The 57,671-nt window shown below is 47.9% G+C and carries 47 protein-coding genes and 7 tRNA genes (2 of these 54 running past the window's edge); 38 read left to right on the top strand and 16 right to left on the bottom strand.

Translation table 11 applies throughout. The features are described from left to right. Positions 1–2,205, bottom strand: the 5' portion of a protein-coding gene (gene rne, locus K0H60_RS12970) for a ribonuclease E (protein ID WP_220055984.1). The gene continues 1,083 nt to the left of window position 1, outside the view; the window shows 2,205 of its 3,288 coding nt (coding positions 1–2,205); it begins with the start codon at positions 2,203–2,205; its stop codon lies beyond the left edge, outside the window. Between the two features lie 595 nt (positions 2,206–2,800). Between rne and rluC the strand changes: the two genes are divergently transcribed. Both rluC and K0H60_RS12960 read left to right on the top strand, forming a co-directional pair. Continuing rightward, entirely contained in the window at positions 2,801–3,760 is a 960-nt protein-coding gene (gene rluC, locus K0H60_RS12965) for a 23S rRNA pseudouridine(955/2504/2580) synthase RluC (protein WP_086902634.1), read from the top strand. A gap of 39 nt (positions 3,761–3,799) precedes the next feature. Further along, complete coding sequence (locus K0H60_RS12960; RefSeq protein WP_220055983.1) at positions 3,800–4,543, top strand: HAD-IA family hydrolase; 744 nt, start codon at positions 3,800–3,802, stop codon at positions 4,541–4,543. A 161-nt stretch (positions 4,544–4,704) separates the two neighbouring features. Here the strand turns inward: K0H60_RS12960 and K0H60_RS12955 are convergent, their stop codons facing one another. Beyond that, complete coding sequence (locus K0H60_RS12955; protein WP_220058167.1) at positions 4,705–5,292, bottom strand: Maf family protein; 588 nt, start codon at positions 5,290–5,292, stop codon at positions 4,705–4,707. Between the two features lie 285 nt (positions 5,293–5,577). On the opposite strand from K0H60_RS12955, the gene yceD reads away from it, so the two are divergent. From yceD to K0H60_RS12900, 11 genes are all read left to right on the top strand, one after another. Further along, positions 5,578–6,102 carry a 23S rRNA accumulation protein YceD gene (gene yceD / locus K0H60_RS12950; protein ID WP_023267847.1) on the top strand — a complete coding sequence of 175 codons (525 nt, stop codon included), beginning with the start codon at positions 5,578–5,580 and terminating at the stop codon, positions 6,100–6,102. A 17-nt stretch (positions 6,103–6,119) separates the two neighbouring features. After that, complete coding sequence (gene rpmF / locus K0H60_RS12945; RefSeq protein WP_011072715.1) at positions 6,120–6,290, top strand: 50S ribosomal protein L32; 171 nt, start codon at positions 6,120–6,122, stop codon at positions 6,288–6,290. A 15-nt stretch (positions 6,291–6,305) separates the two neighbouring features. Beyond that, on the top strand, positions 6,306–7,334 hold the full coding sequence (gene plsX, locus K0H60_RS12940) for a phosphate acyltransferase PlsX (protein WP_023267848.1): 1,029 nt from the start codon (positions 6,306–6,308) through the stop codon (positions 7,332–7,334). Between the two features lie 9 nt (positions 7,335–7,343). Then, positions 7,344–8,303, top strand: coding sequence for a beta-ketoacyl-ACP synthase III (locus K0H60_RS12935; protein ID WP_220055982.1), 960 nt, complete (start codon positions 7,344–7,346; stop codon positions 8,301–8,303). 104 nt (positions 8,304–8,407) lie between these two features. Continuing rightward, the gene (fabD, locus tag K0H60_RS12930) at positions 8,408–9,334 is read left to right on the top strand and encodes an ACP S-malonyltransferase (protein WP_220055981.1); all 927 of its coding nucleotides are present in this window, start codon (positions 8,408–8,410) and stop codon (positions 9,332–9,334) included. Positions 9,335–9,343: 9 nt separating this feature from the next. Next, the gene (fabG, locus tag K0H60_RS12925; RefSeq protein WP_011623152.1) at positions 9,344–10,090 is read left to right on the top strand and encodes a 3-oxoacyl-ACP reductase FabG; all 747 of its coding nucleotides are present in this window, start codon (positions 9,344–9,346) and stop codon (positions 10,088–10,090) included. 163 nt (positions 10,091–10,253) lie between these two features. Further along, the gene (acpP, locus tag K0H60_RS12920) at positions 10,254–10,487 is read left to right on the top strand and encodes an acyl carrier protein (protein ID WP_006081231.1); all 234 of its coding nucleotides are present in this window, start codon (positions 10,254–10,256) and stop codon (positions 10,485–10,487) included. A 209-nt stretch (positions 10,488–10,696) separates the two neighbouring features. Beyond that, entirely contained in the window at positions 10,697–11,935 is a 1,239-nt protein-coding gene (fabF, locus tag K0H60_RS12915) for a beta-ketoacyl-ACP synthase II (protein WP_039978489.1), read from the top strand. A 177-nt stretch (positions 11,936–12,112) separates the two neighbouring features. Beyond that, entirely contained in the window at positions 12,113–12,481 is a 369-nt protein-coding gene (locus K0H60_RS12910; protein ID WP_039978490.1) for a hypothetical protein, read from the top strand. A gap of 116 nt (positions 12,482–12,597) precedes the next feature. Then, positions 12,598–13,077, top strand: coding sequence for an acyl-CoA thioesterase (locus tag K0H60_RS12905; protein WP_011623149.1), 480 nt, complete (start codon positions 12,598–12,600; stop codon positions 13,075–13,077). Positions 13,078–13,418: 341 nt separating this feature from the next. Then, positions 13,419–14,294: an NAD(P)-dependent oxidoreductase gene (locus K0H60_RS12900; RefSeq protein WP_220055980.1), complete on the top strand. Its 876-nt coding sequence runs from the start codon at positions 13,419–13,421 to the stop codon at positions 14,292–14,294. A 101-nt stretch (positions 14,295–14,395) separates the two neighbouring features. Here the strand turns inward: K0H60_RS12900 and K0H60_RS12895 are convergent, their stop codons facing one another. Continuing rightward, positions 14,396–15,244 carry a D-hexose-6-phosphate mutarotase gene (locus K0H60_RS12895; RefSeq protein WP_220055979.1) on the bottom strand — a complete coding sequence of 283 codons (849 nt, stop codon included), beginning with the start codon at positions 15,242–15,244 and terminating at the stop codon, positions 14,396–14,398. A gap of 227 nt (positions 15,245–15,471) precedes the next feature. Here K0H60_RS12895 and K0H60_RS12890 point away from each other — a divergent pair, with 227 nt between their 5' ends. The 3 genes from K0H60_RS12890 to K0H60_RS12880 all read left to right on the top strand — a co-directional run bounded on the left by K0H60_RS12890 (position 15,472) and on the right by K0H60_RS12880 (position 21,072). Beyond that, positions 15,472–17,262, top strand: coding sequence for an acyl-CoA dehydrogenase C-terminal domain-containing protein (locus K0H60_RS12890; RefSeq protein WP_220055978.1), 1,791 nt, complete (start codon positions 15,472–15,474; stop codon positions 17,260–17,262). 419 nt (positions 17,263–17,681) lie between these two features. After that, positions 17,682–19,787 carry a TonB-dependent siderophore receptor gene (locus K0H60_RS12885; RefSeq protein WP_434086674.1) on the top strand — a complete coding sequence of 702 codons (2,106 nt, stop codon included), beginning with the start codon at positions 17,682–17,684 and terminating at the stop codon, positions 19,785–19,787. 277 nt (positions 19,788–20,064) lie between these two features. Beyond that, a complete protein-coding gene (locus K0H60_RS12880; RefSeq protein ID WP_220055976.1) occupies positions 20,065–21,072 on the top strand; it encodes a patatin-like phospholipase family protein in 1,008 nt (335 codons plus the stop codon). 144 nt (positions 21,073–21,216) lie between these two features. Here K0H60_RS12880 and asnB read toward each other — a convergent pair whose 3' ends face one another. From asnB to purM, 5 genes are all read right to left on the bottom strand, one after another. Next, positions 21,217–22,881 (bottom strand): asparagine synthase B, encoded by a 1,665-nt coding sequence (gene asnB / locus K0H60_RS12875; protein ID WP_220055975.1) that lies wholly within the window; start codon positions 22,879–22,881, stop codon positions 21,217–21,219. Between the two features lie 734 nt (positions 22,882–23,615). Continuing rightward, entirely contained in the window at positions 23,616–25,289 is a 1,674-nt protein-coding gene (locus tag K0H60_RS12870) for a M28 family metallopeptidase (RefSeq protein ID WP_220055974.1), read from the bottom strand. 197 nt (positions 25,290–25,486) lie between these two features. Beyond that, positions 25,487–26,233 (bottom strand): HAD-IIA family hydrolase, encoded by a 747-nt coding sequence (locus tag K0H60_RS12865; RefSeq protein WP_011626525.1) that lies wholly within the window; start codon positions 26,231–26,233, stop codon positions 25,487–25,489. A gap of 139 nt (positions 26,234–26,372) precedes the next feature. Next, a complete protein-coding gene (gene purN / locus K0H60_RS12860; protein ID WP_011623140.1) occupies positions 26,373–27,017 on the bottom strand; it encodes a phosphoribosylglycinamide formyltransferase in 645 nt (214 codons plus the stop codon). Then, complete coding sequence (gene purM / locus K0H60_RS12855; RefSeq protein WP_220053342.1) at positions 27,017–28,054, bottom strand: phosphoribosylformylglycinamidine cyclo-ligase; 1,038 nt, start codon at positions 28,052–28,054, stop codon at positions 27,017–27,019. The genes purN and purM overlap by 1 nt, the downstream gene beginning before the upstream one ends. A 327-nt stretch (positions 28,055–28,381) precedes the next feature. On the opposite strand from purM, the gene upp reads away from it, so the two are divergent. Continuing rightward, a complete protein-coding gene (upp, locus tag K0H60_RS12850) occupies positions 28,382–29,008 on the top strand; it encodes a uracil phosphoribosyltransferase (RefSeq protein ID WP_011717453.1) in 627 nt (208 codons plus the stop codon). A 203-nt stretch (positions 29,009–29,211) separates the two neighbouring features. Continuing rightward, entirely contained in the window at positions 29,212–30,618 is a 1,407-nt protein-coding gene (locus tag K0H60_RS12845; RefSeq protein WP_220055973.1) for a GGDEF domain-containing protein, read from the top strand. An 82-nt stretch (positions 30,619–30,700) separates the two neighbouring features. On the opposite strand, the gene K0H60_RS12840 is transcribed toward K0H60_RS12845, so the two are convergent. Further along, positions 30,701–32,020, bottom strand: a complete 1,320-nt coding sequence (locus K0H60_RS12840; protein ID WP_011717451.1) for a Na+/H+ antiporter family protein — start codon at positions 32,018–32,020, stop codon at positions 30,701–30,703. A gap of 370 nt (positions 32,021–32,390) precedes the next feature. Between K0H60_RS12840 and K0H60_RS12835 the strand changes: the two genes are divergently transcribed. Continuing rightward, on the top strand, positions 32,391–32,996 hold the full coding sequence (locus tag K0H60_RS12835) for a peroxiredoxin (RefSeq protein ID WP_011623136.1): 606 nt from the start codon (positions 32,391–32,393) through the stop codon (positions 32,994–32,996). 74 nt (positions 32,997–33,070) lie between these two features. Here the strand turns inward: K0H60_RS12835 and rnt are convergent, their stop codons facing one another. Beyond that, entirely contained in the window at positions 33,071–33,739 is a 669-nt protein-coding gene (gene rnt / locus K0H60_RS12830) for a ribonuclease T (protein WP_011717450.1), read from the bottom strand. Positions 33,740–33,881: 142 nt separating this feature from the next. Here rnt and motY point away from each other — a divergent pair, with 142 nt between their 5' ends. Further along, positions 33,882–34,754 carry a flagellar protein MotY gene (motY, locus tag K0H60_RS12825; RefSeq protein WP_011717449.1) on the top strand — a complete coding sequence of 291 codons (873 nt, stop codon included), beginning with the start codon at positions 33,882–33,884 and terminating at the stop codon, positions 34,752–34,754. A gap of 147 nt (positions 34,755–34,901) precedes the next feature. Here motY and K0H60_RS12820 read toward each other — a convergent pair whose 3' ends face one another. After that, the gene (locus tag K0H60_RS12820; protein WP_220055972.1) at positions 34,902–35,309 is read right to left on the bottom strand and encodes an Rrf2 family transcriptional regulator; all 408 of its coding nucleotides are present in this window, start codon (positions 35,307–35,309) and stop codon (positions 34,902–34,904) included. A 116-nt stretch (positions 35,310–35,425) separates the two neighbouring features. Between K0H60_RS12820 and K0H60_RS12815 the strand changes: the two genes are divergently transcribed. The 17 genes from K0H60_RS12815 to K0H60_RS12735 all read left to right on the top strand — a co-directional run bounded on the left by K0H60_RS12815 (position 35,426) and on the right by K0H60_RS12735 (position 47,078). Further along, a complete protein-coding gene (locus K0H60_RS12815; protein WP_220055971.1) occupies positions 35,426–36,325 on the top strand; it encodes an NAD(P)/FAD-dependent oxidoreductase in 900 nt (299 codons plus the stop codon). Between the two features lie 685 nt (positions 36,326–37,010). Continuing rightward, positions 37,011–39,191, top strand: coding sequence for a prolyl oligopeptidase family serine peptidase (locus K0H60_RS12810; RefSeq protein ID WP_220055970.1), 2,181 nt, complete (start codon positions 37,011–37,013; stop codon positions 39,189–39,191). A 170-nt stretch (positions 39,192–39,361) separates the two neighbouring features. After that, positions 39,362–39,763: a tol-pal system-associated acyl-CoA thioesterase gene (gene ybgC, locus K0H60_RS12805; RefSeq protein WP_011626519.1), complete on the top strand. Its 402-nt coding sequence runs from the start codon at positions 39,362–39,364 to the stop codon at positions 39,761–39,763. After that, entirely contained in the window at positions 39,753–40,439 is a 687-nt protein-coding gene (tolQ, locus tag K0H60_RS12800; RefSeq protein WP_011626518.1) for a protein TolQ, read from the top strand. The genes ybgC and tolQ overlap by 11 nt, the downstream gene beginning before the upstream one ends. Then, the gene (gene tolR, locus K0H60_RS12795; RefSeq protein ID WP_011623130.1) at positions 40,439–40,873 is read left to right on the top strand and encodes a protein TolR; all 435 of its coding nucleotides are present in this window, start codon (positions 40,439–40,441) and stop codon (positions 40,871–40,873) included. Before tolQ ends, tolR begins: the two co-directional genes overlap by 1 nt. Beyond that, on the top strand, positions 40,874–41,896 hold the full coding sequence (tolA, locus tag K0H60_RS12790) for a cell envelope integrity protein TolA (RefSeq protein ID WP_011717445.1): 1,023 nt from the start codon (positions 40,874–40,876) through the stop codon (positions 41,894–41,896). Between the two features lie 9 nt (positions 41,897–41,905). Continuing rightward, the gene (gene tolB, locus K0H60_RS12785; protein ID WP_011717444.1) at positions 41,906–43,234 is read left to right on the top strand and encodes a Tol-Pal system beta propeller repeat protein TolB; all 1,329 of its coding nucleotides are present in this window, start codon (positions 41,906–41,908) and stop codon (positions 43,232–43,234) included. Positions 43,235–43,280: 46 nt separating this feature from the next. Further along, the gene (gene pal / locus K0H60_RS12780) at positions 43,281–43,817 is read left to right on the top strand and encodes a peptidoglycan-associated lipoprotein Pal (RefSeq protein WP_011717443.1); all 537 of its coding nucleotides are present in this window, start codon (positions 43,281–43,283) and stop codon (positions 43,815–43,817) included. Positions 43,818–43,841: 24 nt separating this feature from the next. Then, positions 43,842–44,594, top strand: coding sequence for a tol-pal system protein YbgF (gene ybgF / locus K0H60_RS12775; RefSeq protein ID WP_023267870.1), 753 nt, complete (start codon positions 43,842–43,844; stop codon positions 44,592–44,594). A gap of 142 nt (positions 44,595–44,736) precedes the next feature. Next, positions 44,737–44,812, top strand: a tRNA-Lys gene (locus tag K0H60_RS12770). Between the two features lie 54 nt (positions 44,813–44,866). Further along, positions 44,867–44,942 (top strand) — tRNA-Lys (locus K0H60_RS12765). A 35-nt stretch (positions 44,943–44,977) separates the two neighbouring features. Then, a tRNA-Lys gene (locus K0H60_RS12760) sits at positions 44,978–45,053 on the top strand. Between the two features lie 35 nt (positions 45,054–45,088). Next, positions 45,089–45,164 (top strand) — tRNA-Lys (locus K0H60_RS12755). Positions 45,165–45,199: 35 nt separating this feature from the next. Continuing rightward, positions 45,200–45,275: transfer RNA gene (locus K0H60_RS12750), tRNA-Lys, on the top strand. Positions 45,276–45,436: 161 nt separating this feature from the next. Further along, positions 45,437–45,512: transfer RNA gene (locus K0H60_RS12745), tRNA-Lys, on the top strand. 160 nt (positions 45,513–45,672) lie between these two features. After that, positions 45,673–45,748 (top strand) — tRNA-Lys (locus tag K0H60_RS12740). Between the two features lie 166 nt (positions 45,749–45,914). Next, positions 45,915–47,078 (top strand): DcaP family trimeric outer membrane transporter, encoded by a 1,164-nt coding sequence (locus tag K0H60_RS12735; protein ID WP_011717441.1) that lies wholly within the window; start codon positions 45,915–45,917, stop codon positions 47,076–47,078. Positions 47,079–47,136: 58 nt separating this feature from the next. Here K0H60_RS12735 and K0H60_RS12730 read toward each other — a convergent pair whose 3' ends face one another. The 3 genes from K0H60_RS12730 to acs form a co-directional block, all read right to left on the bottom strand. Further along, the gene (locus tag K0H60_RS12730; RefSeq protein WP_011072684.1) at positions 47,137–47,397 is read right to left on the bottom strand and encodes a GrxA family glutaredoxin; all 261 of its coding nucleotides are present in this window, start codon (positions 47,395–47,397) and stop codon (positions 47,137–47,139) included. A 60-nt stretch (positions 47,398–47,457) separates the two neighbouring features. Next, the gene (gene radD / locus K0H60_RS12725; RefSeq protein WP_220055969.1) at positions 47,458–49,230 is read right to left on the bottom strand and encodes a DNA repair helicase RadD; all 1,773 of its coding nucleotides are present in this window, start codon (positions 49,228–49,230) and stop codon (positions 47,458–47,460) included. A 226-nt stretch (positions 49,231–49,456) separates the two neighbouring features. Next, the gene (acs, locus tag K0H60_RS12720; RefSeq protein WP_086902146.1) at positions 49,457–51,409 is read right to left on the bottom strand and encodes an acetate--CoA ligase; all 1,953 of its coding nucleotides are present in this window, start codon (positions 51,407–51,409) and stop codon (positions 49,457–49,459) included. Between the two features lie 175 nt (positions 51,410–51,584). Here acs and K0H60_RS12715 point away from each other — a divergent pair, with 175 nt between their 5' ends. Beyond that, entirely contained in the window at positions 51,585–55,025 is a 3,441-nt protein-coding gene (locus K0H60_RS12715) for a hybrid sensor histidine kinase/response regulator (protein WP_220055968.1), read from the top strand. 49 nt (positions 55,026–55,074) lie between these two features. Here the strand turns inward: K0H60_RS12715 and K0H60_RS12710 are convergent, their stop codons facing one another. Both K0H60_RS12710 and bioA read right to left on the bottom strand, forming a co-directional pair. Beyond that, positions 55,075–56,676 carry a methyl-accepting chemotaxis protein gene (locus tag K0H60_RS12710; RefSeq protein ID WP_220055967.1) on the bottom strand — a complete coding sequence of 534 codons (1,602 nt, stop codon included), beginning with the start codon at positions 56,674–56,676 and terminating at the stop codon, positions 55,075–55,077. A 479-nt stretch (positions 56,677–57,155) separates the two neighbouring features. Next, positions 57,156–57,671, bottom strand: partial view of an adenosylmethionine--8-amino-7-oxononanoate transaminase gene (bioA, locus tag K0H60_RS12705; RefSeq protein ID WP_220055966.1) — the 3' portion only. The gene runs 843 nt beyond the window's last position; only the last 516 of its 1,359 coding nucleotides appear in the window; its start codon lies off the right edge, out of view; it ends in the stop codon at positions 57,156–57,158.

Genomic DNA, 57,671 nt, shown 5'->3' with positions numbered 1-57,671 from the left:
GCGTGGTTGGCGACGTGAGCGAGGTGCTTTGGTTTCAGCTTGTGGTTCAGTTGCAACGTCAGTATTGGCAGCATTAACAGCGGCCACTTCGGCTAATACCACTTCTTCTTGAATTGGCGCTTCAGAGGTTTCATTGGCGTTATCGATGCGTACTTTACGACGCATGTTACGGCGCTGACGACGCTCACGGGCCACTTCTTGCTTTGGCGTGTCGTCTTGAGACTCTGCTACCACTTCTTTTGGTGCTTGGTTACGGCTCTTAGGCTCTGGCTTAGTGCGTTTTGCATTCTCGTCTTTTTCACGAGCTGGACGCTCCTGAGCCTGAGGTGCATCAGCCGACTTCTTGGCATTGCGGGTGCGTGGCTCGCGGGTGCCTTCTTTCGCTTTGTCAGCATCTTGGTTATTGCGAGTACGGCGAGTGTCATTACGACGATTACGACGGTTCGCATTGGCCGCTTGGCTGTCAGACTTTTTGGTTTCTGTGGCCTTTTCAGCCGCAGGCTTATCGCTTGAGCTGAAGAAGGCACCAATGGCACTGAACAGTTTGCTGAAGAAACCTGGCTCGGTTGCTTCCACTTTGTTGGCAGCTGGTGCGGCGGCTTGTTCGACTTTCTGCGGTGCAGTGAAGCCTTTTAGGGCTGGTGCTGGCGCAGCAGTGCGTTCCAGTTTACGGGGTTCGTATAACTTGGCTTCTGGCTGTTCGATGCGCTTGTAGCTGGATTCATCGATTTCATCGTCGGTGCGGTGACGAATCACACGATAATCAGGAGTCATCATGTGCGGATCTGGGATCACATAGACTTCCACATCATGGCGTTGTTCTGTGATACGAATCGCTTTGCGTTTTTCGTTCAGCAGGAAGGCCGCCACATCGACAGGCACGATGGCTTCGATTTGTGAGGTGTTTTCTTTGATGGCTTCTTCTTCCATCAAACGTAGAATCGACAGCGCTAAAGATTCGGTACTACGAATCGTGCCTTGGCCATGACAGCGAGGGCAGATATGTGCAGCTGATTCTTCTAACGATGGACGCAGACGTTGACGCGACATTTCCATCAGACCGAAACGAGAAATGCGGCCTAATTGCACGCGGGCACGGTCGTGGTGCACTGCATCACGCAGGCGGTTTTCAACTTCGCGTTGATGGCGCACAGGCGTCATATCGATAAAGTCGATAACGACTAAACCACCTAAGTCTCGCAGACGTAATTGACGGGCAATCTCATCGGCGGCTTCAAGGTTGGTGTTTAATGCGGTTTCTTCAATATCGCCGCCTTTAGTTGCGCGGGCAGAGTTGATATCGATTGAGGTTAATGCTTCAGTTGGGTCGATAACAATCGAACCGCCCGATGGCAGACGCACTTCACGTTGGAATGCCGATTCGATTTGCGACTCGATTTGGAAGTGAGTGAACAATGGCACTTCGGCTTCGTAGAGTTTTACACGCTCAACAAAATCAGGGCGTACCAGTGCGATATGCTGTTTGGCTTCTTCAAAAATACGTGGGTGGTCGATCAAAATCTCGCCCACATCGCGGCGCAGATAGTCACGAATTGCACGAACAATCACGTTACTTTCTTGGTGAATTAAGAACGGCGCGGGTTTGCTTTGCGCGGCTTCGGTAATCGCAGCCCAGTGGTGCTGTAGAACTTTTAAGTCCCATTTCAGTTCAGTCGATTCTTTGCCAACACCCGCGGTACGAACGATAAGGCCCATACCCGCTGGGACTTCTAAATCGGCCATGGCTTCTTTTAATTCGGTGCGCTCGTCACCTTCGATACGGCGAGAAATACCGCCAGCACGAGGGTTATTTGGCATCAAGACTAAGTAAGAACCTGCTAGGCTGATAAAGGTCGTCAGTGCCGCACCTTTGTTGCCGCGCTCTTCTTTGTCAATCTGAACAATAACTTCTTGTCCTTCACTGACGACTTCTTTGATGTTTGGGCGACCTTGGAAAGAATAACCTTTAGGGAAGTATTCTCTGGCGATTTCTTTTAGCGGTAAAAAGCCGTGGCGCTCGGCACCATAATCAACGAAAGCGGCTTCTAAAGAAGGTTCTACGCGGGTAATTTTACCCTTGTAAATGTTGGATTTTTTTTGTTCGTGACCAGGACTTTCAATATCCAGATCGTACAGTTGTTGCCCGTCAACCAGGGCAACACGCAACTCTTCTGATTGAGTTGCATTGATTAACATACGTTTCATGATGACGTCATTCTTCTTTAAATGGAGGTCATCAAACAATCGCGTTTCGCTGCATTACGGGCCTAGCAGTAGGTCAACGAAGCCTCACGGCTGGTGGCTAGGCAAGGTGCGCATTACTGTTAGACGCAGTCGCTGCGTGTCGCATCCTATTTATGGCTTATTTTTTAATGATTACAAAAACAAGGAATTCGTTGTAAAACATCAACCAACCCCATAAATTCTTTCATTTCGTTCCGGTAATGCCCAAGTCGAATCGGTTTGTCTGACGACAAGTTAAAATATATTTCGAAATCGGTGAGAAAAACTTTAGATAAACCTAGTCAAAGTAAGGTTAGATTCTCGATTTAATCGTAAAAAACGCATTTGTGGTATTTTTACTCAGTATACGATTTGCAAATCAATGAGTTGCTATCAAGAAAATCTTTTTTAATCTATAAAGCTTTTCACTTGGGACTGGGATCTTGTGAACACTTTATTCACGGCTTATCCCTAATCGCTGGTGAAATATAGCAATAATCAAAAAATTCAGCAATGGAAAGGCACAATTCTTCTTAAGTGTTGTACAATGGCCGCCGTTTTAAGCAGATGGGACATCATGAATACAGAATCTCCACAGCTACAGGTGCAGTTGATCACGATTGACGAAGACCACCTCGACCAACGAATCGACAATTTTTTAATCACAGTGCTCAAGGGCGTTCCTAAGAGCATGATTTACCGTATCGTCCGTAAGGGCGAAGTACGGGTGAATAAAAAACGCATTAAGCCCGAGTACAAATTGCAAATTGGTGATGTGGTTCGCGTGCCGCCGGTCAGAATGGCTGAGCAGGATAATCGTACCGCGCCTTCCGCAAACTTGAGCAGAGTGTCACAGCTTGAAGACCGTATTTTACATGAAGACAATCATCTGATTGTATTGAATAAACCGGCAGGTATTGCGGTGCATGGTGGCAGTGGCGTCGATTATGGTGTGATTGAAGCATTGCGTTCCTTGCGTCCACAACAAAAGTTTTTAGAACTGGTTCACCGTCTCGATAAAGACACCTCGGGCGTGTTACTGGTGGCGAAAAAACGCAGTGCGCTTAAGCATATGCATGACCAACTGCGTTATAAAAAGATGCAAAAGGATTACTTAGCCTTAGTGAAAGGTGAGTGGTCGGCGCAGGATAAAGTGGTTAAACAACCACTGCTAAAACTGACACTTAAGTCGGGCGAACGTATCGTTCGAGTCAATGCCGAAGGTAAACCTTCTGAAACGCGTTTTAAAATTGTACAGCGTTATCAAGGTTGTACGCTTGTGCAGGCGAGCCCTGTAACAGGCCGTACCCACCAAATTCGGGTGCATTGCCAATATATGGGACATCCTATCGCCTGTGATGAAAAATACAGCGAGCAAGCGTTTGATGACAGTATGCGCGCACTGGGTCTGACTCGACTGTTTTTACATGCGGCAGAGTTAATGTTTATTCATCCTGAAAACGATGAGGTGATGCGAGTCTCAGCGCCGCTTGATGATAATTTGCAACAACTGCTAGGCAAGTTAAAGCGCGCTTAGTGTTTCTCTGCGCCTATTACCCACGGATAACCTGAGAGCGTGAAAGTGTCAGTGAGTCATTCTACCCCGCGAAAATATGATTTAGTGATTTTTGATTGGGATGGCACGTTAATGGATTCCATCGGCAAGATTATTGTTTGCATTGAGAATATGGCAAGGGCGCTGGCGTTACCCGTGCCAGCTGAGACGGATATTCGCAATGTGATTGGTTTGTCGATGACGCAGGCGTTACAGGTGTTATTTCCCGAAGGTTTGACTTCAGGGAAGTCGATTAACGCAGCTGCGAGTGCAACACAAGGAAATGCAGCTCAAGCACTTGTTGGCACTGATGATTGCTATATAAAGATGCGCGCCGAGTTTAAGACGCAGTATTTGAACCTTGATACCACGCCAACGCCGATTTTTAACCAAGCCCCCCAACTACTCGAATCATTATCAACAGCAGGATATCAGCTTGCTGTCGCAACGGGTAAGGCGAGAGCAGGCTTAGTGCGCGTGTGGGAGCAATCCAGCTTAGGTCACTATTTTATTGCTTCTCGCTGCGCCGATGAGGCGCAGAGTAAACCCCATCCAGAAATGATCTTAAGTTTGTTGCAGGAGTTAGGTGTTCCGCCTGAACGAGCCTTGATGGTCGGAGACTCTTTGTTGGATTTAACCATGGCGGCGAATGCGGGTATCGACGCTGTGGGCGTCACTTACGGCGCCCATAGTGGCGAAATGCTCCAGCAAGCCAATCCCATCGCCTTAATTGATTCCCCTGAAAAACTCTTGCTGCATTTATAGTGATTGACTCATTAGTGCAGATTTATGAGCACTGAAAACTTGTACCGTGAGTAATCCAAATGCTTTTTGAATCATATGAGCAAGTGATATGGGCAAGTGTCATCTAGCTTGCTCATATCGAGCCGCACTTGCGTCATGCCACCTTAAATAACCGCTTCGTGCTAATCGGCTAAGACATCGATTCCTTGATTGAGCAGCATTTCAGTTAATAGTATTAAAGGCAGCCCAATCAGGGTGTTAGGATCTCGGCCTTCTAAGCGATTAAACAAGGCAATTCCTAAGCCTTCACTCTTAAAGCTACCCGCACAATAAAAAGGTTGCTCTTTATCGACATAAGCGGCGATTTGCGCGGCCGTCAGCTGACGAAAATGCACGGTGAAAGGTTCGACTTGGGCTGTCACTTCTCCAGTCTTAGCATCATAGAGCGCAAGACCGGTATAAAAGGTGATTGCTTTGCCCGAGGCTTGGCTGAGCTGCTTGATCGCATTGTCTCGATTTAATGGCTTACCAATAATCTTGCCGTCAATCACGGCAACCTGATCTGAGCCTATAATTAATCCACTCGGAAAATGATTCGCACCTGCCTCAGCCTTAGCTTTGGCGAGTCTTAAGACTAAGTCTTGGGCGGACTCATTTGCCATGGGGCTTTCATCGATATCCGGATTGCAAGTCTCAAAGCCTAAGCCTAACTTTTGTAATAGTGCTTGTCGGTAAACAGAGGTGGAAGCGAGGATTAACTGGGGCGTCATCGGTAAAATCCATAAGAAAACCTGACTCATTGTCGCTAACCTAGCCGCTTGAATGCAAGCGAGTGGTGGCAGATAGAATGACTTTGGGGCGGTAATCGGGGATTCTTACGATGAGTGCGGCTATTTTAGACGGCTTACGCTTGTGCGCCGCCCCGTGCTTGGGTAAAATTTCGCTTCCGTTAATTTCAATGTTGGGGCTAGAGAATCACTTAAGTCGCAAACTGGGACTTAAGTTAGAAATTTTTCTTTGACTCTAGCGTTTTCAAACTATAATATGCGCGCCTTATGCAAACAGTAAAGATACCGGTTTCAATTGATCCTTTTCGCGCCGCCTCGAGCCGTTCTACCTATGAGGGGATAGTGCCTGGGCAGCAATTGAGAAGATTAAATGAGTTATGTGCCGGCGACTGTTCCGATGTGGCAGTGTCGATTGAATGTGGCGTAGATTTGCAGGGGATAGTCTACCTGAAAGGGAAGGCTGTGACGGAGCTCACTCTGGTTTGTCAACGTTGCATGACGCTATTTACCACTGAGGTTACGGTCGAGTTTTGCTTCGGTCCATGCCGGACTAAGGCAGAAATCGATGAGCTCCCGGATGCGTATGACCCAATTGAGTGCAATGAGATTGGCGAAGTACGTCTGCATCAATTGATCGAAGATGAATTGATAGTCGCTATGCCTATCATCCCGATGCATGAAGAAACTGATTGCAACATCGGGTCAATGGACATAGTTGTAGGCGAGATCGAACCCGCTCAAGAGGAGCGTCCAAATCCGTTTGCAGTGTTAGAAAAACTGAAGAGCAAGTAATCTAGGAGACAGGGCCAATGGCTGTACAACAGAATAAAAAATCTCGTTCTAAGCGCGGTATGCGCCGTTCACATGACGCACTGAGCACTGCTCAGCTGTCTGTTGACGCTACCAGCGGTGAAGTCCATATGCGTCACAACGTGACTGCTGATGGTTTCTATCGCGGTAAAAAGGTAATCAACAAGTAATTTGTTGGTTTCCTAATGACGAGTCTGACGCTCGCGTTAGATGCGATGGGTGGCGATCATGGCCCCCACGTCACGGTGCCTGCAGCCTTGCGGGCACTAAAATCTCACTCTTCTCTTAAAATCATTTTAGTCGGCGATAAGACTGAAATTGATGTCTATCTGCGTCAAGCAGAACAACCGTTACTCTCACGTATTGAAGTCATTCACACCGATGAAGTGGTGAGCATGTCCGATAGACCCGTGCACGCTTTACGTACCCGCAAAAATAGTTCGATGCGCTTATCGATTGAACTGGTGCGTGACGGACGAGCTGCGGCGTGTGTGAGTGCGGGTAATACTGGTGCCTTGATGGCCATGGCCAAGGTGTTATTGAAGACCTTGCCCGGTGTAGACAGACCCGCGTTGGTCAGTTGTTTACCCTCGGTCACGCAAAAGCCGGTTTATCTATTGGACTTAGGTGCCAATATCTCCTGCGATTCAGAAACGCTTTTCCAATTTGCCGTGATGGGCTCTGTGCTGTGTGAGGCGGTGGATAAAAAATCCCGCCCTAAAGTTGCACTCCTTAATGTGGGCACAGAAGAAATCAAAGGCAACGATCAGGTTCAACAAGCGGCGCAAATACTGCAAAACACCGATCAGATTAATTACACCGGCTTTATCGAAGGTGATGAAATCTATTCGGGCAATGTGGATGTGATCGTTTGTGACGGTTTTGTGGGTAACATCACGCTCAAAACCTCTGAAGGCATTGCCAAGTTATTGGTTCATCAGTTAAAACGTGGCCTAACCCAAGGTTTCTTCGTGCGTTTTTTGGCAAAACTCATCGCCCCACGCATTCAGGCGGTCCTCAGCCAGATGAACCCCGACCACTATAATGGTGCAAGTCTGATAGGATTGCGCGGCATAGTTGTAAAGAGCCATGGAAATGCGGATGAAACTGCCTATTTACAAGCAATTAGTTTGGCAGTGACTGAAGCGCAACGTCGACTCCCCGAAATGATAAAAGATCGTTTGGAGTCGATTCTTTTAGATATAAATAACTGATTCCTCCTTATGCATACAAAAATTCTCGGAACTGGTAGTTATCTGCCAGTGCAGGTGCGTAGCAATCAAGATTTGGAAAAAATGGTGGAAACCAGTGACCAATGGATTGTTGAACGTACAGGTATTTCAGAGCGTCGCATTGCGGCGCAAGACGAAACTGTCTCAACTATGGGCTATCAGGCAGCATTAAATGCGCTCGAGATGGCCGGCATAGAAGCATCAGAGTTAGATATGATCATTTGTGGCACCACCAGTGCGGCAAATGCGTTCCCTGCGGCGGCCTGCGAAATTCAAGCCATGCTCGGCGTACATACCATTCCAGCCTTTGATATTGCGGCGGCTTGTTCAGGTTTTGTGTATGCCTTATCTGTCGCTGATCAATTTGTTAAAACCGGCGCCGCTAAAAAAGTGCTGGTGATTGGCGCCGACGTGCTATCACGTTTATGTGAGCCAGAAGACCGCACCACCATCATTTTGTTTGGTGACGGTGCAGGGGCGGCGGTTATCGGCGCTTCCGATGAGCCCGGGATTATTTCAACCCATATTTATGCCGATGGTCGTCAAGGTGACTTGCTTAAGTGCGCCTTCCCACCTCGTCAGGGGGAAACCTCTGAGGCGGTTGGCTTTATGACCATGAAAGGTAATGACGTTTTTAAAGTAGCGGTGACTCAGTTATCCCATGTAGTCACTGAAACATTACGCCTGAATAATATCGACAAGTCGGAAATCGACTGGTTGGTTCCCCATCAGGCTAACTTCCGCATTATTAATGCCACGGCGAAAAAGCTAGACATGAGCTTAGATAAAGTGGTGTTAACCCTTGCCAAACACGGTAATACCTCGGCGGCGTCGGTACCGATTGCCTTAGACGAAGCCGTGCGTGATGGCCGGATCCAACGTGGTCAGCTATTGCTGCTCGAAGCCTTCGGTGCCGGTTTTGCGTGGGGCAGTGCGCTCGTCCGTTTTTAACCGTATCTGGATACGACTAAATTCCTAACTATCGTTATCTTGGTTTGCTGTCCAAGATAACGGTTTAGTGTTCAATAAATTAAGTTCGCCATAGGTAATTTGATATGGAAAATGTAGCTTTTGTATTCCCAGGCCAAGGTTCACAGGCCCTAGGCATGCTAGCCGAGCTGGCTGGTGCGCAGCCGATTGTGGGACAAACCTTTGCCGAAGCGAGTGAGGTGTTAGGGTATGATCTGTGGGCATTAGTGCAAGATGGCCCCGTTGAAACCCTAAATGAAACCGATAAAACCCAGCCTGCCTTATTAGCGGCAAGTGTGGCGATTTGGCGTGCCTATGTTGCTTCTGGCAAGGCCATGCCTGCGATGTTAGCGGGTCACAGCTTAGGCGAATATTCCGCTTTAGTCTGTGCAGGTGTCATCGATTTTAAAGATGCGATCAAACTGGTTGAGCTACGTGGTCAACTGATGCAGCAAGCTGTGCCAGCGGGTACTGGCGCTATGTACGCGATTATCGGTCTTGATAATGACGGCATTGCTAATGCGTGTATTGAAGCTGCCCAAGGCGAAGTGGTGAGCCCAGTTAACTTTAACAGCCCTGGCCAAGTGGTTATCGCGGGTCAAAAAGAGGCGGTTGAGCGTGCAGCTGTGGCCTGTAAAGCGGCGGGCGCCAAAATGGCGGTTGCCTTGCCAGTCAGCGTGCCATCACACTGCGCATTAATGAAACCTGCCGCTGATAAATTAGCGGTAGCTTTAAACGATGTGCAGTTTAATACGCCAAGCATCACCGTTATCAATAACGTAGATGTGGCATCACCCACTGCGGTTGCCGACATTAAAGATGCGCTGGTTCGTCAACTTTATTGCCCAGTGCGTTGGAGCGAAACCGTTGAATTAATGGCCGAAAAAGGCATTACCCAGTTAGTTGAGTGTGGCCCTGGTAAAGTATTGACAGGTCTTGCGAAACGCATTAATAAATCTCTTTCTGCCCAAGCAGTTAATGACGTTGCATCCCTTACCGCGTTAACTGAATAAGGAGTTTGTATGAGTATCAATCTGAGTTTAGCGGGCAAAGTTGCCTTAGTGACAGGCGCGAGCCGTGGTATTGGCCGCGCGATTGCCGAAACCTTAGTCGAAGCTGGTGCGATTGTGGTAGGAACTGCCACAAGTGAGAAGGGCGCCGCAGCAATTCAAGAATATCTGGGTGACAAAGGTTTTGGTTTAGTGCTTAATGTTACCGATAGTCAATCCGTCACCGATTTATTCGATTCGATCAAAGAAAAAGCGGGTGATGTTGATATTCTAGTCAACAACGCGGGTATCACCCGTGATAACTTGCTGATGCGAATGAAAGATGATGAATGGAACGATATCATCGATACCAACCTGACATCATTGTTCAGACTATCAAAACCTGTGATGCGTACCATGATGAAAAAGCGCTTCGGCCGGATCATCAATATTGGTTCAGTGGTAGGCACTATGGGCAATGCAGGTCAAGTTAACTACTCGGCTGCAAAGGCTGGTTTGATCGGATTTACAAAATCTCTTGCAAGAGAGGTTGCATCTCGTCAAATTACAGTTAATGCTATCGCTCCTGGATTTATCCAGACCGATATGACTGATGAGCTGACCGAAGATCAGCAAAAAGCTATCATGTCTCAGGTTCCGATGGAACGATTAGGGCAAGCGCAAGAAATTGCTAATGCCGTACTCTTCTTGGCATCGGATTCTGCCGCTTATATCACAGGCGAGACCTTGCATGTGAATGGCGGAATGTACATGGTTTAAGGGCGGATGGCAGGGATACTGTCGCAACTGAGTAGTGATCTGTATCAATTGGTCGCTAAATTTCGTGGTTAGACCACGAAAACTAAGCTTGCATTGTCAGCCAAATCTAATAAACTACTCGCAATCTTACGCAAGTGCGTAATTTGAATAGGAAAGAAAACTAATGAGCAACATCGAAGAACGTGTAAAGAAAATCATTGTAGAGCAACTGGGCGTTAAAGAAGAAGACGTTAAACCAGCGGCATCTTTCGTTGACGATCTGGGTGCAGATTCTCTGGACACTGTTGAGTTGGTTATGGCTCTGGAAGAAGAGTTTGATACCGAGATCCCTGATGAAGAAGCTGAAAAGATCACTACTGTTCAAGCAGCGATCGATTACGTTTCTAAGAATCAGTAATTCTGAATTCTAGAGAACAGGCGGCAAATATGCCGCCTGTTTTTGTTTTAGCCCCGCCCAATTCTGCAATAGTGCCATTCAATCGTCTCTGGAAGCTGTGTGTTGCATTTGTCCATGAGATGCTCGCCGCAGATTGGCGAAGACTCTTTATGATAGAAACACCGTGATCTGTCATAACCTTATCTATTTAGCATTAAAAGGTGACTGCCGTGTCTAAACGTCGTGTAGTGGTAACCGGTTTAGGGTTAGTAACTCCCGTGGGTAATACTGTCGATACTACTTGGAAGGCGCTGCTTTCGGGTAAGAGTGGTATTGCACCTATAACCAAATTTGATGCCAGCGAATTCACCACTCGTTTCAGTGGTTCTGTAAAAGATTTTGATGTTGAGCAGTACTTAACCAAGAAAGATGCCCGTAAAATGGACCTCTTTATTCAGTATGGTATGGCTGCTGGCATCCAAGCTATCCAAGACTCGGGTCTGGATATGAGCAAAGTAAACCCAGGCCGTGTCGGTACTGCTATCGGTGCGGGCATGGGCGGCATGTGGTTAATCGAACAAAACCACAGCGCGCTATTAAGCGGTGGCCCCCGTAAGATTTCGCCTTTCTTCGTGCCAAGCACCATCATCAATATGATTGCTGGCCATTTATCGATTATGTACGGTATGACAGGCCCTAACTTTGCCGTCACGACTGCTTGTACTACTGGTGTGCATAACATCGGTTTTGCGGCGCGTACCATCGCCTATGGCGATGCCGACGTGATGGTTGCTGGCGGTGCCGAAGACGTCACTTGTCCATTAGGCGTGGGTGGTTTTGGTGCGGCCAAAGCCCTGTCGACCCGTAACGATGACCCAACGGCAGCCAGTCGTCCATGGGATAAAGACCGTGACGGCTTTGTCATCGGCGATGGCGCAGGTGTGATGGTAATGGAAGAATACGAGCATGCTAAGGCGCGCGGCGCGACCATTTATGGTGAACTCGTCGGCTTTGGTATGAGCGGTGATGCGTTCCATATGACATCGCCACCAAGCGATGGTGCGGGCGCAGCTGCGGCTATGGTCAATGCAGTGAATGATGCCAAACTGCCATTTGAGAAAATTGGCTATATCAATGCCCACGGCACTTCAACTCCTGCGGGCGATAAAGCCGAAGCGGCCGCGGTGAAATCTGTGTTTGGTGACCACGCTTATAATCTGCTGGTCAGCTCAACTAAGTCTATGACGGGTCACTTGTTGGGCGCTGCGGGGGCAGTAGAAGCGATTTTCACCCTGCTTGCACTGCGCGACCAAGCCGTACCACCGACCATCAACCTCGATAATCCAGATGAAGGCTGTGATTTAGACTTTGTGGCGCACACCGCCCGCGATGTGAAGTTAGAGTACGCTCTATGTAACTCCTTCGGTTTTGGTGGTACTAACGGTTCATTGCTGTTTAAGAAAGTTTAAACAGCGGTTAGCTCGATAAAAAATGCGCCAATTGGCGCATTTTTTATGCTCGAATTGTGCCGTGTATCACTTTTTAACGTGCTGATATCCAAATGGTTAACCTTTGTTCATCAAGCTTGTTTAATCCAGCTTGCCGCCGATAATGACAGGCATATACCGCTTAAAAGGAAGCTTGTCATGTTGAACCCTCTGGTGATCCCGCTTGTGCCAATCGTTGGCGCTGTAACCGCAAATTTGACCGAACTTATCCGTGGTGAATCCAAAGTTTGGCATCCGAATATGGATATCGGCATGAAGACCTTCACCTTTGCCATTGCCGCATATGTGCTGGTGTGGTTTGCGTTGTTGGTGACTGCCATCAGTGTCGGTGGTAGCAACCATATGTCATCGGGATTTGAAGTGATTGGGCTGTTTTTGGCGGGGTTGGGTATTTACACTTATGGCAAGGGGACTCGGTTTGTTAGCAGCCAATTACAGCTGTGGTTGTATCGCTTGGCGTTGCCGGGATTATTGCTCTCCTGCGGGCTGATAAGCTACTTTGGCTAAATCGGTTCTCTTCACTGGGACAATCGCAATTATCTTTACGCTATTGCGCATTTCTATCGTAAACTCAACTTATTGCAAAATCATTGAGCCACAGAGGCTGAATAAGTTGAGGTTATATGGCTGGTATCGATAGACAAATTACCCTGAGATTTTTGTCTGAGCCTGCGGATGTGAATTTTGGTGGTAAGGTTCACGGCGGCGCTGTGATGAAATGGATTGACCTTGCGGCCTATGCCTGCGCCGCAGGTTGGAGTGGTAAATATTGCATTACCGCCTATGCGGGGGGAATTCGATTTGTACAGCCGATCCTTGTGGGCAATATTGTCGAAGTCAGCGCCAAGGTGATTTATACCGGCAAGACCTCGATGCATATCGGTATTGATGTGCGGGCAGGGGATCCTAAGGTCTCTGAGCGCCATCTCACGACTCATTGTATCGTTATCATGGTGGCCGTGGATGAAAATGGACAACCGACACCTGTGCCTGAATGGGTGCCGCAGACTGAGCATGATATTCATCTACGTGATTCTGCGCTGCGCTTGATGGAAATGCGCAAGAAAATTGGCGCCGAAATGGAAGCCCACGTGCAAAAGTGATTTTGGCTCGTGATCAAAAGCAAAGGCGCCAGTGTGCGCCTTTGTTGTTTCTGTCGAACACTGCGTTTGCTGCCGAGGGCATTTTTACTCTGACGCTCGCCTAAGTGAGTGCTACACTGCCGCCAGCGTTTTTTATTACGGATTGACCTTTTAAGTTGAAACACTTGCTCGCATTTTTTTAGTTTAGGTCGGGTCTTTCTCGGAGTAACATAAGCGCGCGTTCAGCGTGTCGTTAGTCCATTGTGGTCAATTCAGTATTGTCAATTTGGCGGTGTTAATGAACGCAGTAAAATGTGTGGTGTAAAACGTTTCACCTTGTTTATCAATCAAAGGAATTCCTCATGGCAAAAGTCGCATTTATTGGTTTAGGCGTAATGGGTTACCCCATGGCAAGACACTTACTCAACAAGGGCCATGAGGTTACTGTGTATAACCGCACTTTTGCCAAGGCACAAGCTTGGGTCGAGAACTACGGCGGTAGTTGCTGCCCAACGCCCAAAGAGGCGGCTATCGGCCAAGATATTGTGTTTACCTGCGTAGGCAACGATAACGACTTGCGTGAAGTGGTATTAGGCAATGATGGCGTGATCCATGGTATGGCTCAAGGTACTGTACTGGTTGACCATACAACGGCTTCTGCCGATGTGGCCCGTGAATTACATAAAGTGCTGGCCGAAAAAGGCATCGATTTTCTCGATGCGCCTGTATCGGGTGGCCAAGCTGGCGCCGAAAATGGCGTGCTGACCGTGATGGTCGGGGGCGACCAAGCCGTGTTCGAGCGTGTAAAGCCCGTTATCGAGGCGTTTGCACGCTGCGCAGAGCGTTTAGGTGAGGTAGGGGCAGGTCAACTCACTAAGATGGTTAACCAAATTTGTATCGCAGGTGTGGTACAAGGCCTTGCCGAAGCGCTGCAATTTGCCCGCAAAGCAGGCCTTGACGGTGAAAAAGTGGTTGAAGTGATCAGTAAAGGTGCGGCGCAAAGCTGGCAGATGGAAAATCGCTACAAAACCATGTGGGGTCAAAGCTATGATTTTGGTTTTGCCGTCGATTGGATGCGTAAGGATTTAGGCATTGCCCTAGAAGAAGCTCGCCGTAATGGTTCGCACTTACCCTTAACCGCGTTAGTGGATCAGTTTTATTCCGAAGTCCAAGCCATGGGTGGTAATCGCTGGGACACCTCAAGCTTGTTAGCGCGTTTTGAGAAAAACACTAAGTAGGCGGTGATTGCCAAACTGATGGCCATCGTGAATTTGATGGCATAAAAAAGCCCAGTCATGCACTGGGCTTTTTACATTGATGGGATATCGACAAAGACGGATTAGTCTGCCCAACGAATATGGGTTACTAAACTGTGACTCTCGCCGGGGGCCAGCGTTAATTTATCTTCAAGCACATTGGCAGCTTCGAGACACACCATAGTCAAATAGTCATCGTCATTAAAGCGGGCAAGGCGAGTCGATTTTTCAATCCAAGGGTTCCATAGCACGGCCGAGTGGCTATTTTCGCGGCTCACTTCAATCACACCTTGGGGCGTATGTAAGTGTTGTACCGGACCTAGGTTGGTGTAAACACGGTCGGTTTCGCGGTCAAATAGCACATCATCTGTCGTTTGCGGGTAAGGCCCTTCGGCAAACTCAATATATTGAGCGCCACTAAAACCCGTGGCTTTAAGTTGGTGAATATCTTCAATTGGAAAATAACTGTGTAGTGCTTGAGTGAGCGTTACGGGCACATCGCCGAGGTTAGTGTTAACTAAGCTGATACTTAAGGTTTCACCTAAGGTAAAGAGGACGTTGACTTGGGTATGGTGCGGCCAAAAGATTTTATCTTCTTCGCTGATCGTTAAGCTGAAACGCAAATCCACCAATTGATTACGCATCTCAACCGACTCGAGTGTCCAAATACGGGTGCGGGCAAAACCATGTTGTGGAAAATTAGCTTGGTTGCTCATGCCAAACCAAGGCCAGCAGACAGGTACACCGCCACGGATCCCATTACCCGGTTGATAGTCATCCGCCGAAGACACCCATAACAAGGGCGGCTTACCTACAGGTTGAAAATGATCGATTTGCGCGCCCTGTAAAAAAATCCTTGCTTGGCATAACGCAGTGTTCACTTCGACATAATCGAGCCCGTTTGCGTGTTTTTTGGTGGTAACAGAACCCATAGTAACAATATCCTCAACCTGATGACGTATCAGCAATACAGACACTTAGCTTACAAACTTTTGCACTTGAGCATAAGCCTTTGTTGCGATCAATTTACGGTTTCGCTGTTCGATTGTGTAAACAAAAGTCATTGTGCCAAGGTCCAGATGCTTCCTTTTTCAACAGATTTAGCTAAAGTGGTCAGAGCACTTAGTTCATTGCCATAAAACAAGAAAGGGAAGCGATTATGCCAGTCTATCAAGCACCACTACGTGACTATCAATTTATCCTCGATGAAATGTTGCATATTTATCAGCAAGATGCCTTAAAAGGCTTCGATGAAATCGACCCCGATCTGGTCGATGCCATCCTACAGGGTATGGCGGATTTCAGTACTGAGGTGATGTTGCCGTTAAATAGCGTAGGGGACGTGCAGGGCTGCAAACTCGTGGATGGCAAAGTGGTTACCCCCGAAGGTTTTGCCGACGCCTATCAGCAGTTTGTCGATAATGGCTGGCCTACACTGACCTGCGATCCCGCCTATGGCGGCCAAGGGTTACCCGAAGTGGTCGGTATTTTCGCCACCGAGATGCAAACCTCGACCAACATGGCCTTTGCCATGTATCCCGGCCTTACCCATGGCGCCTATGCGGCCATTCATGCCCACGGCAGTGAGGCGCTGAAACAGAAGTATTTAGCCAAATTAGTGAGTGGTGAATGGACTGGCACCATGAACCTCACCGAATCCCATGCAGGAACCGATTTAGCACTGCTGCGTACTAAGGCCGTTCCCGCGGCGGACGGCTATTTTGCCATCACTGGCGAGAAGATTTTTATCTCCTCGGGCGACCATCAATTTACCGATAACATAGTGCACTTGGTGCTCGCCCGTTTACCCGACGCGCCCGAAGGGGTGAAGGGGATTTCGCTGTTTGCCGTGCCCAAGGTGTTAGTGAACAGTGATGGCAGTTTAGGTGAGGCGAACAGCCTCTATGCTAGTGGCCTTGAGCATAAAATGGGGATCCACGGCAACTCAACCTGCGTGATGGTATTCGAGGGGGCACTCGGTGAGTTAGTCGGCGAACCCCATCAAGGGCTGCGCGCCATGTTTACCATGATGAACCAAGCGCGCCTGGGTGTCGGGATGCAGGGATTAGGCGTGTCCGAAATTGCCTATCAAAATGCTTTGGCCTACGCCAAAGACAGATTGCAGAGCCGTGCTATCAGTGGGGCTAAGGCGCCCGAAAAAGCCGCCGATCCGATTTTGGTTCACGGTGATGTGCGCCGGATGTTGTTATCGCAAAAAGCCTTTAATGAAGGTGCCCGGGCACTCGTTGGTCAGCAGGCGCTTTGGCTCGATGAGGCAGAGCGTCATAGCGATCCTGCCAAAGCAAAAGTGGCTGCCCAATTAGCGGCGTTATTTACACCTGTGGTAAAAGGCTTTATCACAAACCGTGGTTTTAACGCCTGTGTGGATGCACAGCAAGTATTTGGCGGCCATGGCTATATCCACGAGTGGGGAATGGAGCAATTCGTGCGTGATAGCCGTATCGCTTTGATTTATGAAGGCACTAACGGTATTCAGGCGCTCGATTTAGTTGGGCGTAAGCTGCTGAGCGATCGCGGCGCTGCCATGCAGCAATGGTCTGCGCTAGTGACTGAGTTTATTCAATTACAGGGCAAAGATCCGCAAATGCAGCCCTATGTCAGTGGGCTAATGGATTGTGCCACCGATTTACAAAAGGCGAGCGGTTATTTAGCGACCCATGCGGCTATCAATCCCGACATTATCGGCGCGGCATCGATGGCGTATCTCGAGTTATTTGGCGTTACTGCCCTTGCCTGGATGTGGGCGCGTATGGCGAAGATTGCCCTGACTGCGCTCGAAAATGGCACGCAAGATGCCGACTTTTACCAGGCTAAACTGAAAACGGCGGACTTTTATATGGCGTATTGGGCCGTGCAGAGCCGCAGTCTGCGTAAACAGTTGGAGCAGGCGAGTGAGATGTTGACCACGCTCGATGAGGCGATTTTTTAACTTTACCTTCAAAGTGTTACAACCAGCCAAAGCCAGCAGTGTGATGCTGGCTTTTTATTAAGATAGCTTTCATTCAGCGCCATTCAGTAAGAGCTATGCACTAAGATCCATTCAATAGGAGCCATACACTAAGAGCCATGCCACTTATATCCGTACATAATGAATGGACTCTCTTTACAATTGTTACAAACCCCGACCGATGTAAATTTAAATGAGAATTATTGTCATCTAACAATCAAACTTTATAATGACGGCACATTTTAGATGACATGGGTAAACCACAGGTTTGCTCAAGGTTGGGGGACTTTGTGAAATCACGTTTTGCCTATTCAATACTAACGCTTGCCCTGATGCCGCATTTGGTCTTTGCGGCTGCGCCTAACGCTCAAGAGCGTCAACCCGAACAAGAAAGTGCTTCAATGGCACAAGCCGATATACAAACCAACACACAGGCCAGCACACAAGCCGAGACTAAGGCACCTGAGCGAATTGTCGTGCGTGGTCGCGCCATGCAGATGTATGTCGATAAAGAGACGGAAATCGGCACTAAAACGGCAATTAATGTGATGGAGCTGCCGCAGTCAGTACAAGTGCTGACCGAGCAACTGATTGACGATCAAGCCGCCCGCAATATTACTGACTTATACCGCTCCATTGCCGGTGTAAGTGAATTTAGCTATTCCGGCGTGACCTTTCGTGGTTTTCGCGACGATGCCAACGTGTTTTACGATGGCGTGCGTGGCGACCCGTATTCGGGATTTTCGGTGCCACAACTGTTCAACGTGCAGCGGGTTGAGGTATTAAAAGGCCCTGCATCGGCACTCTATGGCGGCGGCGAACCCGGCGGCATGATTAACTATGTGACGAAAAAACCGACCTTTGTCGAGCGTAAAGAGCTCACCTTAAGCACGGGCAGTTACGACATGATGGGCGGCTCGCTGGATTTCACCGGTGGCTTAACCGAGGATTTAGCCTATCGATTGGGGGGCTATTATCAACAGGAAGATAGCTTCCGTAACAATGCCGATAGTTTAAATGCCGAAGTAGCAGGTGGCTTACTGTATGAAATCAGTGACGATACTAAGCTCACCACCACATTCGATCTGATAAGACAGGATTTGGGCGGTAATCGGTTACGTGGTGTACCCGTGGATGATGCGGGGAATTTCCTCGTTGACCCTTCCTACAATGCCAACGAGAAAAGCGACTTCCAGAAAATGGATGCCTTGGTGCTGCAAGCGATTCTCGATCATCAATTTAGTGATGATTTTTCGGTAAAAACTCAAATTCGTTACCTGAATAATGAATCCGATCAGCAATATCATGAATCCCGTGGTTGGGTCGATGTGAACGGTGATGGTAAGGCAAACAGCGCCGATGGCACCATCAAACGTGAATATCGTGTCCAATCCCGTGCCAATGACGAAATCAGTTTAACCAACGATTTTGTTTATCGTTTTAATGCCTTAGGTTTTGAGCATGAGTTCCTGTTTGGTGGTGATTATCACTATGTCGAAACCGAATACCATTACAAGTTGGCGACGAGCAAGGAAGGCGTGGGTAATCTCAATATCTTTGAGCTGAATTACGGTGAAACAAATCCGAGTACTTATCAGTTAAAAGACATGGATACCGACGGTACCCGCTCCAACCGTTTTGGCCTCTATCTGCAAGAACATCTGCATTTCAACGAGCAGTGGTCTTTAATTGCGGGTCTACGCTTTAGCCAGTTTGATGATTACGACAAAAAGACCGGATTCTCCTTTAGCGATAATGCCATTACCCCAAGGGCTGGGCTGAATTATCGTCCAATCGAATCTATGTCTTTCTATTTGAACTACTCAGAGAGTTTCAATCCGGCATCATTGTCGGATCAAGAGAGCATTAAAAGTGACGGCGCACTCGATCCCGAAACTGGTAATCAAATAGAGCTTGGGATGAAAAACGAGTGGCTCGATGGCCAGTTTATGACCACGCTTGCACTCTACCGCATTGAAAAACAAAATGTGGCGCAGGCAAACCCTTTAGATACCGGGGATGACGATGGTATTCCTAACTTGGTCAATTTAGGCGAAGTACGCAGCCAAGGGGTGGAATGGACGCTGGTGGGCGATCTCACTGATAATCTTACCGTGACGGCCAACTATGCCTATAACGATACCGAAGTGATTAAAGGCGTGACCAACGACAGTTTGACCAACACCTTTGGCGACGGCAAACACTTTGCCAATGCGCCGCGTCATCAAGCAGGTTTATGGACGCGTTACGATATTCAAGCGATTGATTCGGCCATTGCTTTTGGGATGGACTATGTGGGCGAGCAATTTAGCCTCAATGGTCAAACGGTGAAACCCCATACAGTGTTTGATATGAGCTGGACAACCCAATGGGATCAAACCCAAGTGCGCGTAAATCTGAAGAATATCTTCGACAAGGAATATGCTGTTAGCGGATTTAGTGAGCGCAATGGCCATTTCCCCGGTGAGCCACGCAATGTCACCTTGGAATTGACCCATAAGTTCTAGCGTAAAGCTTCCTAGTGTCATTTATGCCCGCGTGATGATTCGCGGGCATAGATTGATTATGCAACAGATTGTATATAAATATAAATTCCGCTATGCCTTTTAATGTGCATGAGTGTTTTAGCCTTGCTGCTAACCATGCCATGATCCGCATGAAACGCTTCTCATATTTTATTTATCGATTACAACGATAGATTCTATCCGTTTTTTACTGTGACAATCTTTGTTTAGACTGAGCTTATCTATTCCCCATTACGTCTCTGTTGCGATAAGGTCAGTTATGCCGCCGATTAGCCATTTATCTTCTGCCTCTCAATCTGTTACCGCGCCGAAAGTAGCGTTAATTGCAGAAGGTGGTGGCCAGCGCGGCATTTTTACCGCAGGTGTACTCGATGCTTGGCTCGAGGCGGAATTTGACCCCTTCGATTTATTGATTGGCACCTCTGCAGGCTCGCAAAACTTGACCAGTTTTTTAGCCAGACAAAAGGGTTACGCCAAAAAACTCATCCGAGGGCTAACGCGTCATAAACGTTTCTATCAACTAGGGCGCGGTCTGATTGGTGCCAATGTGATCGATCTCGACTGGTATTTCGAGCAGACTCAGCGTGGCAGCTTTAAGCTGGATTTAGCGGCGGCCAGTCAATCCCTCAATGGGCGAGAACTCCTTATTACGACTACACGAGTGTCTGATCGCCAAGGGTATTTCTTGAGTCCAACCAGTCATGAGCACTGGCGTGAGTTACTCAAAGCCTCTAGCGCCTTGCCTTTTTTATATAAACAGGGGGTCAAGTTAACGCCTTGGTTAGGGATTGGATCTGCTAATCATAGCGATGCGACACTCGAACTCGAGCAGGACTTTTACCTCGATGGTGGCTTAGCGGCACCGCTGCCCGTGCGTGAGGCGTATAAACGTGGCGCCCGCAAAATTGTGGTCGTGAGAACAGTCAATGAGGACTTTCAAGCCCAATCGGCTTGGGTACATAAGCTTAAATCGTGGATCTGTGTCTCTGGTTTTTGCCCCAAGACCATTGATTACTTAGTGCAGCATGAAGAGGCCTATCAAGCCGAGTTAGATTTTATTGCCAATCCTCCCGATGATGTTGAAATTGTGCAGATTTTTGCGAAGGCGCCATTACAGAGCAAGCTGTTAGGCAGCACAGATGCGGATTTACGCATTGATTATCAGCAAGGGATAAAGGCGGGGAAGGCGTTTCTTGCAACGTCTTCTGGGCAAATTGCCAAGGCTAACGATGTGACGCCCATTGCACCGCTGGCGATATCGGCCTAGGTTATTTGTTCGATCTTAAGGTGATATTCCAAAGCCGTATTTATGCTTGGTGCCGTGTGGCCAAGCTAAATCCAAGTCTTAAAGAGTGAAAGATAAAAGCCACCCTAGGGTGGCTTTTATCTTGATGACATGCGTCAGCGATTATTAATAGCTGGCGGCATGCACTGAGCGTACGGCGCGGCCCGATGGGTCGATAATGCCACGTAGGCTTTCATCCCATGCTAGCGCTTCTGGAGTAGAGCAGGCGACCGACTTGCCACCGGGAACCGTTTCAGCGGCACTTGGCAATGGATAATGTTCTTCAAAGAAACAACGGTAGAAATAGGCTTCCTTGGTTTCTGGCGTGTTGTACGGGAAGCGGAACTTCGCATTGGCCAGTTGCAAGTCGTCTACTTGCTCAGCGGCATGGGCCTTTAAACCATCGATCCAAGAGTAACCCACGCCATCGCTGAATTGCTCCTTTTGACGCCAGGCGACTTCTTTTGGCAGTTTATGCTCAAAGGCTTGGCGCAGAATGTGTTTCTCAATCCGGCCATCCTTAGACATTTTTGCCTCAGGGTTGATGCGCATCGCCACATCCATAAATTCCTTATCCAGGAAAGGCACACGGGCTTCGAGTCCCCACGCCGCCATGGCTTTGTTGGCGCGCAGACAATCGAACAGATGCAGTTTATCCAGTTTACGCACGAGTTCCTCGTGGAAGGCCTGCGCGTTTGGCGCCTTATGGAAGTACAAGTAACCGCCAAAGAGTTCGTCGGCGCCTTCACCCGATAACACCATTTTGATCCCCATCGCCTTGATTTTACGTGCCATCAGGTACATAGGTGTCGCTGCACGAATGGTGGTCACATCATAGGTTTCTAAGTGGTAGATGACTTCTTTAATCGCATCTAAACCCTCTTGGAAGGTAAAGTTGATCTCATGATGAATGGTACCAATCGCATCGGCGACCTTCTTAGCGGCGGCTAAATCCGGCGCGCCTTTTAAACCGACAGCAAAAGAGTGCAGCTGCGGCCACCAAGCGCCACTTTGATCGTCATCTTCGATACGGCGTTTGGCAAAAGTTTGGGTAATCGCCGAGATCACCGAGGAATCTAAACCGCCAGACAATAACACGCCGTAGGGCACATCGGACATCAATTGGCGCTTAACGGCGGCTTCGAGGGCATCACGTAATTCTTCTTGGCTGGCAGCGTTATCTTTCACTGCATCAAAGCTCTGCCAATCGCGAGTGTAGTATTGCACTGGCTCACCGATGCTTGAGTACAGATATTGCCCAGGCTGAAATTCGGCCACGGTTTTACAGACAGGCATCAACGCCTTCATTTCGGAGGCGACATAGAAGTTACCCGCCGCATCACGCCCAGTGTAGAGCGGGATAATACCCATATGATCGCGGCCAATAAGGTAGGCGTCTTTGGCTTTATCGTAGAGTACGAAGGCGAAAATACCGTTTAATTTATCAAGGAATTCAGTGCCGTATTCTTGATATAGCGCCAAGATCACTTCGCAGTCAGAGTTGGTTTGATAGCTGTATTTATCGCCGAGTTGGGCTTTGAGTTCTTTATGGTTGTAGATCTCACCGTTGACTGCGAGGATAAGGCTGCCGTCTTCGGTTAGTAGTGGCTGCGCACCGTGTTCAATATCGACAATCGCTAAGCGCTCATGGGCCAAAATCGCTTTGTCGCTGGCGTAAATGCCTGACCAATCTGGGCCGCGATGGCGCATCAGTTTGGACATTTCCAGTGCCACTTGGCGCAGCTCTTTCGCATCGGATTGAATATCTAAAATTGAAAAAATCGAACACATAATGCAACTCCTAAACCGCTGTATTTCATTTGAGGATGTCTCAATTGAGTATCAATGTGCCAGCGATTTGGGATTTTGCCAAATACTATTTTTGATGATTTGTTCGTTTTTAAGTGTTTTTGATGATTTTGATATATCTTTAAAATGATTTTAATTGAATTTTATTTAAATAATTTCGCTTTTTTATAAGTAAAGTGTTTTTGCTGATTGGTTGCAAAGCGAGATATTGGCAAATACATAATGTTGACTCAAGAAAATCCGTTTTTGGCAAAATCATCATAAATGTGAGCAAGATAGTGATCCAAGCGTCAATGTTGCTGATTTAATAAACAGCTTGTCGGCGGTCATTGCACGTGTTGTTACAGTCAAGATCAAACATTGAGTCTAATACCAATCGTATTAAATATCTGTTCATTCAGCGGGAGTTAAACGGGCTTTAGACAAGGCGAAGGCTTGAAGGCATAGTGGCGCTCTGTCGAAAGCCTTAAACGCAGTATAAAGCCCGTTCAACCCCGCCCTTCGGGAGCCTCACAGGCATCTCACTCCCGTGTTACATTGACTTAAAAGGGAATAACCATTTCTTCGTCAATGCGCCTTGGATTGAGATGCCTGTGAGGCTCTGAACTGATTAGATATTTAATGTGATTGGTATAAAGTGGGGCGGCTCATCAAATAATAAGGCACCTCTCAAGGTGCCTTATGGGATGTTTCAGCGATGAATCGTTTTCAAGTGTTTACTTTGCGGCCGTGGCAAGTTCCGTTTTGGCAGGACGCAGTCTGTTGAACTCAGTGCCTTGATAATAGCCAGGCCAATCTTGGCTGTTACCTAAGGTGCGAGTCACCTGATAGTAAACTTCGAGATCTTGAATCGCACCGCTCAGATCCCAGTCTTCATGGTATTCATCGCAGACATTGTGGTAGCAGCCCTTCATGGTCGCTTGCATTTGAGTCTTATAGCTTGCGGTTGCAGCATCTATGGGTTCGCTTCCACCACCGGCAAAGACCGCAGGCACGCCAAGTTTGGCAAAGCTGAAGTGATCAGAGCGGAAGAAACCGCCCGACGCAGGATTCTTTTCACCCAAAGCAATACGGTTTTGCAGTTTGGCGGCATCGACTAAGTAGTTCTCAAGCTCGGACTTACCTTTACCGACGATAGTGAAGTCCTTGGTTTTTCCATAAATATTGGTGCTATCTAGATTGAGTACTGCCACTGTTTTATCAATGGGGTAGATAGGGTTGGCGGCGTAATAGCGTGAGCCGAGTAAACCTTGCTCTTCACCCGTCGTCGCGATAAAGGTCACCGATCGCGCTAAGCCGTGGCCCTGTTTAGCGTTATCGGCCAGTTGTCTGGCGATTTCTAAAATGCCCGCAATGCCCGATGCGTTGTCCATGGCACCGTTGTAAATCTTATCGCCTTCTTTACTGTCATCTTTGCCAATATGGTCCCAGTGGCCGGTAAATAGGATTTGCTCATCGGCTTGCTGAGTGCCGGGAAGGGTGGCGACAACGTTATAGCTGTTGGCGTATTCGGCTTTGTTTTTAAAGGCGATGTTGGCCATTTGCTCAAGGGGTAAGTTAATTGGACTATCGGCGGCGCGCGCCATCAGCGTTGGTAGGGATAAACCCGCTTTTTCAAATAATTGTGTAGCAGCATCTAAGGTTAACCAGCCTTCGACTTGCACGCGGCTGTCTTGCTCGGCTTTGCTGAGGACTAAATCTTGCTGCGCGCCAGTCCAGCTGTTTTCAACCACGGACCAAGGGTAAGAAGCAGGCTCGGTATCGTGAATGATCAACGCCCCGAGTGCGCCTTGACGGCTGGCTTCTTCAAATTTGTAACTCCAGCGACCATAGTAGGTCATAGCTTTACCGTTAAACTTACCAGAGTCAGGGCGGGCAAAGCCGGGATCGTTCACAAGGATCACCGCAATTTTGCCTTTCATATCCACATCTTGGTAATCGTTCCAGCCATATTCCGGCGCATTTACACCGTAGCCAACAAACACTAAGGGGGCGTTTTCGATATTGACGCCGCCATTATCGTGACGACTGTTTAAGACGATATCTTTGCGATAGGTTAACGGCAATCCTGCCAAGCTGATTTGCTGCACATCGTAGGCGGTATAACTCACCATAGGTACAGGTTGTAAAAAACTGCCTTGATAGGCGCCTTTGAGTCCCATTTCGGCAAAGGCCTTAGACAGGTAGTCTAAGGTGAGCTTTTCACCGTGGGTAGTGGGGGCGCGGCCTTCAAACTCATCGGAGGAAAGGTTTTTAATGTCGTTTCTAAAGCGTGCTTCATTCATTTGCACGGGTTTCAGTGCTGCACTGCTGTTGGCATCGGGCTGGGCCGAATTAGGGCTGCAGGCGCTGAGCATGGCTAGCGCGCAGACAGGATACAAACGTCGCATAGGTTAATCCTACTGTTGTTTTTAGGGCGTATTTCACGCATATATCAAAGGGGTATGTCGCGCCTTATCATGAAGCAAGCGCTTATGGGGGACAAGGGAGAGCCAAGGGGAAAAATGTTACTTAATGTTGCTTTACCGTATCGAGTCTGTTGTGGTTCTCAGCACGCGAAGGTGCTGAGAATCGGGCACTTTAAAATTTAAACCACATCAATATCGCCGGCGCAGGCGAATACATGATTTGGGCGGAAAGGCTCTTTATCGATATCTTCAAGCTTACTCACGCCGCTGGTGACCAGAATGGTCTCAAGCCCTGCTTGAAAACCCGCCAGAATATCGGTGCGCATATTGTCGCCAATAATCACGGTATTTTCGGAATGGCCGTCGATATGGTTGAGCGCTGAGCGGATAATCCACGAGCTGGGTTTGCCCACATAAAAGGGCTTTTTACCGGTAATGCGCTCTATTGGTGAACACAGGGCGCCGCAGGCTGGACTGTAAGCGGGGCCGTGGGTGTCGGGATTGGTGGCGATAAAACGGGCACCGCGGGCGACGAATCCGGCGGCCTTATGGATCATATCCCAGTTATAGGAGCGGGTTTCACCGACAATCACGAAGTCGGGATTAATGTCAGTAATGGTAAAGCCTGCTTTGTAGAGCTCATGGGTGAGGGCGCCTTCGCCTATAACAAAGGCTTTACTGCCTTCCTGATGCTTTAAAAAGTCGGCGGTGGCCATGGCCGAGGTGTAAAAACATTCTTCTGGTACGTCTATCCCGGCGGCGCTGAGGCGGTTTTGCAGATCTTTACCCGTTTGTACTGGGTAATTGGTCAGAATAACGAGAGGATTGCCTTGGTCGAGAACGCGGTGGATAAATTTATCACTGCCGGGGATCAGCTTATTGTCGTGCAGGAGTACACCATCGATATCGCAGATAATATTTTTCATCTAATAGTCTCTTGTATGCCGAACAAAATCACTTTTCGTTAGCTTATCTAATGCCACATTAGGCGAGAAAACAATGATTTTGTATGACAAGGCGAAAAAAAAGAGACCCTTAAGGTCTCTTTTATTCGCGAGGCAGTGTTTAATCGGGGGCGTAGCCGTTAGGTCCGATTAAGGTGCCATCGAGATAGGCTTGGCCGTCCTGCATCTTGAGGCGCTGATGGCTGAACCATTTCACCACTAAAGGATAAATCGCATGCTCTTGCTCATGGACACGAGCGGCGAGCATCTCAGCGGTATCATCCTCATAAACAGGGACTTTTGCCTGTAAAATCACTGGGCCTGCATCCAGCTCTGGGGTGACAAAATGCACACTGGCGCCATGTTCAGTGTCTTTGGCATCAATGGCGCGCTGGTGGGTGTTTAATCCGGTATATTTAGGCAGCAACGAAGGGTGGATATTGATCATGCGTCCTAAGTAACGATTCACAAAATCGTTGGTCAGAATACGCATAAATCCAGCCAACACGATCAAATCGGGTTGGTACTTTTCAATCGTTGCCATTAACCGTGCATCGTAATCAGAGCGAGATTCACCTGAATGAGCAATCACGCAGCTGGTATCAATTTCACTATGATGGGCGCGAATTAAACCGTAGGCATCGGGTTTATTACTGATCACTCCGACAACTTCGGCCTGCAGATTATCGTCACAACCGTCGATAACGGCTTGCAGGTTACTGCCATTTCCGGAAATTAATACAACTACACGACAGCTTTGGGGCATTACAGGATCTCCACTTGCTCTTCATTGCCTTCGCGAGCAGCGATAGCACCGATTAGCCAAGCTTGTTCGCCTTCGGCGGCGAGCAGTGCCAATGCGGCATCAACTTTATCGGCTGGCAGCGCAACGATCATGCCGACACCACAGTTAAAGGTGCGGTACATTTCATATTCTGCAATGTTACCGTTTTCCATTAACCAGTTGAAAACGACAGGCCATTGCCATGAATCACCTTGGATAACGGCTTTGCAGTTTTCAGGCAGTACGCGGGGGATGTTTTCCCAGAAACCGCCGCCAGTGATGTGCGCCATTGCGTGCACGTCCGATGCTTCGATCAGCTTGAGCAATGATTTAACGTAAATTTTGGTTGGTTCTAACAGATGTTGGATCAATGGCTTGCCATTGAGATCCTGTTGAGGGTCCGCTTGGCTGACTTCTAATACTTTACGAACTAATGAATAGCCATTTGAATGAGGACCGCTTGAGGCTAAGGCGATCAACGCATCACCCGCCGCCACTTTACTCCCGTCAATGATGTCGGCCTTTTCAACCACGCCCACACAGAAACCTGCGAGGTCGTAATCTTCACCTTCATACATGCCTGGCATTTCAGCGGTTTCGCCGCCGATTAACGCACAACCAGATTGGAAACAACCTTCGCCGATGCCGTTAACAACAGAGGTTGCTGTTTCTACATCGAGCTTGCCTGTTGCGTAGTAATCGAGGAAAAACAACGGCTCAGCGCCTTGAACGATCAAGTCGTTCACACACATGGCCACTAAGTCGATACCGACTGTGTCGTGTTTTTTGTAATCGATAGCTAAACGCAATTTAGTACCAACACCGTCGGTGCCTGACACTAAAACAGGTTGCTTGTATTTAGTGGGTAATTCACACAATGCGCCAAAACCACCTAAGTTGCCCATTACCTCTGGACGACGGGTACGTTTAACAGCCGCTTTAATGTTACTTACCAGTGCATTACCAGCATCAATATCAACGCCAGCGTCTTTATAGCTCAGTGGGGTAGGAGTGCTCACGGAGGATCCTCTCGGGTACATCGTTATTGGATTTTTATGCGGCGGTATTCTACCAGCTTGTGCTAGGGGTCGAAAGCCATGATTTGGATTTATCGACTTGTGGGGAGTATTTTTAGCTTCACAGGGGGATATTTCACATTTTCTATCCTGCGATTGGTCATAAAATAGTAGATCAATGGGCGTATCTTAAGCGATAGGCAATAATTCTTGGGATATTGCTCACGATTAGCTCGAATGGCAAAACTTTATGTTTTACCCAATAAACAAATCATCTAAAATCTGAAAAATTTGCCTAAGATATTTCGCGAACAACAGTAGGAGAGAAAAATGAAAGTTGTCGAGGTTAAACACCCGTTAGTGCGTCACAAAATCGGCCTGATGCGTGAAGGTGACATTAGCACTAAACGTTTCCGCGAGCTAGCCGCCGAAGTGGGCAGCTTGTTAACCTATGAAGCTACCGCAGATTTCGAAACCGAAACTGTTACGATTGAAGGCTGGAATGGTCCAGTTGAAGTGGATCAGATCAAGGGCAAAAAAGTGACTGTTGTGCCAATCCTGCGTGCGGGTTTAGGCATGATGGACGGCGTGCTTGAGCATATTCCGAGTGCGCGTATTTCGGTTGTAGGTATCTACCGCGACGAAGAAACCTTAGAGCCAGTACCATATTTTGAAAAACTGGCCAGCGACATGAACGAGCGTATCGCGCTGATCGTTGACCCCATGCTGGCAACTGGCGGCTCTATGATTGCGACTATCGACCTGCTGAAAAAACGCGGTTGTACGTCAATTAAAGCCCTAGTGTTAGTCGCCGCGCCTGAAGGGATTAAAGCCCTTGAAGCGGCTCACCCAGATGTTGAGCTGTATACTGCCGCTATCGACAGATGCTTAAACGAGAAGGGCTACATTCTGCCTGGTTTAGGCGATGCCGGTGATAAAATCTTCGGTACTAAATAGAAACGAGATGACTTAACCGTCATTAAGATTCGATAGGGGAGCTTAGGCTCCCTTTTTGTTTTTGGCGTCCGCAATACAATATTCATCGCCCCTTCCCAGTGCTTGAACTAGAGTTAACAATAAGATTTATTTCAATTTAATACTTGAACAATACAAATGTTCGTTATATTCAATTCATTTTAAGTAAGATGATCGCAGGGATTATGATTAGTACAAAACTCAGTTGGGCACTGGTTCGTCAATCCTGTTCACTGGCAACATTGATATTTGTTGTCCTGCTGCTGATCCTGCTGCCTTTTAAAATTGATAAGGAACATAAGGCCTTCGTTCATTTCCTGAGGGCAAAACACACTGTGCCAAGTTATGTGGAGCTGCTAGGAAAAGGATTGTCGTTACACGATATTATTGATTTTGATAGCGCGCTGCTTGCGCCCTTTAAGCTCGACCCTTCGCGCTTATTATTGCCTCTAGGGAGTTATTTGCTGCCGGAGGAAGAGCAAATCATTCGTTATTTTGATTACCTCTATTCGAGTCGCAAGAATGCGGTTCGCGGGGCTTTTGTCTATATCGGCTTATATAAAAGCAATGCCTTGTATGTTGCATCCCCAATTCCGGAAGAAGTGAAAAACCGATTAATTCACGATCATATTTTGACCAATGAGTTCTGTCAGCGGCTGCATTATTGCAGTAAGGACGCGTCGGCGGAGTCCTTGGCGGACGGTATCGTGTTATCGATTCCTTACGTCGATGAAATTACAGGAAATGTTATTTTCTCTATGGCGGCGCCGATTTCATCTTCCCACGATCCTGCGCATATGTGGGGGGATGTGATTGCCGATACGGCATTTATGGCATCGGGATTTATGCGGGGTAAAGGCTATGAGTCGGTGATGACTCCTTATGGCACAGATATAGTGATCACTGGCGATAGCCTCTGGACGCGTATTACGCCAGAGTTCTTGTTTTATCCCATGAGTAATCATCTGGATAACCTCACCACATTAACCTACAAAGTCAGTGTATTACGCTTTGTGGTTCAGTATGTTCCCTTATGGTTCTTGTTGTGCGTGTTAACTGTTATCTTCCAACTCAGATATATGCGCCTTAAACAGCTGCGAGCAGAACGTCAACGGTTCGGCGAGGCGATGCTGCAGGATCCTTTTACTAAAACCTACAATAAGAAGATCTATGAGACGCTGACATTTAAGGCGGCGACCGAGGGACTGTATGCGGTGATCTGTATCGATGGCGATAAAATCAAAACCATCAATGACACCTACGGACATAAACTGGGCGATATGGCGATTCTGCAAATTGTTGAAGCCATGCGGGCGGTATTTCGGGAGAATGACTTGTTTATCCGCACTGGTGGGGACGAATTTGTGGTGATCCTCAGTAATTGCTCCCAGGATAAAGCGTTACAACTTGCTCATAAGCTTAAAGAGAATGTTGAGCAGCGCCAGTTCTTAAGCATGCTAACGGTATCGTGCGGGGTGGCAGATTCGAGCGGCTATCCATCCTTTGACTCAGTGTTACAGGCGGCGGATAAGGCTTTATACGTGGATAAGGCCAAAAAGGGTGGGCATGTGTCCGATAATAGCCTGCGCTGAGTTCCTTTTACTGAGCTAGCTAGACATTAAAAATTAGGCATAAAAAAGCGTGGTCTTGCCACGCTTTTTATTGCTATCAGTCCTAGAGCACCATGGCGGCAATCCAACCAAAGACCAGTAAAGGGATATTGTAATGGATAAAGGTTGGGATCACGCTGTCGCGAATATGGTCGTGCTGACCATCGGCATTTAAACCCGAGGTCGGGCCCAATGTTGAGTCAGATGCTGGTGAGCCAGCATCGCCCAAGGCCGCAGCGGTGCCGACTAACGCGATAGTTGCAGGCACTGAAAAACCAAAGCTTAAGGCTAAGGGCACGTAAATCGTCGCGATAATCGGAATGGTCGAGAAGGACGAGCCAATGCCCATAGTGATCAAAAGGCCGACCAGTAACATCAAAAAGGCGGCGAGGGCTTTATTGTCGCCAATCAATGAGCTCAATGACGAGACAAGTGTGCCGACTTCGCCGGTTTCTTTGACTACCGCAGCAAAACCTGCGGCGGAGATCATGATAAAGCCGATATTGGCCATCATGCGCACGCCTTGAGTGAAAATATCTTGATCGGCAACGTGCTTGAGCGCGCCCGAAAAACTGAAGATCATAAAGCCGACTAAGGCGCCGAAGATCATCGAATCGGTTTCAAGTTGCACAAACAATGTCGCCAGAATCGCAAACGCGGCGATTACGATATTGCGTTTATTGAGGCTTTCTTCAGGTTCGGCAGTCAGTACCTTAGCTTCATCGTATACCCTAGGTTTGCGGTAACTGAAAAATACTGCGATCAACAAGCCAACCACCATACCGGCGGCGGGGATCAGCATAGCGGGGGGAATTTGATCGCGTACGGCGACCAATCCATTGCCCGTCAGGTTTGAGAGCAAAATATCATTCAAGAAAATCCCACCAAAGCCCACGGGTAAAATCATATAGGTGGTCACAAGGCCAAAGGTCAGCACGCAGGCGACCAGACGGCGGTCGATATTCAGCTTGGTCATCACATGTAGCAGCGGCGGCACGAGGATTGGAATAAAGGCAATATGGATCGGCAGAATATTTTGCGATGCCATCGACATAGCGAGCAGGGATAACAACAATAACCAGCGGACCCAGTTGGTGTTGGTAGCATTGGGATCTTTGCCAAGGCTTTTAATGATGGAGTTGGAGATCAGTGTCGTTAAGCCCGAATGGGATAGTGCCACGGCAAACGCACCAAGTAAGGCATAACTGAGGGCGATTTGTGCGCCGCCACCTAATCCCGTATTGAAGGCATCAATCGTTTGATGCAGATCCATTCCCCCGACCAAACCGGCAACGAGGGCACTGATAGTGAGTGCAATCACCACATTCACCCTCGCTAAACTGAGGGCTAACATTAAACACACTGCAATAACGACTGCATTCATAGACAATATCTTAATTCTGTAAACCAAAGGGACTATTTTTGACTGCAAAGGCCGTGTCTGTCCAGTTTACGGCGGCTTAATCTGAAAAATATCTGAAAATGTGAATTGGGTGGGTTTTTACTGTTAGACGAATGTGTTCTCGAACGCTTACCACACGTCCAGATTGCTCTATCCTTAAACAGTAGTGTCAAAATGCCCTTGAAAAATGTGATATTGGTCTTAAATAGGTTGTAAGGCAAAACGCACGACTTATAATGCCTAAAGATTTGATTGGTAAGCTCCCTCAAAGACACTCGCGCAAATCGGTGCAAGCGTGTTTAAGGGATGTTTTACTTTAATAGTTAGTTCAACTCATAGATGGAGATATAAAATGAGCGTATTAGTAGGCCGTCCGGCTCCTGATTTTACTGCTGCAGCTGTATTAGGTTCTGGCGAAATCGTAGATAGCTTTAACTTAACTGCGGCCATCAAAGGTAAGCCAGCGGTTGTATTTTTCTATCCACTTGACTTCACTTTCGTTTGTCCATCAGAGTTGATCGCTTTCGATCACCGCATGGAAGAGTTCACTAAGCGTGGTGTTGAAGTGATCGGTGTGTCTATCGATTCTCAATTCACTCACAACGCATGGCGCAACACCCCAGTAGAAAAAGGTGGTATCGGCCAAGTGAAATACACTTTAGTTGCTGACGTTAAACACGACATCTGTAAAGCATACGATGTTGAGCACCCAGAAGCTGGCGTGGCTTTCCGTGGTTCATTCCTGATCGACAAAGAAGGTATGGTACGTCACCAAGTCGTTAACGATCTGCCATTAGGCCGTAACGTTGACGAAATGCTGCGCATGATCGACGCTCTGCAATTCCACGAAGAGCACGGTGATGTATGCCCAGCGGGTTGGGAAAAAGGCGACAAAGGTATGAACGCAAGCACTGAAGGTGTTGCGGCTTACTTAGCAGAAAACGCAAGCTCTCTGTAATTTGCGGATTTTCGCGTAATAAAAAAGCTGCCCTAAGGCAGCTTTTTTATTGGGTGGTCGATAAGCATTAACGCTTATTCCTCACCATCTGCATCCTCTGATTCACCCGCGGCTAATAATGGCCAACCACCTAACTGCTTCCAGCGGTTAACGATATGGCAAAACAGCTCTGCGGTGCGCTCGGTATCGTAAAGTGCTGAGTGAGCCTCTTTATTATCGAAGGGGATCCCCGCCATGATGCAGGCTTTGGCCAGCACGGTATGGCCAATCGCTAAGCCTGCGAGTGTTGCAGTATCAAAGGTGGCAAAAGGGTGGAAGGGGGAGCGTTTTAAGTCACAGCGCTCAATCGCTTTACTCACAAAGCCATGATCGAAGGCGGCATTGTGCGCCACGATAATACTGCGGTGACAATCGGAGGCCTTCTGCGCCTTTTTAACGGCTTTAAAAATCTCTAAGAAGGCTTCTTTTTCGCTTACGGCGCCGCGTAATGGATTGGTGGGATCAATACCATTAAAGGCCAGCGCCTCGGGTTCTAAGTTGGCGCCTTCAAAGGGCTCAATATTGAAATGCAGGGTTTTATCAATGCCGAGCAAGCCTTCATCATCCATTTTTAACAGCGTGACGGCTATTTCCAGCAACGCATCGGTTTGAGAGTTGAAGCCCGCGGTTTCGACATCTATCACTACCGGAAAGTAGCCTCGAAATCGGTGTTTCAATTTGTTTGCGTCACTAATATCGCTCATTAAAGTACCCAAGAAAAATGATAGGGCGCTATTATGCTAAATGTACTAGGATGTGTCATGTTTGATTGGTGGTTTTATGAGCTAAAGGAACTAAAAAGTTTGCCGATAAAACTTCGTAACCGAATAAACACGAGTAAGGGCTATGTGGCGAAAACTGATATTAGTATCAATTTTATGCGTTCCAGCAACTGCAATGGCAGAGTTGCGCCACTATGTGGCCTCTTTGGGCGAATCCCAATGGCGAGTCAGTCAAAACAGCCCCATCGTATGCCGTCTTGAGCATGATATTCCATCTTACGGTAAGGCGATTTTCACCAGCGAAGCGGGTAAACAGTTAAACCTTAACTTTACCTTGGACATGTGGGTGAAACCGGACCAAGTTACACAGGCGACCTTGATGAGCCGCGCCCCGCAGTGGCGTCCTGGCGTAGTATCGAAAGAAATCACTTCATTACGTTACCAAAAGTATTTTAATGGTGAAGTGCCAAAACGTGCCGCTTGGTCGATGTTGAGCGAACTGAGCCGTGGCATGGAGCCGACCTTTTATTACGCCGATTGGTATAACGAATCGAATAAAATTGCGGTAGGGCTGTCGGCGGCGAACTTTGGCCGTAAATATGCTGAGTTTAAGTCGTGCCTATCGCATTTATTGCCTTACAGTTTCGAGGATATTGCCTTCACCGTACTTAACTATGAAGAGGGCGGAACCGATTTAACCCGTTTCTCACAGCAGCAGCTTTCGCGTATTCAAGAATACTTATCCTATGATCCGGATGTGGAGCTGGTGTTAGTCGATGCCTATACCGACAGTTACGGTGGCCGCTCCGTTAACCAAAAAGTCTCGGATAAGCGCGCTGAATCGGTAAAAGATTTCTTTGTCGCCAGTGGTATTCCTCAGGATAGGATTGTCACTGTTGGCCATGGTGAGCGTCGTCATGTGGCGTCGAATGACGATATTGAGGAGCGAGCACTCAACCGCCGCGTGGTTATCCGGATCAGTAAGCCGCTGATGTGAGTTATCGTCTTTAAAAGTTAATGCCCGTAAATTATCGCTTATAAGATAGTGTTACGCCTAGTTCTAATTCGTTACAAGCAGCAATGCCAAGCTTCGGACTTGGCATTGTTAGTTTCTTTCTTCTCAAAGTTTATGCGCTCATTATACCTATTGAGTAAACGCCAATTTATCTAAGGTGATCTCACCAAATCGTTGCAGTAACAATGACTCGGCTTCTTGCATCACGTCCTTTAATGCGTCGTTGACGGCTATTTCAATAGGGCAGTTATTGTGTTCATCAGTCAGGCCAATCGTAAACAAGGCACTGTCTCCTAGTGCTTGATGAATTTCCAGCAGAGTGATCTTGGCAAGTGGTTTTGCCAAAGCCCAGCCGCCAGCATGCCCTTTACTTGAGGTGACATAACCTTGATCTCGCAGTAGCGCCATTGTTCGGCGAACCACCACGGGGTTAGTTCCAATCATTTCGGCCATTTTTTCGGAAGTGAGTTGCGTTGTAAATGCATCTAAATGCACAAGAATGTGTAATACACGCGATAATCGACTGTCTTTTCTCATACAACACCTATTGCTATTTCGTCGAAGCATATCATGAAACTTTTGAAGTTACATGTATTGATTCTCACAATATCATCATGTAACAATAAAAGTTACACAAATGAAAGGGGTGATTTATGCAAGTCGAAATTGTCATTATTGGTGGTAGTTTTGCTGGGTTAGCAGCCGCTTTGCAATTAGCAAGGGCGCAGCGAAAGGTTGTGGTCATTGATGCTAATCAACCACGGAATAGGTTTGCCCATGCCTCACATGGGGTGTTTGGCCTAGATGGTAAAACGCCAGCGGAAATAAGAACGACTGTCCTTGCACAGTTGGAGCAGTATCCAAGTTTTTCGTTGCAGGAAACGCAAGCCATTGGTGTCGAACAAACACAAACGGGTTATGCGGTCTTAACGGCTGACGGTATGAATATTCGCTGTCAGAGGTTGATTTTAGCTATGGGTATTCAAGATACATTGCCAAATATTGAGGGAGTAGCGACATATTGGGGGAAAGCCGTTGCTCACTGTCCTTATTGCCATGGTTATGAATTGCGGGGTAAATCCTTGGGGGTTCTGGCAAGTAGTGAATTAGCCATGCATCAAGCCCTTATGCTGCCTGATTGGGGACCGACGACATTATTTACGCAACAAGCCTTTGTTCCCAACGATGGCGAACGACATACCCTTGCCAAACGGCAAGTACAAATTGAAACCACCCCGATAGTTTCAGTGCATGGTGATGGTGAATTGCTCACCCACGTGGTACTCGCAGATGGACGCACGGTTACATTACAAGGTTTATTTGTTGCGCCGCAAATCCAGTTGCCAACGCCTCTGATTGAGATGTTAGGTTTAGCGCTTGAAGCGGGCCCACTTGGTAATATTGTTAAAGTGGATGCGCAGAAGGAAAGTTCTTTGTCTGGAGTATTTGTTGCAGGTGATCTATCCAACCAGATGCAAAGTGCAACACTTGCCATCGCTTCGGGAACTATGGCGGGAATAGCGGTTCACCGTAGCCTTATTTTTACTTCCTAACTGACAAGTGCTATAGACGCACGTTAATCCGATTATTAATAGCGTCTCACAGTGGATAACTATTTGTCATGGTTTGCTGTAGTGGGACTTAGGCTGGTACGGTTGCTTGCCATATGGCTTGTATCGCGTGTGGTTCTCGGAGATTTTTATGTAACAAAAAACGACTGAAAATCGCTAGAATTTCGCGGTGTGTTTGAATCGAGATAAAAAAAAGCCCGCTTAAACTAAGCGGGCCGCAAAAAATGCATTTGCAATCAACAAATTGAAGGAAGGAAGTCAAGCATAAGAACCAGGGATGAACTGACATCTTAAAAAGACACCAGTTTAAAAGTTCTTTGTTTTCCATATCCGCTAGCGGATATCTCCTGAAAACAAGCACATTCTAGTGCGTCCCTAGGGCTCAAGCAAACGAGAAAAATTGCCTAGACACATTAGCAAAACTAATGACTGATTAAGTGATCTGGCTCACTTAAGTCACTATTTAGCTTGATTAACAACTTGTCAGTCAGAATTAATGCATAAAAATACACTTCAATAAACTCATCATTGCTACCACTTTGTTAAATCTTGCCTCTTAGCGAGAAAACCTCATCTTTTACTGCGGCATTGCCATGAAAAATTTTGCTTGTATAGTACTTGCTGCAAAAGAGCGTTAAGCCGGACATCACCAAAAGGACGATAAAAGATGGCATTAAGATTTCGCCTTGCCCAGCAAGGTTTATTAGTGGCCACATTGGGTATGGCGTTGGCCGCCTGCCAGAGTGGTAATACGCCAGAAGAGGCCGCACAGCAGGTCAGCGCCAACAAATTGGTTTACCCTGAAACCCGAAAAGACAACTTAGTCGAGACTATTCACGGTGTTGCAGTGGCGGATCCTTACCGTCACCTTGAAGAAAACACGCCAGAAACCGAAAGTTGGGTCAAAGAACAACAGGCCTTTGGTCAAGCATACTTGGCGAAGATCCCCAACAAACAAGCCGTGGTTGACCGTATCACAGAGCTGTGGAACTACGAGAAAATCTCAGCTCCTTTCGAGAATGGCGATAACCAGTTTTATTACCGTAACGATGGTTTACAAGCGCAATCGGTGCTCTATGTAAAAGGCAAAGACGGCGTTGAGAAACCTGTACTGGATCCAAATAGTTTTTCAGCCGATGGAACTGTGGCGCTTTCCGGCGTATCAGTCAGTAATGACGGCAAGATTTTAGCTTATGGTGTGTCTAAGTCAGGCTCTGACTGGCAGCAGTGGCAGTTTATCGATATTGCCACGGGTAAAAAGCTTAAAGATGAACTCAACTGGATTAAATTCTCCAGCGCGGTGTGGGATAAGGAAAACCAAGGTGTTTTCTATGCCCGTTACGATGCGCCAGCGGGTGGTGATTTACTGGCCGATGTGAATTTTAATCAAAAAGTGTATTACCACAAATTAGGCACAGATCAGCGCCAAGATTTATTGATTTACGAACGCCCACAAAATAAAGATTGGGGCTTCGGCATCGATGTGTCTGAGCAGGGCGAATATTTACTGTTGTCAATTTCCCAAGGCACAGACAAACGTAATCGTTTCTTCTATAAATCACTGTTTGAACCTAAAGCGCAGGTGGTGGAATTAATCCTTAACCTCGAAGCGGAATATGAGTTTTTAGGTAATGATGGCGCCGTATTTTATTTCAAGACCGATTTAGATGCGCCAAACGGTAAAGTGATTGCCATCGATACCCGTAATAGTGATAAATCCCAGTGGCAAACCATTATTCCAGAATCGAAAGATCCTATTAATAAAGTGGCCATTATTAATGACCATTTAGTCGTGAGTTATTTGCACGATGTATTGGGACAGTTATCGATTTTCAGCATGGGCGGACAAAAGCGTCAAGATGTCACTTTACCTGGTAAAGGTAATGTCGCCGGACCTTTCGGCAAGGCGAGCAAAGACTATTTCTACTATGTCTTTAACAGCTATATTCAACCCGAAACCACCTATAAGTTCGATTTTAAAACGGCAGAGTCGACAGTGGTCGCTAAGCCGCAGGTGTCGTTCAATCCCGATGACTATGTGTCTGAGCAAGTATTTTACACCAGCAAGGACGGTACTCGCGTCCCTATGATGGTGTCCTACAAGAAGGGGCTGGTGAAGAATGGTCAAAACCCAACGCTACTCTATGCCTATGGTGGTTTTGCGATTTCAATGACTCCGCGTTTTAGTCCTGCCAACATCGCTTGGTTAGATATGGGCGGCATTTACGCCGTACCAAGTTTGCGTGGCGGCGCGGATTACGGTGAAAGCTGGCACCAAGCAGGGATGTTCGATAAGAAGCAAAATGTGTTTGATGACTATTTTGCGGCGGCCGAATACCTAATCAACGAAAAATATACTAACAGCACTAAGTTAGGTGCTTATGGTCGCAGTAACGGTGGTTTGTTGATGGGCGCTGCTGTCACTCAACGCCCTGAACTGTTTGCCGCTGTGTTACCGGCCGTGGGTGTGCTGGATATGCTGCGCTTCCATAAGTTCACCATTGGCTGGGCTTGGACCAGTGAATACGGCAGTGCTGACAACGCTGAACAATTCCCTGCGTTATTGGCTTACTCGCCATACCACAACGTTAAAGCGCAGGCCTATCCTGCGACTATGGTGATGACGGCCGATCACGATGACCGCGTGGTACCGCTACACAGCTTTAAGTTTGCCGCCATGATGCAAGAGAAGCAGCAGGGCGATAAACCCGTCATTATGCGCATTGAGTCCAATGCAGGGCACGGTGCGGGCAAACCGACGGCGATGAAGATCGACGAGTTTGCCGACATTTACAGCTTCCTGTGGCAAAGCTTCGGGCTGACATTGCCGCAAACCCTCGCAAAATAGCGAACTATGTTAATGAAATGGGGTCGTTTGACCCCATTGTTATTTACAAATCCCTCAATTGCGCTGAAACCCGCGCTATCCCTATCTATATCTTCGTCGGGTCATTCACAAGTCTTGTTTCCCTAGGTATAGTAAGCGTCAATTTTTCAACCAAAATTTGCTGATTTCAAATGACGTTTAATTGGCCCATTTCAGTCTATTACGAAGACACCGACGCAGGCGGCGTTGTCTATCATTCGAACTATCTCAATTTTTTTGAGCGGGCGCGAACCGAGTGGTTAAGAGCCTTAGGGGTAAGCCAGACTGCACTGTTAGCCGATGATACGGCGTTTGTGGTTAAGCGGGCGGAATTGGATTTTAAAAAAGCCGCGCGTTTTGAACAGAACCTTATTGTAGAAACTAAGGTCATAGAGTTGAAAAAGGCCTCGTTGGTATTTCATCAACGTTTGGTTGATCATCAGGGAGACTGTTATTGTGAAGGTACAGTGCTAGTGGCCTGTGTTGCCTTATCACGAATGCGGCCCCGAGCTATTCCCTTAAATATTGTGCAGGAGTTTGACAGTGCAAGCTGATATGTCGATTGTTGGGTTATTTTTACAAGCCAGTTTATTAGTGAAATTTGTGATGTTCACCTTACTTTGCTTGTCTGTAATGTCTTGGACGGTGATTTTACAACGCCGTAGCTTATTGACATCTGCAAAAAGTAAATCGGCAAAATTTGAAGATAAATTTTGGTCAGGCGTTGATTTAAATCGTCTGTATAAAGAATTATCGGCTCGTCCAGATAATACTGGCTTAGAGTCATTATTTGTGACGGGTTTTAAAGAATATTCACGTCTAAATAAATTAAATAGCAAAGTGCCCGATGCGGTGATGGATGGGACTTCACGTGCCATGCGCGTTACCTTATCCCGTGAATTAGAAAAGTTAGAGGCCAACTTACCTTTATTGGCAACCATTGGTTCGACTAGCCCTTATATCGGTTTGTTTGGTACGGTATGGGGTATTATGAATTCATTTATCGCTATCGGCTCAATGGAGAACGCGACGCTCGCCATGGTGGCACCAGGTATTGCAGAAGCACTGATCGCAACTGCAATGGGTCTATTTGCGGCAATCCCAGCTGTTATCGCTTACAACCGTTTTGCCACCCAAGTTGAAAAACTGGAAATCGGTTACGCTAACTTTATGGAAGAGTTCTCTAGCATCCTGCATCGCCAAGCGTACAGTGAGAAGGAAGGCGTATAATGCAAGTCGGTTATCAGCGTAAACGTCGTCGCCCCGTTGCCGAAATCAACGTGGTGCCTTATATCGACGTCATGCTCGTGCTGCTGATTATTTTCATGGTAACAGCGCCGATTGTGACCCAAGGGGTGAAAGTGGAGCTGCCGCAAGGTGCCGCCGAAGTGCTGCCTGCGGACAGTAAGCCGCCAGTAGTAGCGTCTATCGATGCCGACGGCGCTTATTTCCTTAATCAGGGCGGTTCCAATAACGAAGAGATGGAATTGGATGAGTTAGCCACCGCCGTTGCGGCGATCATGGTGACTGAGCCTGAGCGCCCAGTGGTGGTGAAAGCCGATAGAAATATTCCTTACGATAACGTGATCCAATTGATGGTGACCCTGCAGCAGGCAGGCGTTCCCTCAGTCGGTTTGATGACGGATTCACCCAAGGAGAAATAGGTGGCGGATAATTCAAATGTTGCATTACCTCTGTCGATTTCAGCAGGTATTCATATTGGCGTGATAATTATTCTGGCTATTGGCATAGATTTCACCCATAAACCTGAACCTGTGCAACAAGTTAGCGCCCCTGCAGTAAAAGCTGTTATGGTTGATCAGCAAAAAGTGGCTAATCAAGTTGAAAAGCTTAAGCAGGAAAAGCGCGATGCCGAGCGCCGCGAACGTGAGCGCCAAGCCGAACTTGAGCGCAAAGCACAGGAAGCAAAGCAAGCCCGTGAGCGTGAACAGGCACAGTTGAAGAAACTGGCGGAAGAACGTAAGCAGCAGGAAATTGAGACCCAAAAGGCCAATGATGCCGCGAAAGCCGCGCAGGTGAAGCAGCAACAGGAAAAGGAAAAAGCGCAGAAAGCTGAAGCCGACCGCAAGCAGAAGGAGCAGGAACGTAAACTTGCTGAAGATGCAGCTCAAAAAGCGGCGGAAAAACGCAAAGTAGAAGAAGCTGCAGCCGCGAAAGCCGAGGCTGACCGTAAGCAGAAGGAAGCCGAAGCCAAGGCGAAAGCAGAAGCTGACGCTAAGGCCAAAGCGGAGGCAAAAGCCAAGGCCGATGCTGAAGCGAAAGCAAAAGCCGAAGCTAAGGCAAAAGCGGATGCTGAAGCCAAGGCGCGTGCCCAGCAAGAGCAGGAAATGGCCGATGCGTTAGCCGCCGAGCAGGCTGCGTTATCGCAAACCATGAATAAGCAAATGCAAACGGAAGTGGGTAAATACACCGCGATGATTAAATCGACGATTCAACGTAACCTAGTGGTTGACGAGTCGATGCGCGGTAAAACCTGTACTGTTTCTGTGCGTTTAGCCAATGATGGTTTTGTGATCAGCAGTCAGACGCAGGGGGGCGATCCTAATGTGTGCCGTGCAGCAAAAGCGGCGATCTTAAAAGCGGGCAAGTTACCAGTGTCTCCGGATCCTGCGGTTTATAACTTGATGAAAGAAATTAACTTAATCGTTGAACCAACGTTTAATTAAAGGAGTCCCATGAAAATTTTGGCAAAATGGTTAGCATTGGCGGTTCTGCTTTGCACTATGCCGGCAAAAGCGGCGCTGGATATTGTGATCACTGAGGGTGTGGATGCGGCGCGTCCAATCGCAGTGATGCCATTCCAATGGCAAGGTGCGGGTGCGCCACCCCAGGCGATTGCCGATGTGGTGATGTCTGACTTAATTCGTAGCGGTACCTTCAAACCATTAGATGAATTAGGGTTACCACAACGTGGTATCGGTGCCTTAGCCCAGTTTGACGCGAGCGCGTGGGCCAATGTCGGTGCCGAAGCTGTCGTCGTGGGGTCGGTAAAACCTTATGGTACGGATCAGTTTTTGGTGAGTTTTGACCTTATCGATTTGGTTAAAGCGCAAAACCAAGCGTTAAAAGGGCCTACCAGTGCGACAGAATTTTTGATGGACAGTCGCCAAACAGTGATTTCTGCGGCGCAGTTCCGTCAATATGGCCACCGGATAAGCGATATCGTCTATGAGAAGCTGACTGGTATTCGTGGTGCGTTCTTAACCCGTATTTCCTACGTGGTGGTGAATCACACTCAGAAAGCCGCTTATTCACTGATGATCGCCGACTATGACGGTTACAACGAGCAAATGTTACTGCGCTCTCCAGAACCGCTGATGTCGCCTTCTTGGTCGCCTGATGGTCGTCGTTTAGCTTATGTAAGCTTTGAAAACAAAAAGGCTGAGATTTTTGTTCAGGATCTTTACACCCAAGTACGTACAAAGGTTAGCAGCTTCCCAGGCATTAACGGTGCACCCACTTTCTCGCCCGATGGTAAATCCTTGGCTGTGACCCTCTCAAAGGATGGTCAACCTGAGATTTACGTTATCGATATCGCTACTAAGGCGGCAAAACGTATTACCAACCACTATTCCATCGATACTGAGCCTTCTTGGTATCCCGATGGCAAGTCATTGTTGTTTACCTCCGAGCGCGGTGGTAGACCACAGTTATATCGTGTAGATTTAAATTCAGGCAAAGTGACCCGTGAAACCTTTGAAGGTGAATGGAATTTAGGTGGTTCGATTACCCCTGATGGTCGCAGCATGATTTTTGTGAATCGCACAAACGGTAAATTTAATATTGCACGTATGGATTTAAGTACGCGCTTTATGCAGGTGCTGACATCGACACGTTTGGACGAATCTCCAAGTGTGGCCCCTAATGGTACTATGGTGATTTATGGCACCACGTATCAAGGCAAGCAAGTTTTAGCAGCTGTTTCTACGGACGGACGCTTTAAAGCGAGATTACCGGTAGGTCAGGGCGAGGTGAAATCACCTTCTTGGTCTCCGTTTCTCTAATGTATTAGCTCGATTTATTCACATTTAATTTTATAAGGAACAGATAATGGATCTGAACAAGTTGTTAAAAGCTATGTTGGTAGCACTTCCAATTATGGCTATTAGTGCGTGTAGCTCAACTTCTGAATCAGAAACTGATGCAATGGGCTCTACAAACGGTTCTGGTAGCGAACTGAATGGTGGTGGCGTTCAAACTGGCGGTATTGGTGGAATGTTGTCACCTGAAGAGCAACAACGTCAGCAACTCGAGCAGTTGAGAAAAGAACACATCATTTACTTCGACTTCGACCGCAGTGAAGTTCAAACTGAATTCGCCGCCGTACTCGAAGCCCACGGTACTTATTTAGTTGAGCACCCAAGCGTACGCGTATTGATTGAAGGTCATGCCGACGAGCGTGGCACGCCAGAATACAACATCGCACTGGGTGAGCGTCGTGCTAAAGCTGTTGCTAAATACTTACAAGGCATGGGTGTACAACCTAGCCAAATGAGCATCGTAAGCTATGGCGAAGAGAAGCCACTTGACTTCACTCGTACCGATGAAGGTTTTGCTAAAAACCGTCGTGCAGTTTTAGTTTACTAAGATTGAATTACGGAGAGTAACTAGATGAAACGTGCCGTCTTAATTACGGCAATGTTCTTCGGCGCAGGAGCTGCAGTGGCAGCTCCTGCTCCTGTTGAAGATATTGCTGGTGGTTCAGGTGATGACAGACTTGCTCGTTTAGAGCGCATTGTAAAATCGAGACAACAAAGCGAAATTGATATGCAGCGCCGTCTGGATACTTTGCAACAAGAAGTTCTCGACTTACGTGGTTTGACTGAACAACAGAATTATCAAATAGAGCAGATGCAACAACGTCAGCGTCAGCTTTACGATGAAATTGCCAATTTATCCTCCAAAGCCGCTGCTGCGCCAGCTGCTTCTACCCCTGCAACGCCCGCTGCTGTGGCAGCAAGTGCCAATGCCGCCGCCAGTAGCTTAAGTGAAACGGCCAGCTACGAAAGTGCGGTGAACTTAGTGCTAAAAGAGCGCAAGTATGACGATGCTATTCCAGCGTTTCGTGCCTTCATTAAACAGTATCCAGATTCAGTCTATGCCGCCAACGCCAACTATTGGTTAGGACAGTTACTGTTTAATAAGAGTGAATTTGCTGAAGCCAAACAAGCCTTCAACACTGTCGTGACCCGTTTTAGTGATTCCAACAAACGTGGCGACAGTCTAGTGAAGCTTGGCATGATCGCAGAGAAAACCGGTGATAAAGCCGGCGCGACTCAATACTACCAACAAGTAGTAAAAGACTACGCCAACAGCGCTGCAGCACGCATTGCACAACAACAATTGGCTGCAATTAAAGCATAATTAACTAAAAAACATACTCTTAGTCTGTTTTTCATGCAAACGACAAAAAATTGGGAATTTACGCTTGCATGGGAAAATGAAAAAGGTATTATAGGCGCCCTCGGAACGGCGAGGTCGTTCGGGGCGCAAAATACCAGTAAATGGGTCGTTAGCTCAGTCGGTAGAGCAGTTGGCTTTTAACCAATTGGTCGAAGGTTCGAATCCTTCACGACCCACCACTTACTCTAGTAAATAGAATAAGTTAGCGGTATTTGAAGTGTTGTAAATAAGATGGGTCGTTAGCTCAGTCGGTAGAGCAGTTGGCTTTTAACCAATTGGTCGAAGGTTCGAATCCTTCACGACCCACCACTTTTCTGGAAGTGTAAAATTCAGAGTCCTTAGATGGGTCGTTAGCTCAGTCGGTAGAGCAGTTGGCTTTTAACCAATTGGTCGAAGGTTCGAATCCTTCACGACCCACCACTTTTCTGGAAGTGTAAAATTCAGAGTCCTTAGATGGGTCGTTAGCTCAGTCGGTAGAGCAGTTGGCTTTTAACCAATTGGTCGAAGGTTCGAATCCTTCACGACCCACCACTCTTCTGAGAGTGTAAAATTCAGAGTCCTTAGATGGGTCGTTAGCTCAGTCGGTAGAGCAGTTGGCTTTTAACCAATTGGTCGAAGGTTCGAATCCTTCACGACCCACCACTTTTCTGAGAGTGTAAAACTCAGAGTCCTTAGATGGATCGTTAGCTCAGTCGCTTATTTTATAAAGCTAGGGCAGTTGGCTTTAAACCAATCGGTAGAATGGTTTAAATCCTTCATGATTCACCACTTTTCTGAGAGTGTAAAACTCAGAGTCCATAGATGGGTCGTTAGCTCAGTCGGTAGAGCAGTTGGCTTTTAACCAATTGGTCGAAGGTTCGAATCCTTCACGACCCACCACTTTTCTGAGAGTGTAAAATTCAGAGTCTTAGATGGGTCGTTAGCTCAGTCGCTTATTTTATAAAGCGAGGGCAGTTGGCTTTAAACCAATCAGTCGAATGGTTTAAATCCTTTACGATTCGCCACTTTTCTGAGAGTGTAAAACTCAGAGTCCTTAGATGGGTCGTTAGCTCAGTCGGTAGAGCAGTTGGCTTTTAACCAATTGGTCGAAGGTTCGAATCCTTCACGACCCACCACTCTAAATCTCCTAGTAAACTCTTCCTCAGCTTACAATCCCAAAGCATTTTCGCGTTATATTCAGCATTTTCTACTTTTGTCTCATAGACTTATTGCCAATGTTACTCGCTTGTTAAATTGTCCATATTGGCTGCGGACAAATAATAACAACTGGGGAAACATAAAATGAAACAAGCAAAACTTAGCTTGCTTTACTCTGCAACCTTATTGGCATTTATGGGCTCTGCCAATGCGGCTTCTTTAAAAAATACTGACGTTGAATTTGGTGGCTATATCAAGGCGGACGTGATGTTCAGCGATTATGGCAATGGGGCACCCGATTCGGGGGATTTATCCCGTCAGTTTTATGTACCGGGTACCATTTACGGTAAAGACGGCAACGGTAACCAAGTGGTGGATTTCCAAGCCCGTGAAACGCGATTCAATTTTAAGGCGGCAACGGATCTTGATGGCCATAGCTTGTCGGGCTTTATTGAACTGGATTTTATGACCCACACCGATGGCAATGAGCGGGTGTCTAACAGCTATTCACCACGTATCCGCCATGCCTATGTGTCCTATGATAATTGGACCGTAGGTCAAACCTGGACCACTTTCCAAAACCCTGCGGCCTTGCCTGAAAACCTCGACTTTGTGGGGGCTGCAGATGGTACGCCCTTTGTGCGTCAATCGTTACTGCGTTATACCCATGGCAACTTCCAATTTGCGATAGAAAACCCTGAAACAACGGTAACTCCGAATCAAGGTGGCGCACGCATCACCAGTGGTAATGGTGTCGTGCCTGATGTGGTGGCGCGATATAATCTCAAGACGGACGGCGGCGCCTCATTCTCATTTGCGGGTATTGCTCGTCAACTCAATTTAGAAACCAAAATCGGTGCGACCCAAATCGATAGTTCGAGCTTTGGCTATGGCGCCAGTGTGGCGGGGATTATCCCCATTGGTAAAGATGATCTGCGCTTTACCGCAACCTATGGTGACGGTTTAGGGCGTTATATGGCGCTTAACTACATTAATGCGGGTGTGTTAGATGCGAGCGGCGATATTGAATCCATTCGTACCTTCGGCGGCTTTGTGTCTTACCGTCATTGGTGGAACGAGCAGTGGCGCACCAGTGTAACACTCTCTGGTATGCAAGCGGATAATGATGTGGCTTTAACAGGCACTGGGGTGAATAAGGATGCTTATTCTGGCTATATCAACCTGTTGTATTCCCCTAGTAAACCACTGACCTTTGGGGTGGAATATATGTACGCCCAAAACAGTAAAGAGAATGGTGATGATGGTGATTTAAGCCGGATCATCTTCTCGGCGAAGTATGTGCTCTAACGTTTGATGTAATAAATAAAAAGGAGACCTCAGGTCTCCTTTTTATTTGGTATTGGGATTAACCTAATAGGTTGTTATCGCGAACATATTGTTCGAAATCGGTGCAACCACCTACGTGTTTTTCATCAACGAAAATCTGTGGCACAGTTTCGACTGGCTTGCCGACAGTTTTCTCGAGATCCGCTTTAGAAATCCCTTCGGCGTGAATATCCACGTATCTAAATTTAAAGTCATCACGTTTTTCAACGAGTTGCTCTGACAGTTGTACTGCTCGCACGCAATAAGGACAGCCAGGACGGCCAAAAATAACAACGTACATAATAGCTCCTTAGGATTACTTTAAGCGTTTTATACCATAGCGCTAACCGAATTGATAATGTCAGATGTGTTTATTTTCAGTTTGATAGCGCCCTTGGTAATCGAAATAGCTTTCGAGCAGATCCCAGCCTTTTTTATGCTTTTTCAGCAGTAACAGATCTGGCATCCGAAAGGCGGCGCTATCGGTAATCAGCTCAGACACTTTTTTGTATTGCTTAGGTTTTAGGCCCGGCGTGCGACTATGGGGGAAAATAAACAACGCATACAAGGCACGCCATTGGGCGGGCGTTTGCAGTTTAAAGCGTCGATTAAACTCGTTTCCTTCAATGTCCAGATATTGCACCTTAAGATCGCCTGCATCATCCATTAACGTCATATGCTGGCAGCGGAACAGATGATGGTGTTGCTTATTCAATACTTGTTTAAGGCGCTTATCGGGGTCGATTAAGGTCGACTGGCAATGCTGGCAAATACGCGCTGCTATGTCGTTCTCTTGTCCGCAATCGGGACAGGATTTAGACCTAAATCGAAAGTCACATTGCTGCTTTTGTCCATGATGCTCGACTATGCCCTGACAGCGACGGCCAAAGTGCTCGATAATATCGCCATCATTGTCCGTTAATCCCCAAAAGATATTGGCAAACTGACAGACAGGGCAGTGCACTTGTACCGGAACCGACTTGCTATTGGGCTTAGCTTGGCCGACTTCTGGAAAATACAAATCATAGCCATTGGCCGCGTAATCAATCACTAAACAATCTTTTTTACCTTCACAGATCCTAAGACCGCGGCCAATCATTTGCTGAAACAAACTCACGGATGCGGTGGGGCGTAAAATCGCAATTAAATCCACATGGGGCGCATCGAATCCGGTGGTCAATACCGCGACGTTGACGAGGAACTTAAGCTCTCTGGCTTTAAAGCGCTCGATAAGTTCATCACGCTCATTATCTGGCGTTTGCGCCGTGACGATTGCTGTTTGCTTGCTGTGTTTCTTGTTCAGCTGGCTGACAATTTCTTCAGCATGGCGAACCGTCGCCGCAAAAATAATGATCCCCTGGCGGTGGTGACTCAGTTCAATCAGTTGCTTCACAATCGCTGTTGTCGCGCGTCCGGCGTGGTTCAGCAGCGCATTGACTTGGACCTCGGGATATTCGCCATTGTCATTGGGCTTGATTTGGCTGAAGTCATATTGGGCACTTAAACCATCAAACAAGGTGGGCGCGGTTAAATAACCTTGTTTAATCAGCGGACGGATGGGGAGCTCGAAAATACACTGCTCGAAGATCCCAAGTTCAGGCGAGCCAACTTTGCCATGGTAATGGCGTTTGTAAATCCAGTCCGTACCGAGCCGATAGGGAGTGGCCGTTAGGCCTAATAACCTCAGCTTGGGATTACGCTGCTGTAAATGACTTAAGATCTGCTGATATTGGCTGGTTTTTTCGAGGCTGACTCTGTGGCACTCATCGATAATCACTAGCGAGAAGGGCTCATCGAATTGATTTAATGCGCGCGCGGCGGATTGAATACTGGCCACGACGGTTTTGCCGTCAGTCGATTTTTGATTTAACCCAGCGGAGTAAATGCTGGCCTCAGTCGTCAGTAATCCCACTTTTTGCGCGTTTTGGGCAACCAGTTCCTTCACATGGGTTAAAACCAGCACTCGTCTTCTGGCGATGCGGGCGAGCTCGGCAATAACGATACTTTTTCCGGCTCCCGTTGGTAGGACTAACACGGCGGAATCGGTGCTTTTTTTAAAATGCGCGATGGCGGCATCGACGGCTTGTTGCTGGTAATCCCTGAGGGTAACGCTTGGGCTGGAATTAACTGACACGCTGCTAGCTATTCTTGGTCGATTGAGTTTGGCGCCAAGCTTAACACAGAACCAAAAAAATGCCCCTTGGTTGGAGGGGCAACTAAGAGAAAGGGGCAATCAGGCACTTTCTCAACAGGGTTTGCTTCATTTAAAGGAACCTGTACTCGACGGAGCAAGGTTCAAACGTACAGGAGCTAAAGCTGCGCTTAACCGTGATAAATCACGATTAAGCGCGGGATAACGATTACTCGTTACGATTCAAGCGAGTTTCAATCAAGGTCTCAATCACGGCTGGATCGGCCAGCGTAGATGCATCACCTAAGTTGGTCACTTCGTTAGCGGCAATCTTACGCAGGAAACGGCGCATGATTTTGCCAGAACGGGTTTTAGGTAATCCTGTCGCCCACTGGATAAGATCCGGTGTGGCCAGGGCACCAATTTCTTTGCGAACCCATTGGCGCAGCTCTTGGCGAAGTTCTTCACTCTCTTCTGTACCACGGGTTAACGTCACATAAGCGTAAATACCTTGGCCTTTAATATCATGGGGATAGCCCACAACGGCGGCTTCGGCGACCAGTTCGTGTGACACCAGTGCACTTTCTACTTCTGCTGTGCCTAATCTGTGGCCGGAGACGTTAATCACATCGTCCACACGGCCAGTGATCCAGTAGTAACCGTCTTCATCGCGGCGCGCGCCGTCACCGGTAAAGTACATGCCACGGAAGGTTTTGAAGTAGGTCAGTACGAAGCGTTCATGGTCGCCATATACGGTACGCATTTGGCCTGGCCATGAGTCGAGCAGCACTAAGTTACCTTCGGTCGCGCCTTCTAAAATGTTACCCATGTTGTCCACGAGCGCCGGTTGTACCCCAAAGAAGGGGCGAGTCGCCGAGCCGGGTTTGGTATCGGTTGCACCTGGTAATGGGGTGATCAAAATGCCGCCCGTTTCGGTTTGCCACCAAGTATCGACAATTGGGCAATGTTCATGGCCGATGACCTCGTGGTACCAGCGCCAAGCTTCTGGGTTGATAGGTTCACCCACAGAGCCCATGATGCGCAGCGAGCTGCCATCATACTTGTCAAAATGCTGTTTACCTTCGGCCATCAGTGCACGGATAAGTGTTGGTGCCGTATAGAGAATATTTACCTTGTGACGGTCAATCATCTCGCCTAAACGTGCTGGGCTTGGGTAATTAGGGATCCCTTCGTGGATTAGCACGGTCGCCCCGTTCGCCAGTGGGCCGTACACCATGTAGGAATGACCCGTGATCCAACCCACGTCGGCGGTACACCAGTAAATCTCACCGGGTTTGTAATCGAACACATACTCGTGGGTCATAGAGGCATACACCATATAACCGCCGGTGGTGTGCAATACGCCCTTGGGATTACCGGTTGAACCTGAGGTATAAAGTAAGAAGAGCGGATCTTCGGCGCCCATTTCTTCAATGGCGCAGTGCTCGGATGCAGTTTCAACCAGAGAGTGCCACCACACATCGCGGCCTTCTACCCAGTCAACCTTGCCGCCAGTACGTTTAAGTACAATCACCTTCTCAACGCTGGTGACATCGGGATGTTTTAGCGCATCGTCGATGTTGCGTTTGAGTGGGATCGCGCGGCCACCACGCATACCTTCATCGGCAGTGATAACCACCTTAGATTTACCGTCGATGACCCGTGAAGCGATAGAATCGGGTGAGAAGCCACCAAAGACAACCGAGTGCACGGCACCGATGCGGGCACAGGCCAGCATAGCCACAGCCGCTTCTGGCACCATTGGCATATAAATGGTCACAATATCCCCACGGCGCACGCCTTGGCTGCGTAGAGCGTTGGCAAACTTACACACTTGAGTGTGAAGCTCACCGTAGGTGATTTTACGTTGTTCGCTGGCGTTATCGCCTTCCCAAATGATGGCAACGCGGTCGCTGTGTTCTGCTAGATGGCGATCTAAGCAGTTGGCTGAGGCGTTTAGGGTGCCGTCGTAGAACCAGTTAATCGATAAGTTATGATCGTCAAAAGTGGTTTTTTTGATTTTAGTGTATGGCTTTATCCAATCGATCCGTTTGCCGTGCTCTCTCCAGAAACCCTCTGGATTGACAATCGACTCTTGGTACATTTTTTTATATTGATCGTTATTTACAAGTGCATTGGCAGCGATATTGCCGGAGACTTTGTAGAGAGACTGCGAGCTCATAGGGCTTCCCTTTCTAAAAATTGCGTAGTCTGAGTATGGTATGCAAGGGGCTGGCAACTCCATTAGACCTTGGTCTAGTTTTAAAATCTCCTTTATATTTAGGCTGTTGCACTCGAAAATCTGGCTAGATTTCAGCCATTATTTATCGCACAATAATGGAAAAAAGAGCAAAAATATGAATCTAACCTTAGTCGTCGCCGTTATTGCTATTTGTTATGTCTCACTTTTATTCCTTTTAGCCTGGGGCGCGGAGCGTTGGTTTAGCGGCGTGACCAAGAAGCTGCAGGTTGGCATTTATGGCTTAAGTCTGGCGGTTTATTGTTCTTCCTGGAGCTTTTTAGGCACTGTAGGGCAGTCGGCTAATGATTTTTGGTCCTTCATCCCGATTTTTATCGGTCCTATCATTATTTTCACCTTAGGTTTTGGCATGCTGCGCAAGATGGTTCTCGTGTCCAAGGCGCAAAATATTACCTCGGTCGCCGACTTTATCGCCGCCCGTTACGGTAAGTCACAAACCTTGGCGGCCATTGTTACCCTCATCGCGCTATTTGGCATCATGCCCTACATTGCCCTGCAACTTAAGGCGATGGTATTTAGCCTTAATTTGTTTCAGCCAGCAGACGATCCTTTAAACGGCATTACTATCCCTTTACTTATCACAGCATTGCTGGCGATTTTTGCCATTCTATTTGGGACGCGTAAGCTCGACGCTACCGAGCATAACCCCGGCATGATGCTGGCGATTGCCTTTGAATCGTTAGTCAAACTGGCGGCATTTTTGCTGGTGGGGATTGTGATTAGCTTTGGGGTGTTCGACGGTTTTGGTGATATCTGGCAGCAGGCGAGCGAAAGAGCCTTAATTAATTACCCAAATCCTCGCATCGAAGCCTTAATGCCTGAGCTGCTCGTCGGCATGGCGGCATTTTTATGTATGCCGCGGCAATTCCACGTGATGGTGGTGGAGTGCGCCGATGAGTCGGTGTTGTCCAAGGGGCGCTGGTTATTCCCGCTGTATTTGGCCTTGTTTGGCTTATTCGTTGGGCCACTGGCCCTAGCGGGTAAAGTCATCCTTGGGGATAGCGTTGCCGCCGACACTTATGTGATCAATTTACCGCTTGCGTTAGACCATCCATTGCTGGCCGTGATTGCGCTGTTAGGTACGTTATCCGCGGCAACAGGCATGGTGATTGTGGCGGTAGTGACAATAAGCGTGATGGTGAGTAACGAGTGGCTGGTGCCAGTGATGCTGCGCACGGGCAATATCCGTGAGAAAAACTTTAGCCAGTTTTCGCAGATGTTGTTAAATGCACGCCGCCTTGCCATCGTCATCATCCTTGGCCTGGGTTATGGCAGTTATCTGGCGCTCGCCGACAGTGACTCCTTGTCGCACCTTGGGATGTTATCCTTTGGGGCGTTTGCCCAGCTGGCTCCCGCGCTGGTGGGAGGCCTCTATTGGAAGCACGGTAATCGTGCCGGGGTGTTTTTAGGTTTAAGTGTGGGTTTTGGTCTGTGGTTTTATATCATGCTGAGCGGCATGAATGACGGCCAAAATGTGGCGACCTTGTTGTCGAGTAATATCGACCTGTTAGATGCCATTACCCCCAATGTGCGCGATGCCCTCACGGCCTTGTTCGCCAATATTGCCTGCTATATCTTAGGCTCTATTTGGTTTCGGGCGGGGGTGGCCGAGCGTATTCAGGCCAGCGCCTTTGTCAGCCCGGGTAAGCTTAAAAATAATGCCAATAAGAAAAATGGCCCAATCTCTCAGCAGGATTTATTGATCTTAGCCAGCCGCTTTGTGAGCCCAACTCGCGCCTATGAAAGCTTTAGCCGATTCTCCACCGAGGCGGTCAAGAGTGACAGCTGGCACAAGGCCGCGACACCTGAGCTTATCGCCCACACCGAGCGCTTACTCGCCGGAGTGCTTGGCGCTTCCAGTGCCTCCTTGGTAATGGACTCGGTTTTACAGGGGCGAGACTTGGCCTTGGATGAAGTCTTTAGCCTAGTGGATGAAGCTTCGTCCAAAATCATGCTCAGCCAAGATATGCTGCGCGGTGCTATTGAGCATGCCTATGAAGGGATGAGCGTTATCGACAGCGATCTCAACTTGGTGGCATGGAACTACAAATACGTCGAGCTGTATCAATATCCTGAGGGATTTTTACAGCAAGGGATGCCGATTGGCGAAGTGATCCGCTTTAACGCGGCGCGGGGATATTGCGGCGAGGGGGACATTGAGTCACAGGTCGAAAAACGCGTACAGCATATGCGTAACGGCACGCCGCATACCTCAGAGCGGCAACGTAAAGACGGCAAAGTGATTAAAATTCAAGGCAATCCTATGCCCGATGGCGGCTTTGTGATGACCTTTACCGACATCACTCAATACCGTGAGCAGGAACGGGCTTTACTTGAGGCCAATGAAACCCTCGAATCGCGCGTTAAAGAGCGTACCTACGAATTAGCCATGCTAAACAGTGAGTTACTTGAGGCTAAGGCGCAGGAAGAAATGGCGAATGCTTCTAAGAGTCGCTTCTTAGCGGCGGTAGGGCACGACTTAATGCAACCCCTGAATGCGGCGAGATTGTTTACCGCTTCCTTGTCCCAATACCCTAATTTAGACCGCGAGGCGCGCACCACCCTATCCCATGTGAATAGCTCGCTCAAAACAGCGGGCGAGTTGCTCACCGACTTATTGGATATTTCGAAGCTGGATTCCGGCATGGTGGAAGTCAATCGCCGTGATTTTGCCATATCTGAGCTGCTCAATGGTCTGTCGGTCGAATTTGAGGCGATGGCGGCGGACAATCAAATTCGCTTTAAGATGATCCCCTGTAGCGCGACGGTCAACTCAGATCCTTCGCTACTGCGGCGCGTGCTGCAAAACTTCTTAACCAATGCTTATCGTTATGCCCGAGGTGGGCGGGTGCTGTTTGGCTGTCGCCATCGCGGCAGTGAGCTAGAGATCCAAGTATTGGATACGGGCTGCGGCATTGATGAGCATGAAACCCGTGAAATCTTCAAAGAGTTTAAGCGCTTAAATAATCCACGTAGTAAAAGCGTTAGCGGTCTTGGCCTTGGGCTAGCGATTGCCGATAGGATCAGCCGGGTACTAAACCACAGTATTCAAGTGTCCTCACAACTTGGACGTGGTTCAGTGTTCTCTATAAGTGTGCCTTTAGGGGAAACCGTGCGTCAGCCGCAGGTGAAGGCGTTGCCATCGCTATTGCAACCTTTGTCTGGGATTAAAGTACTGTGTATCGACAACGAAGAGGCCATTTTGGCGGGGCTTGAGAGTCTACTCAGCCGCTGGCAGTGTGAGGTGATTTGTGCCAAGGATTTAGCCGATGCACGTATAAAGTTGGGCCTAAAAGGGGTGGCACCGGATATTGTTTTAGCAGATTTCCACTTGGACGATGGCCAAAATGGTGTCGATGCGATGGACGGGATCCGCGCGCTCTATGGCAAAGAGTTACCGGGCATTTTAATCACTGCCAATACTCGCAAAGAACTGGTGGAGGATGTGCAGCGCCGCGGTTACCACTATATGGCGAAAATGATTAAACCGGCGGCGCTACGGGCGTTGATTTCGAGCCTAGTCAAGGCGAGTCGTTAAAGAAGAGGCCAACATCAGGATGTTGGCCCCATATTGAGTTCACTCGAGCTTAGAGCTTAAACGCCGCCAGTTTGGTATTGAGATTAAGCGATAGCTCGGCGAGGCTCTCGCTTTCTTGAGCAAGATAGGTGGCTGATTCAGACACTTCAAGCGCCGAACTATTAATCCCGCAGACGTTACGGTTCATTTCTTCTGCCACCGCGCTTTGCTCTTCGGCCGCGGTTGCGATCTGAGTGGCCATATCACTCACGTGCTTAATATGGGTCACAATGAGGGATAAATCGTTGCCTGCCTTTGTGGACTGATCAACGCTCTTTTCAGCCAGATCGCGGCTCGTATCCATCGCATTGGCAGCACTGACGGCACGTTGTTGTAATAGGGAAATAGTGTTTTGAATTTCCTCTGTCGATTGCCTCGTTCTGCTGGCTAATTGCCGCACTTCATCGGCCACCACGGCGAAACCTCGGCCCTGCTCACCGGCACGCGCCGCTTCAATGGCGGCGTTTAATGCTAATAAATTGGTTTGATCCGAAATAGCACTGATCACCGCCGTCACTTCACTAATTTGCATGATTTCTTCTTTTAACTTGTTCACTTGCTGCGTTGCTTGCTCCACTTCTTTGGCAAGCGCATGGATACCGTCAACGCTGGCGTGCACGTCCTTATCCCCAAGTCCGGCTTCGCGGGTGGCTTCTTTGGTGTCTTTCGCGGTACTTTCGGCATTATTGGCCACATCGGCAATGGTGGCGCTCATTTCGTTCATCGCCGTGGCTAACTGGGCGAGTTGGTCCCGCTGGTTGTTTACCGCTTGATTGGTTTCTTCGGCGGTCGATGCGATACGTGAAGCGGCTTGTGAGACATTGTCGGCGCTGTGGTTAGCCTCTGCCAGTGCCGTTCGAATGCTTGTCATGCTCTGATTGATATTGTGGGCGAGGGTCGCAAGTTCATCTTTGCCAGTGACCGCAAGCTGCGGCGTAAGGTTGCCAGTGGCGATGATTTGCATCGCGTTGTTCACTTGATCTAAGGGTTGAACAATAGAGCGACTGATAATGTAGCCCAGTGCCGCCATCAGCAGAATGAGAATAAGTGTAGTGCCGCCCATTAGCACATATTCATGCCAAATCGTGTTTTCAATGTCTTGCAGTAAAATCCCCGAGCCTAAAATCCAGCCCCAGGGTTTAAATCCCATCACTAAGGACATTTTCTGGGCTTTTTTGCCATTGCCTGTTACCCAAGGATATTGCAAGACACCTTGCTGACCATTGCGCCCTAACTCGACCATGCTGAACCAGTACTGCTCTGCGCCATTGTTGCCCATTTGCTGGCTGACTAACTCGGGTTTAACGGGGTGAACTATGATGTGGCGTGTTTCATCAATTACAAACAGGTAGTTGTCACCGTCGAACCGCATATTGTTAAGCATCTCTTTTGCGGCTTGTTGAGCCTGCTCTAGGGGTAAGTTTTGCTGTAAAGCTTGAATGCGACTGAGGGCTAAGCTGAGCACTGCATTGAGTCTGGCTTCACGTTCCGCCATCAAATTGCTTTTTAAGGTAGTGACAGAAAGGGTGAGAAGAATTAAGGCGCCGATAAGGGCTGTGATAAGTTGTAGCGCGAGTTTTCGGCTGACGGGAATGTCGGCGAGTTTAAACATAAAAGCTCCTTTTTCTTGGTCACGCTCACTAAGCTATCCTTTTTGCCTAGGTTTTTAGCGGCTGCTTATGAAACGTACTTATGTGGAAGTCAGTGTTATTAAGCATTACTGGCTTTAACTAATTTTCCAGTTAACTTGCTAAATAAATGTGAAAATAGTGAGATTTTATGCAATTTGTGAACAAGGTTATCTAAAGCGATTTTATGTGACGTCTTTCACTCAAAGTAAGGTGCTCCACATTAAGAGTACAAAAGATAACTCAATTCAGAGCCGGTTGAGTGAGCAGATTGAGTGAGCGGTTGAGTGAGTAGGGTTAGGATCGCAAAGCCAAAGCCTGAGGACTTTGAGAAGCAGTTCTGCCGAGCGTTAAGGCATTCGGCAGAACTGAAACTGAGCTGAACTGATATTTGGCTGAGTTTAGTTGGGCCAAGCTAAGATGTGCTGAGCTTGCATCACGAGTGCATTGTGATTGAACAACCTTAGCCGTGGCTGATAGTGATGCTCTCTGTCACCAGTGCCTCGCTTTGATTGGCATGGGGTGGGGCAATCGTTGCCGCCACTTGCTTCATCGCCCGAGTTAGCCGTGTGAGCTGTGAAGAACTAATCACATAGGGCGGCATAATATAAATCAGGTTGGCAAAGGGACGCACCCATACGCCTAAGTCGACAAATTGCTGTTGCAGTGCGGCGGTATTGACCGCTTGGTGCATTTCGAGCACGCCAACCGCGCCGAGCACGCGCACCTCTTTCACGCTGGGAATATCGATGGCATCGGCAAGCTCGTGCTGCATTTGCTGCTCGATGGCGGCAACCTGTATTGGCCACTCCTGTTGATTGATTAAATCTAAGCTGGCGCAGGCGGCGGCGCAGGCGAGGGGATTGCCCATAAATGTGGGACCATGCATAAAGACGCCGGCGGGCGATAGGCTAATGCCTTGGGCGACGTTATCCGTGCATAAGGTGGCGGCAAGGCTGATATAACCGCCCGTTAAGGC

The sequence above is a fragment of the Shewanella mangrovisoli genome (assembly GCF_019457635.1).
Lineage (GTDB): Bacteria > Pseudomonadota > Gammaproteobacteria > Enterobacterales > Shewanellaceae > Shewanella > Shewanella mangrovisoli.
The sequence above is the reverse complement of the archived record's forward strand: the minus strand, read 5'-3'. Positions and strand labels throughout refer to the sequence as shown.

Excerpts from the sequence above, each read along its gene's own strand:
- rluC (WP_086902634.1), top strand. The coding sequence starts at position 2,801 with ATGAATACAGAATCTCCACAGCTACAGGTGCAGTTGATCACGATTGAC.
- K0H60_RS12955 (WP_220058167.1), bottom strand. The coding sequence starts at position 5,292 with ATGACGCCCCAGTTAATCCTCGCTTCCACCTCTGTTTACCGACAAGCA.
- yceD (WP_023267847.1), top strand. The coding sequence starts at position 5,578 with ATGCAAACAGTAAAGATACCGGTTTCAATTGATCCTTTTCGCGCCGCC.
- rpmF (WP_011072715.1), top strand. The coding sequence starts at position 6,120 with ATGGCTGTACAACAGAATAAAAAATCTCGTTCTAAGCGCGGTATGCGC.
- plsX (WP_023267848.1), top strand. The coding sequence starts at position 6,306 with ATGACGAGTCTGACGCTCGCGTTAGATGCGATGGGTGGCGATCATGGC.
- K0H60_RS12935 (WP_220055982.1), top strand. The coding sequence starts at position 7,344 with ATGCATACAAAAATTCTCGGAACTGGTAGTTATCTGCCAGTGCAGGTG.
- fabD (WP_220055981.1), top strand. The coding sequence starts at position 8,408 with ATGGAAAATGTAGCTTTTGTATTCCCAGGCCAAGGTTCACAGGCCCTA.
- fabG (WP_011623152.1), top strand. The coding sequence starts at position 9,344 with ATGAGTATCAATCTGAGTTTAGCGGGCAAAGTTGCCTTAGTGACAGGC.
- acpP (WP_006081231.1), top strand. The coding sequence starts at position 10,254 with ATGAGCAACATCGAAGAACGTGTAAAGAAAATCATTGTAGAGCAACTG.
- K0H60_RS12910 (WP_039978490.1), top strand. The coding sequence starts at position 12,113 with ATGTTGAACCCTCTGGTGATCCCGCTTGTGCCAATCGTTGGCGCTGTA.
- K0H60_RS12905 (WP_011623149.1), top strand. The coding sequence starts at position 12,598 with ATGGCTGGTATCGATAGACAAATTACCCTGAGATTTTTGTCTGAGCCT.
- K0H60_RS12900 (WP_220055980.1), top strand. The coding sequence starts at position 13,419 with ATGGCAAAAGTCGCATTTATTGGTTTAGGCGTAATGGGTTACCCCATG.
- K0H60_RS12895 (WP_220055979.1), bottom strand. The coding sequence starts at position 15,244 with ATGGGTTCTGTTACCACCAAAAAACACGCAAACGGGCTCGATTATGTC.
- K0H60_RS12890 (WP_220055978.1), top strand. The coding sequence starts at position 15,472 with ATGCCAGTCTATCAAGCACCACTACGTGACTATCAATTTATCCTCGAT.
- K0H60_RS12885 (WP_434086674.1), top strand. The coding sequence starts at position 17,682 with ATGGCACAAGCCGATATACAAACCAACACACAGGCCAGCACACAAGCC.
- K0H60_RS12880 (WP_220055976.1), top strand. The coding sequence starts at position 20,065 with ATGCCGCCGATTAGCCATTTATCTTCTGCCTCTCAATCTGTTACCGCG.
- asnB (WP_220055975.1), bottom strand. The coding sequence starts at position 22,881 with ATGTGTTCGATTTTTTCAATTTTAGATATTCAATCCGATGCGAAAGAG.
- K0H60_RS12870 (WP_220055974.1), bottom strand. The coding sequence starts at position 25,289 with ATGCGACGTTTGTATCCTGTCTGCGCGCTAGCCATGCTCAGCGCCTGC.
- K0H60_RS12865 (WP_011626525.1), bottom strand. The coding sequence starts at position 26,233 with ATGAAAAATATTATCTGCGATATCGATGGTGTACTCCTGCACGACAAT.
- purN (WP_011623140.1), bottom strand. The coding sequence starts at position 27,017 with ATGCCCCAAAGCTGTCGTGTAGTTGTATTAATTTCCGGAAATGGCAGT.
- upp (WP_011717453.1), top strand. The coding sequence starts at position 28,382 with ATGAAAGTTGTCGAGGTTAAACACCCGTTAGTGCGTCACAAAATCGGC.
- K0H60_RS12845 (WP_220055973.1), top strand. The coding sequence starts at position 29,212 with ATGATTAGTACAAAACTCAGTTGGGCACTGGTTCGTCAATCCTGTTCA.
- K0H60_RS12840 (WP_011717451.1), bottom strand. The coding sequence starts at position 32,020 with ATGAATGCAGTCGTTATTGCAGTGTGTTTAATGTTAGCCCTCAGTTTA.
- K0H60_RS12835 (WP_011623136.1), top strand. The coding sequence starts at position 32,391 with ATGAGCGTATTAGTAGGCCGTCCGGCTCCTGATTTTACTGCTGCAGCT.
- rnt (WP_011717450.1), bottom strand. The coding sequence starts at position 33,739 with ATGAGCGATATTAGTGACGCAAACAAATTGAAACACCGATTTCGAGGC.
- motY (WP_011717449.1), top strand. The coding sequence starts at position 33,882 with ATGTGGCGAAAACTGATATTAGTATCAATTTTATGCGTTCCAGCAACT.
- K0H60_RS12820 (WP_220055972.1), bottom strand. The coding sequence starts at position 35,309 with ATGAGAAAAGACAGTCGATTATCGCGTGTATTACACATTCTTGTGCAT.
- K0H60_RS12815 (WP_220055971.1), top strand. The coding sequence starts at position 35,426 with ATGCAAGTCGAAATTGTCATTATTGGTGGTAGTTTTGCTGGGTTAGCA.
- K0H60_RS12810 (WP_220055970.1), top strand. The coding sequence starts at position 37,011 with ATGGCATTAAGATTTCGCCTTGCCCAGCAAGGTTTATTAGTGGCCACA.
- ybgC (WP_011626519.1), top strand. The coding sequence starts at position 39,362 with ATGACGTTTAATTGGCCCATTTCAGTCTATTACGAAGACACCGACGCA.
- tolR (WP_011623130.1), top strand. The coding sequence starts at position 40,439 with ATGCAAGTCGGTTATCAGCGTAAACGTCGTCGCCCCGTTGCCGAAATC.
- tolB (WP_011717444.1), top strand. The coding sequence starts at position 41,906 with ATGAAAATTTTGGCAAAATGGTTAGCATTGGCGGTTCTGCTTTGCACT.
- pal (WP_011717443.1), top strand. The coding sequence starts at position 43,281 with ATGGATCTGAACAAGTTGTTAAAAGCTATGTTGGTAGCACTTCCAATT.
- ybgF (WP_023267870.1), top strand. The coding sequence starts at position 43,842 with ATGAAACGTGCCGTCTTAATTACGGCAATGTTCTTCGGCGCAGGAGCT.
- K0H60_RS12735 (WP_011717441.1), top strand. The coding sequence starts at position 45,915 with ATGAAACAAGCAAAACTTAGCTTGCTTTACTCTGCAACCTTATTGGCA.
- K0H60_RS12730 (WP_011072684.1), bottom strand. The coding sequence starts at position 47,397 with ATGTACGTTGTTATTTTTGGCCGTCCTGGCTGTCCTTATTGCGTGCGA.
- acs (WP_086902146.1), bottom strand. The coding sequence starts at position 51,409 with ATGAGCTCGCAGTCTCTCTACAAAGTCTCCGGCAATATCGCTGCCAAT.
- K0H60_RS12715 (WP_220055968.1), top strand. The coding sequence starts at position 51,585 with ATGAATCTAACCTTAGTCGTCGCCGTTATTGCTATTTGTTATGTCTCA.
- K0H60_RS12710 (WP_220055967.1), bottom strand. The coding sequence starts at position 56,676 with ATGTTTAAACTCGCCGACATTCCCGTCAGCCGAAAACTCGCGCTACAA.